The following is a 57671-nucleotide window of genomic DNA, read 5'->3' on the forward strand; positions in this document are numbered from 1 at the left end:
GCAATGGGGCTCGTCCTGACCGCGCCGATCTGCGCCTTACAACGTTCATCGCAACCTCCAAACTCCTGGTGTTGCGACGACCGTTTGAATCCGCCGAGGTTGGCTTCATCGGGCTTGCGCCCGATCACGCTGGCCTTCACCAATTGGCTGAGCAGACCATGCAGCGCGTCGCGGTCGGCGGCGCCGAGCGCCTCGGCCAGCAGCCGTTCGCCGGCTTGCGGGTCGGCATGAAGGATCGCAATCCCCCGCTTGTAGAGCTTGATCCGCGGGCTCGCGGCGGGGCCGCTGCGATCGTTTGCCGCAACCGGCAGCGTGCTGTGGCGTTTGGCAGATCTCGTCATGTGCTGTGTCCTTTGCCCGAGCGGGCTCATTGCGCGCGACATCGATCGCTCGCTGCGCGTCTGTGGGATTTTCGGGATGTTGATGAAGGGCTTACGCACAATTGCCGCGAGGCGCCCCGTAGTCGGGCGGCGTGGACGCAGGCGAATGTTGCGATGATGGCATTCTGCCAGTGTTTTGCCCGACGAGTCAAACGAAGATTGCGAAGCGCGCAATCCTCGTTCGTGCAAATCCTTCTCCGTGCAAGTCCTTGTTCTTGCAGGTGCCGGCTACTGTGCATGGGGTTGTTTTCGTGTTTTTTGTTTCGAAGCCGCTCCAACCTGCCGCGCGACGGAATGCCAGTATGCAAACGCGATTGCGAAATCCGGCACGGCCGCTCATCATGATCCGCGAATCCGCCGCGTCATGACAAAGCGGCGCGATTGGTCTGGGGAGAGAACGAATGCAACGAACGCTTCGCCTGCTGGCGATCGTCGCCGGATTGTGCGCGACGACGGAGGCCTTCGCGCAAAAATATCCGGTGCGGCCGGTCAAGATCATGGTCGGCTTCAGTGCGGGCGGCCCGGTCGACGTCGTCGCGCGCATCGTCGCCGATCGGCTGAGCAACAAGCTCGGGCAAGCCTTCGTGGTCGAGAACCGCGCAGGCGCCAACGGCATGATCGCAGCCGAAGGCGTCGCCCGTGCAGAACGCGACGGCTACACGATGCTGGCCTGCAACTCATCCACGATCACGCTCAACAAGACGCTGTTCAGGGATATCCGCTACGACCCGGAAAAAGACTTCGCGCCGCTCACCACCGTCGTGTCGGCGCCGCTCGTGCTCGTGGTCAACCCGGAGAATCCCAAGACAGCCAACATCAAGACCGTCGCCGATCTCGTCGCCGCGGCAAAGGGTGCGCCCGGCGCGCTTGCCTACGGCTCGGGCGGCAACGGCAACCTCGCCCATCTCGCCATGGAGCTGCTCAGCCAGAAAGCCGGCGTCAGGATGATCCACGTGCCTTATCGCGGTGGTGCGGCGTCCGAGGTCGGCATCCTCGCGCAGGAGGTCCTGGCGGTGTTCGATCCCTTGTCCGCCGTGCCGCTGGTGAAGGCCGGTAAGCTGCGCGCGCTCGCGGTGTCCTCAGCCGAGCGGCTGCCAGCGCTGCCGGATGTGCCGACCGTCGCGGAAGCCGGCTATCCCGGTTTCGACATCTCGTTCTGGGTCGGCTTCTTCATGCCGAAGGCAACGCCCGCGCCGACGCTCGACATGCTGCACCGGGAGATCGTCGCCGCCGCCAACGATCCCGTGTTACGTGAGCGGCTGGAGACGCAGGGCGTCGTCAGCGTGCTCAGTCCGGCCGAGTATGCCGCCAAGATCGCGAAGGAGACCAGGGAGCTCGCCGAGGTCGTGGCGGCTGCGAACATCAAGGCGGAGTAGGGCGTCTGCTTGGTGTGCTGCCGACCACCTCAGCCAGCCGCTCGAGCAGCGGGCGCTGTCCTGTGTTGATCTTCCCGTGCGCTTCTGCGAGCGTGAACCATTCGGCACGATCGACCTCCGGAAAGGTCTGACGTTTGCCGCTGCGCGGCGGCCATTCCATCTCGAAACTGTTGCTGCGAATGCTGCGCACGTCGAGGTCCAACTCAGCCGCGAACGCGGTGACGATCTTGCCGCCGCGCTGCTTGACCTGACCAAGCGAAGTCAGCGGCACGGACAGCTCAAGTCCAAGCTCCTCGGCAAACTCCCGTCGCGCCGCGATGTCTGCGTCTTCTCCGTCCGCGTACTCGCCCTTCGGGATTGACCAGGCGCCGAGGTCCTTGTTGCGCCAGAACGGCCCTCCGGGATGAACGAGCAGGACCTCGATCTCCCCGCGTTTCCGATAGGCAATGATCCCGGCACTCTTCGATGGCATCGCAGGTTCCGTGCACGCGGCGCATTCGCTCGGGAAAAGTGGAACAGACGGTTTTAGCGCAGGTTAATAGCCAACGCTTTAACCGAACAAGGGAGTGAACCATGATCCGCCTGTTGGCAACGACAGCCTTAGGGCTGGTGCTGGCGAACGCCGCCTTTGCGCAATCGCCAAGCAGCAACACCAAGTCTGAGCAGACGCCGCAATCCCAGTCCAATTCCGCAGCTCCGTCCAACACGTCGCCGTCTGGCGCGGCACAAACGCAGCAGCCGCCATCGCAGCCGCAGCAATCATCAACGCCGGGAGCATCGACACAGAATACCCAGGCGACCACTCCGTCTTCCGGGTCGGCCAATTCCCCGTCCGGGACCAACGCTACCAATAGCGCGGACACGTCCTCCCGGCCGCCCAGCGGTACGGCAAACTCCAACGCGGCCGGCAACCAGCCCGCCTCGCAGCAGAGCGCCAATCCGCCGGCGGCGAACGCGAACCAGACGCAGGATCGATCCAACGCTCCGTCGAACAATACCAATCAGGCACAGCAGGCGCCTGGTGCATCTGGAACCAACCAGGCCCAGCAATCGCCGAACGCGCCGAGCAGCAATCAGGCGCAGGACCAGCGGACCGGTGCCAATTCACAGGCCGCCGCCCGCACTGACGTCAACCTCAACAAGCAGCAGGAGACCAAGGTCAGCGCGTCCATCTCCCATCTCAACGTGCGGCCGCTGACCAGCGTCAATTTCTCGCTCAACGTCGGCACGGTCGTGCCGCGCGATATCCAGCTGTCGACGCTGCCGCCCGATGTCGTCGAGATCGTGCCGCAATATCGCGGCTACAGCTTTGCGCTGGTGAAGGATGAGATCGTCGTGGTCGATCCGGCGACATACAAGATCGTCACCGTGCTGCCGTACTCGGGACAATCCACCGCGGCAACGACGACGACGCGCGAGCGCAGCGCCAGCAAGTTTTCGGATCGCGATCGGGAAGTGATCCGAAAGCATGCGAAGACCCGGACCGAGGGACGGAGCGAACGACAGACCACCGGCAGCACTGCGCGGTCCGAAATCCACGTTGGTGACCGCGTTCCCGAGAGTGTCGAGGTCGAGGAATTCCCGAGCAGCGTCTACCGGGACGCGCCCGACCTGCGCGAGTACCGCTACATCCACCGCGATACGCGGACCTATGTCGTCGAGCCCAGCGAACGCCGCATCATCGAGGAGATCGACTAGTTCGCGGACCACCGGAAGCCGCTCCATCGAGCAGCTTCCGGATTTCGCATCAGCCCGAAGATCGTTCGCGCGCCGCAAAACGGATGGCGCGGGCCTTCGCGCTCCTTCCCGCCGCGCGCGCGGCGATCATGTTGCGTGCCTTACCGTGGGTGCTCTTCCGGATCAGGGACGCGAGCCGCTTGCGTGCGCGGCTGGCCGTCAACCGCGCCGCCAGCTGCTCCGCCTTGCGAATGATCGTTGTGACCGAGGGCGTCAGGTTCACCGGAACCCAGGCGACGTCTTTCGTCTTGGACAGGCTGCCGATGCCCTCGCAGGGAGCTTCGCGCGGCAGGTCGATCCGGATCGCGAGGGATTCCGCGCGCTCGGTCCAGTCCTCGGCCCTGGTGCCGGTGATGATGCGGACATAGTCGCGTGTCTCGCGCGGCAGCTCGCTCTCTTTGGCAAGCCATTTCTGGATCCGGCCGGGGCCTGCGTTGTAGGCGGCCGCGGCAAGTCCGAGATTGCCGAAATCGTCGCGTAGCTTGCGCAGGAATTTGGCCGACGCCGGCAGCGCCTTCATCGCATCGAACGGATCATCCAGCCCGACCTCCGCTGCCGTTTGCGGCATGAACTGTGCGACGCCTTGCGCGCCGGCCTGGCTGACCTCGTTCGACTTGAAGCGGCTCTCCTGCCAGATCAAACGTGCGAAGAACGGCACCGGAATGCCGCTGGCTTCGGCCGCTCCGCGAAGCGCGTGGCAGAAGCGCTCCGTCGGCGAAACCGGCGCCTGCGCGACGGGTTCGACCGTATCCGGCGGCTCGGGCATCTCCTCATAGGCCGCACGCGCATTGGCGAGCTCAAGCGCCTGTACGCTTGCGAGGAACAGTTCGACCACCGGAACAAGTGGCGAGGCCTGAGTGTTTTGAAGAACGGTGTGATCGAAGGCTGACGTTTGGCGGGACACCGACGGATCGAAGTCGCACATCAGAATCATGAACGCGGCGCAAGCCGCGACGACAAATCGCATTTGCTGGAGCAACCTCGAACTGTGGGTGAACGGCCAGCGGTGCGCCGGCGATAAGGAGTTCTTAACCGTGCGATTGCGGCAAAGCTGCGGTCTCACCGGTTCCGCCGGTGTTACTACGGTGTTCCCGCCTGGAAACTCTTGTCTCCGCGAATTTGCGGGCATGGCGAATTGGGACGAGCGAGATGATGCGACGGATGCTTGGCGCGGTGATTTCGCTGTCGGTGATCTCTGCGGCGCTTGCAGGCAATCTTGATCCAGCAGCGGTGAACGACGCTGCGCGTCCCGCAAAGCAAATTGCTGCCGATAAGCTCAACGCATCGATCGTGAAGCTACAGATTTTGCTCGACCGTGCGCGGTTCTCGCCGGGGGAGATCGACGGCAAGCTCGGGGAGAACGCGCAGAAGGCGCTGAAGGCATTCGCCGAGCAGAACGGCGTTGCATCCGACAAAACGATCGCACCGGAGCTTTGGGATAAGTTGAACGCCGCGAGCGAAGGCCCGGTCCTGATCGAATACAAGATCACGGATGCGGATGTGAAGGGGCCGTTTCTGAAGGAGCTGCCCGGCAAGCTTGATGACATGAAGCCGCTGAAGGCGCTGAGCTACACCAGTCCGCTCGAAGGGCTTGCCGAGAAATTCCACATGAGCGCAGATCTGCTCAGGGCGCTCAACCCGGACAAGGCCTTCGACAAGGCCGGAGTGACCATCGTCGTTGCAAACGTTCCGGCGCGGCGAGAGCTGCCGCACATCGCGCGGCTCGACATCGACAAGAAGAACGGCACGCTGAAAGCATTCGACGAGGGCGGCACCCTCATCGCATTCTATCCTGCGTCAATCGGAAGTCCGGATCGTCCGACGCCGAGCGGTACGCTCAAGGTCACCAGCGCCCACGAGAATCCGGTCTATCACTACAACCCCGACTACAAGTTCAGAAGCGTCAAATCGAAAAAGCCGTTCGATGTTCAGCCGGGCCCGAACAATCCGGTAGGAGCATACTGGATCGGCTTGTCCGCGGAGGGTTACGGCATCCACGGAACGGCGGAGCCCGACAGGGTCAGCAAGTCGGCGTCGCATGGCTGCGTCAGGCTGACCAATTGGGACGTGCGCGCGCTGGGCGAGCACGTCAAGCGCGGTACACCGGTGGTCTTCCTGGATGCGCCGACGGACTCCTCGTCCGAGCAGCGGCGGAAGTCCAGCGGCAGGCGCGCCTCGAACTAGTCTTTGGGAAAGTCCTTGCGCATCGCGATCTCGGCGGCATCGCCGGGCGATAGCACGGTCTGGTCGAACGCTGCTTGCGGCCTCGTCATGATGTCGTAAAGCGAGATGCCTTTGATCGGCTTGCCCATGAGCTCGCGGACGCAGTCGGCGAGCGTGCCGTTGTAGACGAGATAGGGCGGACCTCGATCCTTCTGCCTCTCGCCTTTCAGCGACGGCCACTTCTTCAGTTCGGCCGGCGCGTCATAGGCGATCGGCGATTTCTCTTTGAACATGCGCTTGGCCCCTGAAGGCGCGGGTAGCCCAGAAGCCTAGGGCGGCCCGGTAAAACGCTTGTTAAAGAATTAGTTCAAATCAGCCGGCGACAAAGGCGAGCAGAGTGCCGTTCGCCTTGGCCGGCGGCACGCAGATCGCAGACCCGCTGCGCACCGCTGCCGAACCAAGCGCCTTCTCGGTGGCCGCGAGATCGCCGCTCACGAGCACCAGGGCAGCGCCTCCGCGTTCGGAAAGACCCGCGAGCGGCACGCCGGGATAGCGTTTGCCGAGCTGCTCCAGCGTCAAGTAAACGAAATCGGCCCGATCGCCACCGGAGGCCACGGTCACGGCGCCGTCGGTTTCACTCTTCGGCTCGCGGTCGATCAGCCGTCCCAGATGCGCGGCCTCCTTCGCGGGTTCGGGCGTCGCGATCAATGTCTGCTTGATCCGCTTGACCGCATTGGCGTGCTTCATCAGCTCGGGAATCCACACCGTCTCCCGCGTCTTGTGCTGGCAAGCGAAAATGCGCACGCCGCCGGGCGCTTCCGCGGTCGGCCACATGAAGGTGCGGAATTTCGCCGCCGAGATCGTGCCATCGGGCAGCGTCACGGGCCTTTCGAAATCGGTCGGGCCGATCGGCTCCAGGCCGCGTGCGCGGATTTCCTCTGCGCCGGCAGCGGAATCGACCGCAGTGAAGGCGATGCGCTCGATGCCTTCGCCGCGCTGGTCCAGGAAGGCACGCGCGGGTGCATTGTGCTCGGTCGCGGCGAGCACGCCGAGCAGCTCCATATAATCCGGGTCGAACATGATGGTGTAGTTGCCGGTGCCCATATGTGCGCTGTGAGTGCCGCGCGGCGAGAGGGTGAAGCCGAGCTGCCGGTAATTCTCGGCGGCTTTGTCGAGGTCCTGAACCATGACCACGGCGTGGTCGATACCGATGACGTTCTTGAGAGCCACTGTTCTTTCCCCGAATGCAAACTGACTGGACCGCCGTTGGCAGCCACAAATCCTGTCTACGCTGGATAGGCGGTCAAGTCATTTTCAAATCGCCGGGACGTGCGGAAATTTCATTCCGCGAAAGGCGCCATCGGCGCGCGATGGCGTCAGCGCGCCTGCTCGATATAGGCGGCGAGAATGGCGCGCTCCTCGCTGGTCATTTCGGTGATGTTGCCCGGCGGCATCGCATTGGACCAGGCGGCGACGCGGCCGATCAGGCGGATGTTGCGATGGATATGCTCGGGCGCGTCGAGCAATATGCCCTTGGGGGCGGTCACGATGCCGGCCCAGACCGGCTCGGCGGCGTGGCACATGCTGCACCGTGACATCACGATCTCCTCGACATTGGCCACCGTGACCGGCGCCGACAGCGCGCTTGTCTTGACCTCGCGCGGGCCGGCCGCGGAGAGGAAGAGGATCGCGATCACGCCCGCCGCTGCGATGCCCCACACCCACCACGGCGATTTGCGCCCGGCATGCCCCTCGTTGAAGAAGTGCCGGATCACGGGGCCGAGCGCCAGGATGATGGCGACGATGATCCAGTTGAAGCGCGTGGCATAGAGCAGGGGATAGTGGTTGCTGATCATCAGCACGACGACAGGCAGCGTTAGATAGTTGTTGTGAACCGAGCGCTCCTTGCTTGACTTGCCGAGCTTCGGATCGGGCGCCTGTCCCGCGAGCAGGGCGGCTACGATCTTCTTCTGGTTCGGGATGATCAGCGTGAAGACGTTGGCGACCATGATGGTGCCGATGATCGCCCCGATCTGGTTGAATGCGCCGCGCCCGCTCAGCACGTGGGTGAAAGCATAGGTCAATGCGACCAGGAACAGATAGCCGCCGATGGCGAAGGGCAGTTCGCGTTGCGCGAGCCCGGTGCGGCAAGCGCCTTCATAGAGCAGCCATGCCAGCGCGAGGCTGCAGAGGCTGAACAGGCCGGCCTGGAATGGCGTGAGGTCGAGGATCGACTTGTCGACCAGGAACAAATCGGCCTCGAGATAATACACCACCACCATCAGCGCGAAGCCGGACAGCCAGGTGGTGTAGGCCTCCCATTTGAACCAGGTCAGCTCGTCCGGCATCTGGGCAGGCGCGACCAGATATTTCATGATCCGGTAGAAGCCGCCGCCATGGACCTGCCAGGCCTCGCCCTGCACGCCGTCCGGCAGATCGCTCCTGGGCTTGAGGCTGAGATCGAGAGCGATGAAATAGAAGGAACTGCCGATCCAGGCGATCGCGGCGACCACGTGCAGCCAGCGAAGCAGCAGGCTCGCCCATTCGGATATGATGGATCCCCACATGATCACCCCAACAGATGCGACTCCAATGTCGCAGCCTTGATGACCGCAACCGGCGGCCCCGCCCTTACAATGTGTCGCACCGATCGGCCGCATTTTCCAGTACGATGGGCTGCGGCTGATGCACATCGTGCGGGCATGAGCTGACGTGGGATTCGGCAGGCATTTGGCCTGTCGCAGAACGTTTGCGCGTCGATCGGCGTTGGTGCGCCAGACGTGACGGCCGGGAGGAAACGATTTGAAGAACAAGATTTCGTTCGTGGCGATATCCGCGGGGTGGCTGGTCGTGACCTGCGCACAGGCTGAGCCGGTGCTGCAGGGCAAGGACGCCTACGGCGATTGGCAGGCCGACAAGCCCGGCACGGTCAGGTTGATCCAGCCGCAGGATCTGGTCAGGCCCGGGGCCACGCGGTCGGTTGCGAGTTCGTCGCGCGTGGTGCCGCGCCCGCCGGAGGGGGCGCTTCAGGTGCCAACCGGCTTCAAGATCGAGCTGTTCGCCGAGGGCCTGCGGGCTCCGCGCATCGTGCGCGTGGCGCCGAACGGCGATATCTTCGTCGCCGAGACGCGCGCGGGCAACATCCGCGTGATGCGCGCCGGCGAAAACGGCAAGGCCGCGACCAATGAGGTGTTCGCTGCCGGACTGCGGCAGCCCTTCGGCATCGCCTTCTTTCCAAACGGCGATAATCCGCAATGGGTCTATGTCGCCAACACCGACAGCGTGGTCCGCTTTCCGTACCAGGCCGGCGATCTCAAGGCGCGCGGCAAGGCGGAGACGATCGTGGCGGGCCTGCCGCATGACGGCGGTCATTCCACCCGCGACATCGTCTTCACACCTGACAACAAGCGCATGCTGGTGTCGGTCGGCTCGCTCAGCAACGTCGCCGAGGGCATGGGTACGCCGCCGGGCGGATTGGATGTGTGGTCGAAAACCCATCCGCTTGGTGCGGCGTGGGCGAGCGAGACCGAGCGCGCCGCCGTGCTGGCCTTCAATCCTGATGGCAAGGAGCGGAAGATCTACGCCACTGGTATCCGCAACTGCGTCGGACTCGCGGTCCAGCCACAGACCGGGCTGCCGTGGTGCTCGACCAACGAACGCGACGGGCTCGGCGACGATCTCGTGCCTGACTATGTGACCAGCGTGAAGGAAGGCGCATTCTACGGCTGGCCGTGGTTCTATATCGGCGGCAACGAAGACCCGCGCCATGCCGGCGCGCGGCCGGACCTCAAGGACAAGGTGACGATACCCGATGTGCTGGTGCAACCGCACTCGGCCTCGCTCGGCATGACCTTTTATCAGGGCACGCAGTTTCCATCCGAATACCAGGGCGATGCTTTCGCGGCCGAGCACGGCTCCTGGAACCGGTCGAAGCGCACCGGCTACAAGGTGATCCGCATCCGGATGAAGGACGGCAAGCCGACCGGCGAGTACGAGGATTTCGTCACGGGTTTCGTGGTGAGCGACACCGAGGTGTGGGGGCGGCCGGTCGGTGTTGCTGTGGCGAAGGATGGATCGCTGCTGATGTCGGAGGACGGCAACGGGACGATCTGGCGGGTGACAAGCATGCGCTGAGCCGCGGTGGAGGTGCACCCTCGCCCCTTGCGGGAGAGGGTGGCTCGCCGCGCAGCGGCGAGACGGGCGAGGGGTTCCATCCGCGAACTCCCTTATGCGTGTGCGGAGAGAAACCCCTCATCCGGCGCTTCGCGCCACCTTCTCCCGCAAGGGGAGAAGGGAAGAGGCACTGCGCTTGCGGCGCTCACCCCCGTCTCACACTCGCTCCGCCATCCACCGGCAGCGTCACACCCGTGATGAAATTCGCCTCGTCCGATGCCAGGAACAGCGCGGCATTCGCGACGTCCCACCCCGTGCCCATCTTCCTGCGCAGCGGCACCTTGCTGTCGCGCTCGGCTTCGACTTCGGCGCGGGTCTTGTGCCATTCGCGGGCGCGGGTGTCGACGGCCATCGGCGTGTTCATCAGGCCCGGCAGGATGACGTTGGCGCGGATGCCGTGTTCCGCGTTCTGGTAGGCGAGCTGTTCGGTGAAGGCGATCATCGCCGACTTAGTCGCCTTGTAGGCGACATAGGGATAGGTGGTGATCGCCGCCATCGAGGAGATGTTGATGATCACGCCGCTTCCTTGCGCGCGCATGATCGGGATCACCTCTTTCGCCGCCAAAATGCAGCTCTTCAGATTGATCGCGACGATACGGTCGAAGGCTTCCTCGGTGATCTGAAGCAACTCGGCGTCGCCGCCGGAGAGGCTGACGCCGACGTTGTTGTGCAGCACGTCGATCCGGCCCCAGCGCGCCTGCGCGTCCGCGACCATCGCCTCGATGTCGGCGATCTTGGTCACGTCGGCCTTGAACGCCGCGGCGGTGCCATGCTTCGCGGCGATCATGGCGGCGGTTTCCTGTGCCGATTCCAGATGATGATCGACGCACAGCACCTTGGCGCCCTCGCGCGCGAAGGTCAGTGCGGTGGCGCGGCCGTTGCCCATGCCTTCGCCGGGGCTCTGGCCGGCGCCGACGATGATCGCAACCTTGTCCTTCACGCGCATGTCAGTTCACTCCCGGGATCGGGTACTGCTGGAGTACCTCTTTGTAATATGGCTCGTTGTCGATCTTCATGGTGGCGAGCACGCGCACCACGCCGCAATAGAAGGCGATGGTCAGCACGAGGTCGACCATGTGCTCGTCCGAGAGATGCTGCCTGATCTCGGTAAAGGTTGCGTCCGACATCGCGAGCTCGCGTACCATCTCGCGGGCACCTTTCAGGATCGCCTTCGCCTGTGGCTCGAGCGTCGAGGGTTTGCCGTCGGTCTCAGCCATCAGGCCGGCGATGTCATCGTCGGTGACGCCGAACTCCTTGCCGATCTTCACGTGATGAGTGAACTCGTATTCCGATTTCTCCATCCAGCCGACCTGGAGGATCGCAAGCTCCCGCAGGCGCGGGTCGAGCTTGCTCTTGAAGCGAATGTATCCGCCGATGCCGTTGAAGGCGCGCGCCATCTCCGGCGAGTTGACCAACAGCTTGTGCAAATTGGTGTTGCGCTTGAGCATGTCGCGATATTCGGGCGCGACCTGGTCGGCCTCGAGATAGGGCAGGCGGGCCATCCCTGTGTTTCCTTCCTTGCTAGTGTTCTTGTGACTCGCGTTCGGGCGCTTGCAGCGTCACCCCGCCGTCCACCACCAGCACCTGTCCGGTGATATAGCGCGCAAAATTGCTGAGCAGGAATTTGACGGCGTGGCCGACGTCCCAGCCGGTGCCTTCCGTTTTCAGCAAAGACGCCTTGGCCCGCTGAGCGCGCGCCTGTTCGCTCATGCCGCGGCCGTAGACCATCGGCGTGTACATCGGCCCGGGGCAGATGCAGTTGACGCGGATGTTGTCGCGGCCGTGATCGACCGCCATCGCGCGGGTGAGACCGATGATGGCGGCCTTCGATGTCGTGTAGCTCGTGAGCCCGCGCGGCCGCAGCGCCGAGATCGACGAGATGTTGACGATCGCGCCGCCCCGCGCGGTCTTGATCATCGCAGGGATCGCGTGCCTGGAGAGCAGGAACATGCTCTCGACATTGACCTGCATGACGCGGCGATACTGCTCGGGCGCTTCGTCCACCACGCTGCCGCGGCTGCCGATGCCCACATTGTTGTCGAGGAAATCGAGCCGGCCCCAATGGTCAAGCGTGGCTTCGACCAGCGTCCTGCAATCGCTCTCGCTGGTGACGTCACCGCCATGCGCCGCGGCCGTGCCGCCTTCGGCTGCGATCATCTCGACGGTTCGTTCAGCGAGCTTGAGCTCGCGATCGGCCACCAGAACTTTGGCGCCGGCGCGGGCCAGCAGAATTGCGGCCGCGCGGCCGTTGCCAATGCCGTCGCCCGCAGCGCCGCCGCCGCTGACCAGCGCCACCTTGCCGGCGAGACCGGGATCGTCCTCGAGCCCCTGCATGTCGTTCATCCCGAATATTTTCGTGCACTCTAGCAATCGCCCCGAGCGGAGAGAAGGGCCGGGCTCCAGCTTTCATGTCATTGACATCGCATGGAATTGCATGCCGCCGCGCGAGAAGGGCGAACGATCGACCTGCCCCGTTAGGAACCGACCTCACACGATCGCGTTTGCTGCCGGAGCCGTTCCCACGTTAGGCTCTGTCCCGGGGCTTCCCAACCGCCAGTGGCTTGCCGATGAATCTGCTCGATCCACAAGGGCCTGTGGCTGCGGCCAACAGCACCATCCTGGTCGATTCCGTCTTCATCATGCTCGCGATCGTGGTGCCGACCATTTTCGCGATCCTGGCTTTTGCATTCTGGTTTCGCGCCTCGAATCCGAAAGCAAAATTTCAGCAGGACTTCGTCTATTCCGGGCGGGTGGAAATGGTGGTGTGGGCGATCCCCGCGCTCACCGTGATCCTGCTCGGCGGCGTCGCCTGGATCGGCTCGCATCAGCTCGATCCCGCAGCACCCGTGCCTGGCACCGGCAGCCCGGTCCGCATTCAGGCCGTCTCGCTCGACTGGAAATGGTTGTTCATCTATCCGGACCAGCGCATCGCCACCGTCAACACCCTGACGGTGCCGGCGGGCGCCGAACTGAATTTCCAGCTGACGTCGTCAAGCGTGATGAACACGTTCTTCATCCCGCAGCTCGGCAGCATGATCTACACCATGAACGGAATGGTGACGAAGCTGAACCTGCGCGCCGACAACGAGGGCAAGCTGCAGGGCCTGTCGGCGCATTTCTCCGGCGACGGGTTTCCGGACATGATGTTCGACGTCAACGTGATCTCGCCGCTCGCCTTTCCGGATTGGGTGGCGACCACGGCGAAAAGCGATGCTGTCCTCAATGAGGACAGCTACAAGAAGCTGATGCAGCAGGGCGTCGAAAAGGGAAGGCCGACCTACAGGCTCGACGATCCCCGGCTGTTCGACCTGATCGCGACCCAGCACATTCCGCCGGGACCGGGCCCGGAGCTCGCATCTGAAGCAGGCCGTGCGCAAAGTGGAGGCCATGATGCTCGGTAAACTCGACTGGTCGGCGATCCCGTTCGACCAGCCTATACCGCTGATCGCGGGCGCCGTGGTGTTGGTGGGGATTCTCGCCGTGCTGGCCTGGGTCGTGGTGAAGGGACATCTGCCCTATCTTTGGCACGAGTGGATCACCAGCGTCGATCACAAGCGGATCGGCGTGATGTATATCCTGCTGGCCTCGGTGATGCTGCTGCGCGGCGGCAGTGACGCCATCATGATGCGGATCCAGCAGGCTGTCGCCTACCAGTCGCAGGGCTATCTGCCACCGGAGCACTACAACCAGATATTCTCCGCGCACGGCACCATCATGATCTTCTTCGTGGCGATGCCGTTCGTCATCGGGCTGATGAATCTCATCGTGCCGCTCCAGCTTGGCGTGCGGGATGTCGCTTTCCCGACGCTCAATTCGGTCGGCTTCTGGCTGACAGCGACCGGTGCGCTGCTGGTCAATCTCTCGCTCGTGATTGGCGAGTTCGCCCGCACCGGCTGGCTCGCGTTTCCACCGCTGTCGGAACTGTCCTACTCGCCGGGCGTCGGTGTCGACTATTACGCGTGGTCGCTTCAGATATCCGGCGTCGGCACGCTGGTGGCCGGTATCAATCTCGTGACGACGGTGCTGAAGCTGCGCACCAAAGGCATGAACTATCTGCGCATGCCGATGTTTTGCTGGACCACGTTGGCCTCGAACCTTCTCATCGTCGCGGCCTTCCCGATTCTGACCGCCACCCTCGCGATGCTGCTGCTCGACCGCTATCTCGGCTTCCACTTCTTCACCAATGAAGCCGGCGGCAATGTCATGATGTTCATGAACCTGATCTGGGCCTGGGGACATCCCGAGGTCTACATCCTGGTGCTGCCGGCCTTCGGCATCTTCTCCGAGGTGGTGTCGACCTTTTCGGGTAAGGCGCTGTTCGGCTATCGTTCGATGGTGCTGGCGACCATGGCGATCTGCGTCATCTCCTTCATGGTCTGGCTGCATCACTTCTTCACGATGGGCGCGGGCCCCGACGTCAACGCCATCTTCGGCATCGCCAGCATGATCATCGCGATACCGACCGGGGTGAAGATCTACAACTGGCTGTTCACGATGTATGGCGGCCGCATCCGCTTTGAGACGCCGATGCTGTGGTCGATAGGCTTCATGGTCACCTTCATTATCGGCGGATTGACGGGCGTGCTGGTCGCGGTGCCGCCGGCCGATTTCATCCTCCACAACAGCATGTTCCTGGTCGCGCACTTCCACAACGTCATCATCGGCGGCGTGCTGTTCGGCGCTTTCGCCGGCTTCGAATACTGGTTTCCGAAGGCGTTCGGCTTTCGCCTCGACGACCGCTGGGGCAAGCTCGCGTTCTGGTTCACTTTCCTCGGCTTCTATGTCACCTTCATCCCGCTCTACGTCGCCGGCATGCTGGGCATGACGCGGCGCATGCAGCACTATGACGTCGCGGCGTGGCGGCCCTGGATGCTGGTTGCAGCCGTTGGCATGGCCGTGCTGACGATCGGCGTGATCTGCCAGATCATGCAGCTCGTGGTCAGCATCCGCAACCGCGAGGCCCTGCGCGACCACACTGGCGATCCCTGGGACGGCCGCTCGCTGGAATGGGCGACGTCGTCGCCGCCGCCGGTCTTCAACTTCGCTTTCAATCCCGATGTGCGCGGCGAGGATGCCTATTGGGATCTGAAGGCCCATGCCAAGCAGCAATCGCTGCAGCATGATGCGCCCGAGTATCATGACATCGAGATGCCCAGGAACTCGCCGACCGGGTTCGTCTGCGCGTTCTTCGCCACGGTCATGGGCTTTGCGCTGATCTGGCACATCTGGTGGATGGTGATTTTGGGCGGTATCGGAGCGTTCGCGACCTTCGTCGTGTTCGCCTGGCGCGACCATGACGAATACGTCATTCCGGCCGAGGAAGTCGCGGCGATAGACCGCGTCAATCTCGAGGAGCGGCGCAGTCTTGTCAGCATGGCGGGGACAGTCTGATGTCAATGACCGCGACCGCCGGCCGTGCGCACGCCGATCCCCACCACATCGGGCTCGTCATCGAGCATCCCGGCCCGGCGCCGAAGCGAATCGTGACCGCCTATGGCTTCTGGATCTTCCTGCTCTCCGACATCGTGATGTTCTCCTGCTTCTTTGCGGCCTATGCGGTGCTGTCTGACCAGACCGCCGGCGGCCCGAAGGGTTCGGAGATATTCGAGCAGCGAAACGTCGCGATCGAGACGGTCTGCCTGCTGCTGTCGAGCTTCACCTGTGGCATGGCGAGTATCGCGGCCGATGTGCGCAACCGGCTCTGGTTCTATCTCGGGATGGCCGTGACGTGTTTGCTCGGCCTCATCTTTCTGATCATCGAGTTTCGCGAATTCGCCGACCTCGTCGCCCGCGGCTATGGCCCATCGCGCAGCGCGTTCCTGACTGCGTTTTTCTCCCTGGTCGGCTGCCACGGCCTCCACGTCTCGGCCGGCATATTGTGGCTCCTCACCATGATGGCCCAGGTCTTCGCAAAGGGTTTTCGTGCCGACGTGCTGCGTCGGATGATGTGCTTTGCGTTGTTCTGGCATGCACTCGACATTGTCTGGGTCGGGGTCTTCTCCGTCGTCTATTTGCTTGGGAGTGGCGTATGAGCGATCAGGCACATATGCGGACCGAACACGACCTCGCGCCGGGCGAGGAAGAGCAACACAGTGTCGGCACCAGGATTCTCGGCTATGTGGTCGGTCTCGTGCTTGCGCTGCTGCTGACGGCGACCTCGTTCTTCATCGCCGGCACGGATCTGGTCTGGCAGCCTTCCATTCCCGTCGCACTGATCGTGCTGGCGATCGCGCAGATGGGCGTGCACCTCGTGTTCTTCCTGCACATCACCACCGGCCCCGATAACACCAACAACGTGCTGGCGCTCGCCTTCGGGCTGCTGGTCGTGTTCCTGGTGGTCGGTGGCACCGTCTGGATCATGGCGCATCTGAATGCGAACATGCCAGCCATGGATCAGATCATGCCAATGCGCCGCTAGCGCATTGTGCAAAAAAGAAGAGCCGCTTGTTGTGACAAGCGGCCCAAGTCTAGGGAGGAAACGCCCGAGCAAAGCAATCGGGCCAGAGCCGGATTGCCGCCAAGGAAACGCTCGCGCAAAGCGCTCGCGTACGCTTACAAATGCAGAAACTCTCGATGGAGTTCAATTCTGGATGAATACTGTCTCCGGCTTGCGCTCACGGCTGCGTGATGAGCTTCGTCATTTCGGCCGTCGGCAATTGTAGGCCTTGCGGAAGCCCGCAGCCTGGGCGTCGTCTTCCGAGCAGAACCAGCGATCCGGCTTGGTGGTCGCGGGGTAGCTCGGGCAGCCCCGTAAATGGTAGATGCCGATATTGCCGGTCACGCGCGCGCGCACCGCAAGCTTGCCCTTGATGCCACAGCTCGGCGGCATCGTCAGATCCTCGGGAAATAACGCCGCGCGAATCTCCTTGTCGCGGTCGGCGCGGCAGGCGGCGCCCAGCAGCGCGCCATCCTTCTTGCCGGTGCGGAATTCTTGCGGTGCGACAAAGCAGCCCTTCCAAATTCCGGCCGAGGTCGATTTTGCGTCGGCCGCGGCCGACTTGACGTTCGCCTTGACCGGCTCGCGGGCAATGGCATAGCCGAGCTTGACCAGCTGCTCGTTCAAGCTGGTCTTGTCGCCTTCGGCCGTGCAGATCGCGCGGTGCCGCTTGCCGAAACTCTTTTCCGGTCCGACATCGTCGCAACGCACCGATCGCTTGCCAATCAGCTTGGCGAGCTGATCTCGGGCCTCGATGCCGCAGGTCCAGGGATCGGCGTGATCGTCGATGCAGACCTGGTCCAGCTCGGGCGCGTCGACGCCGTCGAGACGATAGGTGACGTCGCCGAGCTGGATGGCGTTGCCGTCGCGGACCGTCGCGGCGGCGGTCAGCGCGGAGGCGAGGCCGGTGGTGCCCAGAAATCCGGACAGGGCGAGAAAGGAAACGAACGCAAAAGCGCGGGCGCTGGCAAAGGAGTTTCGGAAGGACATAAGGTCTCGCTATCGATGGCTCGTGCGCCTTGTTCCTAGCATCCGGATGTGGCGATACCAATGGTCTGCGCCCCGCGAAGTGCGACATTCCGGCCCCGCGGCTTTACTCGGCCGTAGCTCTGATCCTATCGTTCGCCGGCCCAGCAGAGCGGAGGCCGAATCGCCCGGGAAGCGGCGAAGGGAGGAAAATTTCGCGATGAAAGACCCCGTGGACGTCCTGATCATCGGCGCCGGCGCTTCAGGCGCGGCGGTGGCGTGGTCGCTGGCCGAGACCAAGATGCACATTCTCTGCCTGGAGCAGGGCGGCTGGATGAACCCGGCGGAATATCCCAGCACGGGCCGGGACTGGGAGGCCAAGTTCTACGGCGAGTGGTCGTCCAGCCCCAACGTCCGCGGCCGGCCCGAGGACTATCCGATCAACGACGACAATTCGCCGATCAAGGTCGTCAACTACAATGCGGTCGGCGGCTCGACGGTGATGTACACCGCGCACTGGCCGCGGTTGCATCCTTCCGATTTCAAGGTGAGGACGCTCGACGGCGTCGCCGACGACTGGCCGATCGACTACGACGCACTGACCCCGTTCTTCGAAGAGAACGACCGGATGATGGGCACGTCCGGCCTGTCGGGTGACCCGCTGTCACCGCTGACGCATCCGCCGATGCCGCAACAGCCGCTCGGATTGTCCGGTGCGATCATCGGCAAGGCCATGAACAAGCTCGGCTGGCACTGGTGGCCCTCGGACACGACGGTCGCGACCATGGACTACGAGGGCCGCGCGCGCTGCATCAATCTCGGCCATTGCACGCCGGCCTGCGCGCAAGGCGCTAAATCCTCGACGGACATCACCTATTGGCCGCACGCGGTCCGCGCTGGCGTCGAGCTGCGTACGCACTGCCGGGTGCGCGAGATCACCACGGACGAGAACGGCATGGCCACCGGCGTGGTCTACTACGACAAGGACGGCGTCGAGCAGTTCCAGCCGGCGCATGTCGTCATCATCGCCTGCAACGGCGTCGGCACGCCGCGACTGCTGCTGAACTCGGCGTCGAACCGCTTTCCGAACGGGCTTGCCAATTCGTCGGGCCTCGTCGGCAAGAACCTGATGTTCCATCCCTATGCGCAGATCTACGGCTATGTGAAGGAGCCGACCGATAGCAACCGCGCGCCGCCGACCTGCCTGTGGAGCAAGGAATGGTATGACACGGACCTCTCGCGCGGCTTCGTGCGCGGCTACGGCGTCCAGTTCGTGCGCGGCGCCGGGCCGGTGTTCGAGGCTGTCGTCAGCGAGCAGAAGGGCATTTTGCCGTGGGGCGCCGATCATCACCGCATCTTCCGCAAGCTCAACGGCCACCGGCTCGGCTTTTCCGCGATTTGCGAGGACCTGCCGGAGGAGCACAACCAAGTCACGCTCGATCCGGTCTTGAAGGATGGCCACGGCATTCCCGCGCCGAAGATCAATTACACGATCAGCGAGAACAGCCGGAAGATGATGGAGCATGCGCTGGCGCGGGGCCGCGAAATTCTCGAAACCGCGGGGGCGACCGACATCTGCGTCAACTCACCGATCCCGTGGGGCGGCTGGCACCTGCTCGGCACGGCGCGCATGGGCACCCACCCCGAACGCTCCGTCGTCAACGAATGGGGCCGCTCGCACGACGTGAAGAATCTCTTCATCGTTGACGGCAGCATCTTCGTCACCTCGGGCGGCGTGAACCCGACGTCCACCATTCAGGCCCTCGCGCTCTACATCGCCGACCAGATGAAGCAGCGCCTCGCCAACCTCTTTGACTGAGGCCGTCATGTCCGCAGACAATCAACTGACACGCGCCCAGCGCGACGACCTCCGCACCATCGCCGCGATGATCGTTCCCGGGAGCGATGAGTACAAGGTGCCGGGCGCCGACGACCCCGCGATCCAGGCCGACATGCTGGCGACGCTCGGACGTGACGCCAAATTGGTGGTGGCGGCGCTGGACTATCTGGCGCGGCTCGCGGGCCAGCCGTTGACTGAGCTCGATGCGGCGAAGCGCGATGCGGTGGCGCAGGAGTTTCGCAGTTCCGGCGGTGCGGCTGCGGCCACGCTCGTCCGCGTGGTGCTGCAATGCTACTACCGCGACGATCGGGTGCTGCGCTCGCTCGGTCTCGAACTGCGCGCACCTTTTCCCAAGGGCTACGTGCTCCCGGACGGCGACTGGTCGCTGCTCGATCCGGTCAAGGCAAGAGCAGGCACGCTGCGGCGAGTGCCCTAGCCACCTGGGCAGTCCAGCCTTGCGCCCCGGACGGGTCCCTTGCGCCTGACGGAGCAGGCCACCATCTGTGAGCCTCAAGGACTCCTATCATGCTGGATTTCACCTCAGATATCGTCGATGGCGCCGCGTCATCGCGAACGGAAGCGGCCGCTCCGGTCGATGACCGGGCCCTGCTGGACGCCTATTCCAATGCCGTAATCGACGTGACCGAGCGCGTCGGTCCAGCCGTCGTGCGCGTCGAGACGGGACCAAAAGTGCCGAACGGCCGCGAGCGCGGCGGGCTCGGCTCGGGCATCGTGATCTCGCCGGACGGGCTCGTTCTCACCAATAGCCACGTGGTCGGCTCGTCGAAGGAGATCCGGCTACGCGACGTTGAGGGCCATGTCGGCGACGCCCGGGTGCTCGGCGTCGATCCCGACACTGATCTTGCGTTGCTTCGCGCCAACGGTGTGCGGGACTTGCCCTATGCGGCGCTCGGCAACTCCAAGACCTTGCGGCGCGGCCAGCTCGTCATCGCGATCGGCAATCCGCTCGGCTTTGAATCGACCGTCACTGCCGGCGTGGTCTCGGCGCTCGGGCGCTCGATCCGCTCGGTCAGTGGCCGCACCATCGAGGACGTGATCCAGACCGATGCTGCGCTCAATCCCGGAAATTCGGGCGGGCCGCTGGTGTCGTCGAATGCCGAGGTGATCGGCATCAACACCGCGATCATCAATGGCGCGCAAGGGATCTGCTTTGCGGTCGCCAGCAACACCGCGCAGTTCGTGCTGTCGGAGATCATCCGCCACGGCTATGTCCGTCGCGCCTATATCGGCGTGGCCGGCCAGACCGCGCCGATCCCGCGGCGGCACGCGGTGCTGGCCGGCGTCGAGAACAAAATGGGCGCGCTGCTGGCGCAGATCGAGCCGGACGGGCCGGCGGCGAAGGCGGGCCTGTTGTCCGGCGATGTCGTGATCGGCCTCGACGGCGTCGAGATCAACGGCGTGGACGATCTGATCCGTGTGCTCGACCGCGACCGGATCGGCCGGCGGCTGGCTATGGACGTGCTGCGGCTCGGCCGCCTGCGGGCGATCGAGATCGACCCGGTCGAGCGCAAGCCGGCGCGCTAGCGTGCGGGCGCCCAAGCGGGGTATGACGGTGTCATGGCTCGCTTCGGGAACCCCGCCGCATGATGCCGGCGCATGAGACCTACGATGTCATTGTCGTCGGCGCCGGCGCCGGTGGCATAACGGCCGCGGCCGTCGCCGCCGCCGAAGGCCTGCGCGTGTTGGTGATCGAGAAGACCGCCTTCGTCGGCGGCACCACCGCGTGGTCCGATGGCATGGTCTGGATTCCCGCCAATGCCAAGATGAAAGAGGCGGGGCTCGCCGACAGCGTCACGGACGCCGTGCAATATTTGTCGAGCACAGTGCCCGAGCTCGCCCATGCGGGCCTGCGCGCCGCCTTCCTCGCGCGCGGACCGGAGGCGGTCGCCTATCTCGAAGCCAACACGCAAGTGCGCCTCCAGCCGGTGAAAGCCTGTCCGGACTATTATCCGGAGCGGCTGGGCGCGACCGCGGGCGGGCGCGTGCTCGAGCCGGTCGTCTTCGACGGCACGCGGCTGGGCGCGCATTTCGCGCGGCTGCGCGCACCGCTGCCGGAGTTCACGCGATTCGGCGGGATGATGGTCAACCGCCTCGACATCCCGCATCTGCGCCGGGCCGGAAGATCGCTGCGCTCGACTGTTCGCGCGATGCGGCTGGTTTCGGAGTATGCGTGGCAGCGGCTGCGGAGCTCGCGCGGCACGACGCTGCATCTCGGCAATGCGCTCGCCGCACGGCTGTATGCCTCGCTGCTGGCGCGGCAGGTTGAGATCCTCTTTAGCGCGGACGTCGAAGGCCTGTCTATGCAGGGCGAGCGCGTCGGCGGTGTAATTATCCGTCATGGCTCGCGCGATCGCCTGATCGCCGCGCGGCGCGGTGTGGTGCTCGCGACCGGCGGCTTTTCGCACGACGCGACCTTGCGAAAACACTTCTTCCCACCCGCGGCCGGATTCATCTCGGCGACCCACACGTCCGCTACTGGCGACGGGCTCCGCCTTGCGACTGCAACCGGCGCCGCGCTCAATACGGATGCGACGAGCCCGGCCTATTGGGTGCCGGCCTCGCTGTTCCGGCGCGCCGATGGGAGCCGAGGCGTTTTCCCGCACATTGTGACCGACCGCGCCAAGCCCGGCGTGATCGCGGTCAATGCAGCCGGCCGGCGCTTCGTCAACGAGGCGCTGTCGTACCACGAGTTCGTGCTCGCCATGCTGCGCGATGGCAATGGCGACCCGGACCGGCCGTTCTATCTGATCTGCGACCGTCCGTTCCTGTGGAGCTACGGCCTAGGCCGTATCAGGCCGTTCACGCGCAATATCAGGCGCTATGCGGCGGGCGGCGAGTTAATCGAGGCCGCTGATATCGCGCAGCTCGCAGCGAGGATCGGCATCAAGCCGTCGACACTCGCGGCGACGATCGCAAACTACAATTCCGATGCGAAGGACGGCCGAGATCCGGAATTCGGTCGCGGCAGCACCATCTATCAGCGATACCTCGGCGATATCAGCCATAAGCCGAACCCCTGCGTCGCGCCCATCCTCTGCGCGCCGTTCTTTGCGATGCGCATCTATCCAGCCGATCTCGGCACGGCGATCGGCATGAAGGTCGATGCCCAGGCGCGCGTGTTGCGCGAGGATGGCACGCCGGTTACGGGCCTCTACGCCTGCGGCAACGACATGGGCTCGATCATGAACGGCAATTGCCCCGGGCCGGGCATCGCGCTCGGGCCGGCGCTGACATTCGGCTACATCGCGGGAAGGCATCTGGCGGAGGGGAGTGTGGCCGGGGCGAGTGCGGCCACAGCGTTGGTCTAGCCTTTACCACCGCTGTCATGCCCCGCGAAGGCGGCATCCAGTACGCCGCAACCCATCGACTAATCACAACCGGCTCGGAATACTGGATCGCCCGCCTTCGCGGGCGATGACGGCAGAGAATGCGGAGCGCGCATCTACTACTCCGCAGCCGCCGCAAAGCGGCTGTTCTCCAGTTCCGCTTCCAGCCGCGACTTCTCCGCCGCCGCCAGCTTGGTGTTGGCTTCCTTGACATGGCCGAAGCCGCGGATCGTCTCCGGCACGCGGGCAAGCCGCGTCAGCAGCGACAGCTGCTCCGCTTTCAGCCCGGCGATCCGCTGATCGATCATGCCGAGATAATCCTCGACCAGCTTCCGCTCGGTCTTGCGCTCCTCGGTACGGCCGAACGGATCGAACGCGCCGCCGCGGAGGAATTTCAGTTTGGCCAGCACGCGGAAGGCGTGAATCATCCAGCCGCCGAATTCCTTCTTCTGGAGATGTCCGGTGGTCTTGTCGCGTCGCGCGAAGATCGGCGGGGCCAGATGAAACTTCAGCGTGAAGTCGCCGTCGAATTTCTCCGAGATCTTCTTGGAGAAGCTGCCGTCGGTATAAAGCCGCGCGACCTCGTACTCGTCCTTGTAGGACATGAGCTTGAACAAGTTTTTGGCGACGGCCTCGGCCAACTCCGTGGACGCGGGCGAGGCAGCTGCTTCCGCCTTGCGCACCCTGGCGACGGCTGCGAGGTAGCGGTCGGCGTAGGCCTTGTCCTGATAGCCCGTCAAAAACTCGGCACGCGTCGCGATGATGTCGTCGAGCGACTTCGTCGGGGCGGATGCCCGGCTCCTGAACTGCAGCACGCTACGCACCCGCGACATGTCGTGGGCGGCGAGGCGTCCCCAGGTGAAGGCGAGCTTGTTCATGTCGATCGCGGCGCCGTTGATCTCGATGGCGCGGAGCAACGCTTCCAGCGACAGCGGGATCGCGCCCTTCTGGAAGGCAAAGCCGAGCATGAAAGGATTTGTCGCGATCGAGTCGCCCATCAGCGCGGAGGCAATGCCGGTGGCATCGATGATGTCGAGGTTGTTGTCGCCGACAGCATCGCGCAGCACGGTCTGCATCGTGTCCATCTCGAAATCGAGATCCGGATTTTGCACGAAGCTCGCGGTCGGCTGCAGGTCGGCGTTGACATAGGCCTTGGTTACGCCGCGCTCGGCGCGGCTGAGCGCGGAGGGACCGGCCGAGACGATCATGTCGCAGCCGAGGATGACGTCGGCGCCGCCCGTGGTGATGCGGACCGCGGAGATGTCTTCCGGCTTCGCGGCGATGCGTACATGGCTCATCACCGCGCCGTTCTTCTGCGACAGGCCGGTGAAATCCAGTGCCGAGCAGCCGCGGCCGTCGACATGGGCGGCCATGCCGAGCAGCGCGCCGATGGTGATGACACCGGTGCCGCCGATTCCGGTGACGAGAATGTTGTAGGGGGCGTCCAGCTCACGCGCGGGGGGCAGCGGCAGGTCGACAAACAGCTGGCCTGAGTCGACTGTCGATGTCTTGATCCGCTTGAGCGTGCCGCCATGCACGGTGACGAAACTCGGACAAAAGCCCTCGACGCAGGAAAAGTCCTTGTTGCAGTTCGACTGGTCGATCTGGCGCTTGCGGCCGAACTCGGTCTCCAGCGGCTGCACCGAGACGCAGTTCGAGGCTTGCGAGCAGTCGCCGCAGCCTTCGCAGACCAGCTCGTTGATGAAGGCGCGTTTGGCGGGATCCGGATACAGCCCGCGCTTGCGGCGGCGGCGCTTTTCCGCGGCGCAGGTCTGGTCGTAGATGATGACCGTAAGGCCCTTGATGTCGCGCAGCTCGCGCTGCACGGCATCGAGCTCGCGGCGGTGATGGATGGTCGCGCCTTGCGGGAAGTAATTGCCGTCAGGGTACTTGGTGGGATCGTCGGAGACGATCGCGAGGCGCTTGACGCCCTCGGCCCAGACCTGTTGAGCGATCTGGGCAACGTTGAAGCCGCCCTCGGCCGGCTGGCCGCCGGTCATCGCGACGGCGTCGTTGTAGAGGATCTTGTAGGTGATGCTGATGCCGGCGGCCGATGCCGCGCGAAGGGCAAGCAGTCCGGAATGGGTGTAGGTGCCGTCGCCGAGGTTCTGGAAGATGTGCTGCTCGGTGGTGAAGGGCGCTTGTCCGATCCAGTTCACGCCCTCGGCGCCCATATGCGAGATCAGATCGGTGCGGCGGGTCGGCATGCTCAGGGCCATGCCGTGGCAGCCGATGCCGGCCATGGCGCGGCTTCCCTCGGGCACGCGCGTCGAGGTGTTGTGCGGGCAGCCCGAGCAGAAGAATGGCGTGCGCGCCAGTTTGATTTGCTGGGAGGCCGGAACAGGAGTGTCGAAGGCCTCGAGCCGGGCGAGGCGCTGCTCAAGCACCGGGCTGTGGTGGCCGAGCTTGCGCAGCCGCGCCACCAGTGCGGCTGCAACGACGGTCGGCGTCAGTTCGCCCTCGCTCGGCAATAGCGGCGCGCCTCGCTCGTCGCGTTTTCCCGTCACGGTCGGGCGCCGGGACGCATCGATGTTGTAGAGGATGCGCATCAGCTGGTCTTCGATGAAGCCGCGCTTCTCCTCGACCACCAGCACGTCCTGAAGTCCTTCGGCGAAGCGCTTGGCGCCGGTTTCCTCGAGCGGCCAGGTCAGTGCGACCTTGTAGATGCGCAAGCCCAAATCCTGCGCGTCCTTGTCGGTAATGCCCAGATCGGCCAGCGCCTGCCGCAGATCGAGATAAGCCTTGCCGGTCGCGACGATGCCGAGCCGTGCCGGCCTGGAGTCGAGCACGATGCGGTCGAGCTGGTTGGCGCGCGCAAAGGCCTGCACCGCCGCCATCTTCGGGCCGAACAGGCGCCTTTCCGCGTCGAGCGGCGGATCGGGCCAGCGGATGTTGAGGCCGCCGGGCGGCATCTCGAAATCTTCGGGGAGCTTGATCTGGATGCGTTCGGGATCGCTGTCAATCGAGGCCGAACTCTCCACCGTCTCGCTGATCGCCTTGAAGCCGACCCAGCAGCCGGAGAAGCGCGACAGCGCAAAACCGTAGAGGCCGAGGTCGAGATAGTCCTGTAGCGTGGCCGGGTTGATGACGGGGATCAGCGCCGCTGCGAAGACCTGCTCGCTCTGGTGCGCCAGTGTCGAGGACTGGCAGCCGTGGTCGTCGCCGGCGAGCGCGAGCACGCCGCCGTTGAGCGAGGTGCCGGCGGCATTCGCATGCTTGAGCGCGTCGACCGAGCGATCAACGCCCGGCCCCTTGCCGTACCAGATGCCGAACACGCCATCGACCTTCGCGCCGGGAAACAGGCCGACCTGCTGGCTGCCCCAGACGGCGGTCGCCGCGAGGTCCTCGTTCAAGCCGGGAACGAAGGCGATGTCGTGCTGCTGGAGGTGTGACTTCGCGCGCCACAATGCGTGGTCGTACATGCCGAGCGGGGAACCGCGATAGCCCGAGATGAAGCCGCCGGTGTTGAGGCCCTGAAGCCGGTCGCGTTCGCGCTGCAGCATGGGCAGCCGGACCAACGCCTGAGTACCGGACAGGAAGATCCGCTTCGATTCGAGCCGGTATTTGTCATCCAGCTCGACCTGCATCAGCGTCATTTCAGGAGTCCTCGTCTCTTGTTTGGCTTTTCTTCGACTTGGGGTTTGCGCTGCGGGAGGGAGGAGCGGCTGCGCGACGCGAATTGTGACAGTCAAAAGCATGCACAGACGAAGTCAATATCGCTGGCCGCATCCGTGGCGCTCCTGCTGGTCATGGCTTCCTGTGGAGAGCACCATGACGGCAAGCGCGTTTCGACACTGAGATTACGGAGATAGCTGAGGCTCCGATCGGGCCATGGCGCCACCCGCGCCAGATGCTCCAAGCAGAGGTATTGCGCGGCACGGCCGATATCGTTGCTGCGCCGACAGCCCTCGACGTCTTCGCGAACTCATGCCGCTGGCGACCCCATGATCCTCAAGACCTGAAGGTCGCTCTACATGACGACGCTGAAGGCCTCTTGCGCGCACCATGGGGAGGAGCATCGGGGGCTGTATGGAGCGGGTCGCTAGCGCCACCTTCGTCGTTCCGGGGCGCGCGTCGCGCGAGCCCGGATCGATTTCAGCGCGTGTTTAGCCGCCCGATGGATTCCGGGTTCGACGCTTACGCATCGCCCCGGAATAACGACGGAGAGCGCTCATCCTTTGGGCAAATGCACGCCGCAAAGCCGCCGCACAGCGAATAAGCAGACCCCGGCTTTCCTAATAACATTCTGACAGCGCAGTAAATTTTCCTGCGCCGTCGGCTTAATCGCAATTGTACACAATGGCATGGCGCTTGCAGAACTCCTGCAGAGAGAGTTCTCGCGGGGGCCTTGAGTCATGTTGAACTCAACCAAGCCGACACTGGGTGTCATCAGCGCCGAACCGGAGCCGGTCAAGCTCGACTGGCCGGCCACCGCGCTTCTCATCATCGACATGCAGCGCGACTTCATGGAGCCCGGCGGTTTCGGCGAGACGCTGGGCAACGACGTCAGCCAGCTCGCGCGTGCGGTGAAGCCGATCGGTGCCGTGCTGAAGGCCGCGCGGGATACCGGCATGCTGGTGATCCACACGCGCGAGGGCCATCTGCCCGATCTCTCCGACGCGCCGCCGGCGAAAGTCGAGCGCGGCGCGCCATCCCTTCGCATCGGCGACCCCGGTCCCATGGGACGCATTCTCATTCGCGGCGAGGCCGGCCACGACATCATCCCGGAGCTCTATCCGCTCGACAGCGAGATCGTGATCGACAAGCCCGGCAAGGGCGCATTCTACGCCACCGAACTCACCGACGTGCTGGAGAAATACGGCATCGAAAATCTGCTGGTGTGCGGCGTCACCACCGAAGTGTGTGTCAACACCACCGTGCGCGAGGCCAACGACCGCGGCTATCGCTGCGTCGTCATCTCGGACGGCTGCGCGTCCTACTTCCCCGAATTTCACGAGATGGGCCTGAAGATGATCAAGGCCCAGGGCGGCATCTTCGGCTGGGTCGCAAGCTCAGCCGCGGTTCTGGAGGCGATGAAGATTTCCACATCAGCGTAGGGGCATCACCATGAGCACAAGCACGACGGGGACGGCCGGCACCTTCGAGTTCAAGCCGGCACTATGGACACCGGGCGACTGGAACGCGTTTTTCGGCTTCGGCACCAACATCCTCGTCAACATGCTGGTGCTCACGGGCCTGCTGCGCTTCGTCCTGAAGATGCCTGACAGTCTCGTGTTCGGCCGCATCCTTCCCGCACTCGGGTTGATGATGTGCCTTTCCACCTTCTACTACGCGTACCTCGCCTATCGTCTCGCGCAGAAGACCGGTCGCAACGACGTCTGTGCGTTGCCGTCAGGCGTCAGCGTGCCGCATATGTTCATCGTCACCTTCGCGATCATGCTGCCGATCACGATCAAGACCGGCGATCCGCTCAAGGGCTGGTCGGCCGGCCTGGTCTGGGTGTTCTTCCAGAGCTTCATCCTGATGATCGGCGGCTTCATCGCGCCGTTCATTCGAAAGATCACGCCGCGCGCGGCGCTGCTCGGTACGCTCGCCGGCGTCTCCGTCACCTTCATCTCGATGCGACCGGCGCTCGAAATGTACATGACGCCACAGATCGGCCTGGTCTGCTTCGCCATCATCCTGGTGAGCTGGTTCGGCGGCGTGAAATATTGGCGCGGCATTCCCGCCGGTCTCGTTGCGATCGCGGTGGGCATGGTTATCGCCTGGGGCTCGAACCTGTTCGGCCTCGGTCTCGGCGGGCTCAGCGTCAAGGGCGTCAGTGATGCCTTCGCGAATTTCGGCTTCTCGGTGCCGATCCCGGCGGTGGGCTACGTCTTCTCCGGATTCGAATTCCTTGGCGTCATCCTGGTCACCGCCATTCCGTTCGGCATCTATGATCTCGTCGAGGCCATGGACAATGTCGAGAGCGCGGAAGCCGCCGGCGACGAATATCCGACCACGCGCGTGCTCACCGCCGACGGAATCGTCAGCCTGATCGGCTGCCTGATGGGCAACCCCTTTATCAACGCCGTCTATATCGGCCATCCCGGCTGGAAGGCGATGGGCGGCCGCATCGGCTATTCGGCCGCGACCGGCATCATGGTGGTGGTGCTGGCCTGGTTCGGCATCATCTCGGTGCTGCTGGCGCTGGTCCCGGTCGTCGCGATCTCGCCGATCCTGCTCTATATCGGCATGCTCATTGGCGCGCAGGCGTTCCAGACCACGCCGATCAAGCACGCGCCCGCGATCGTGCTGGCGCTGACGCCGCATTTGGCCGCCTGGGCCAAGCTCCAGATCGACACCATGCTGGGCTCGACCATGAACGCGGCTGCGACCGTCGGCGGAATGGCCGCCGACAAGGCCGACGCGGTCAAGGCGGCCGCGATTGCAGCGCTGCCGCAGCAGGGCGTGTTCTATCACGGACTCGAAGTGATGGGCGGCGGCTCCATCCTCGGCGGCCTGATCCTGGGTGCGATCGGCGTCTTCATCATCGAGCGCGACTTCGAGAAAGCCTCGGCATTCGCGCTGGTTGGTGCGGTCCTGACTTACTTCGGCTTCATGCACGGCGAAGCCGTCGGCATCGGCGGCGGATTTGGCGTCACGCCCGCGGTCGCGTTCGCCTATGCCGTGATGGCCGCCGGTCTGTTCGCGGCCAGCAGGCTCGGCGCGAGCGAGCCTTACATGCCGCACGCGGACATGCACGCGGCACCGGCGGAGTAGCTACCCGCCCTTGACGGCACCAGCGGTGAGCCCGGCGACGATCTGTCGCTGGGCGAACACCGTCAGCAGCAGCACCGGGAGGGTGACGATCAGCGCGGCGGCCGCGAGCGGCCCCCAGCTCAACTGGTCGAACGAAATCATGTTGTAGACGGCGACCGGCAGGGTGCGGGTCTCGCGTCCGGCCAGCACGATGCCGAACACAAAGTTGTTCCAGGAGAAGATCACAGCCAGGATGAAGGCAACGGCGATGCCGGGCTTGGCGATTGGCAGGGCAACGTGCCGAAAGACCTGCCAGCGCGTGGCGCCGTCGATGAGGGCTGCTTCTTCCAGCTCCATCGGCGTCGTCTCGAAATAGCCGATCATAATCCAGATCACGATCGGCACCGTGACCACGAGGTGGATGATGATCTGCGGCACCAGCGTGCCGAGCAGTCCCAGCCACTGGAACATGAGAAACAGCGGGATCAGATAGGACAGGCCCGGCGTGATACGGGCGATCAGGATCACGATCGCGGATTTGTGCGCGGCCATGCGCGCGATGCCGTAGCCGGCGGGGACACCGACGAGCAGCGCAAGCAACGTCGCGCTGCCGGTCACGATCAGGCTGTTGATGAAATAGGTCAGGAAGCGGTTGGAGGCGAGCACGTCGGCATAGTTCTTCCAGGCGACATGCTCGGGGAAGAACACCGGCGGGTAGGCGGCGTTGTCGATCTCGAATTTGAGCGACAGCGACAGCATCCAGAGAAAGAACAGGATCGCCGGCGACACGATGAGGAACACCGAGAACCACAGGCCGATTTTGCCGACGATTTGCCTTGGACTCATGTGCCGCTCGCGATCTCGGTCCACAGCATGCGCTGGCGCGCGTAGAGCATCACCGCCGCAAGCAGGACGATCAGCAGGAAGAACACGACAGCAATCGACGAGCCGTAGCCGAGGTCGTAGTAGGAGAAGGCGACGCTGTAGAGATAGATGTTGATCGTCTCCGACGCCGATCCCGGACCGCCCTGCGTGATCGCGAAAATGATATCGAAGCTCTTCACGGCATCGATCATGCGGATCATGCCGGCGATGAACAGGAACGGCATGATCAGCGGCAGGGTGATGAAACGGAACACCTGCCAGATGCTGGCGCCGTCGATCTGTGCACTTTCGTAAGGTTCGGTCGGGATCGCGGCCAGGCCGCCGAGCACGATCAACATCACCAGCGGCGTCCATTGCCAGGTCTCGACCAGCACCAGCGAGGGAATGACGGTCGCGGGATGAAACACCCAGAGCTGCGCGGGGATTCCGACCAGCGACAGCAGATAATTCAGCACGCCGAGCTGCGGGTGGAACATCATGGTCCAGACCAGCGCGATCGCCACGGGCGTCGCCATCATCGGCATGATGAAGACGCCGCGCAGAAAGCCGCGGCCGGGAAATTTCTGGTGAAACACCACGGCCGCAAACGTGCCGAGCACGAGCGGCAGCAGCACGGACAATATGGTGTAGACCAGTGTATGTCCGACGGCCTCGATGAAGCGGGGATCGCTCGTCAGCCGCAGATAATTGGACAACCCGACGAAGGTGGTCGAGGAGCCGACCTTCCACTCGTTCAGGCTCATCCAGATCGTGAAGACCCACGGGAAGATGATGATCGCGATCACGACGACCAGCGCCGGCACCACGAACGGCCAGTACGACGGCGGCCGCAACGCTTTCTCCGGCGCGGCATCAGACTGTGCCGCGCCCGGAGTCGATTGTGTCAACGCACTCACGCCTTCTCGCTACGCTCCAGGATCGGCCGGTACTGATCGTTGGCCTTCTTCAGCTCGGCGGCAGGATCGGCGCCGGACAAGGTCGCAGTGACGGCCGCGCCGACGATGTCGCGGAATTCGGCGACCGGGATCACGACGGGCAGGCCCAGCTTGCTGATCTTGCCGGAATCGATCACCGATTGCAGCCACTCCTTGGTCTTGACGCCCTTCTGAACCTCGGCATCGCCAAGGATCGAGTTGCGGAACGGGACGCCGCCGCCGGCCTGCAGCAGCCGCGCTCCTTGCGTTTTCGAGACCACCCATTGGCAGAGCAGATAGGCGGCTTCCTTGTTCTTGCTCGCAGCGGCAACGCCGATGCCGTCGCCATAGGTCGAGGAATATTGTCCCTTGGGGCCGGCGGGCACGACGGTGTAGCCGACTTTGCCGACAACGCGCGAGGCAGCCGGATCTTCCAGCGGCGGCGCCCAGCCGACGCCGTCGATCCACATCGCGGATCGGCCTTGCGTGAACGAGGCCATCGACTCCATCCAGTTAAAGCCGGCGACGCCTGGAGGTGCCGATTTGGTCAGGAGCGTCTGATACAGCTTGGTCGCGGCAATGGCTTCCGGACCGTCGGTCAGGATGTTGCCCTTGGCGTCGAGGAATTCTCCGCCATAGTTGAGGAAGAAGTTGCTCCACATCGCCATGTTGGCGTTGCGCAAGCCGCGCCCGACAAAGCCGTAGATGCCTTCCTTGGTATCGGTGAGCTTCTCGGCCGCCGCAGCCATCTCATCGAGGGTCTTGGGAACGGCGACGCCCTTCTTCTCGAACAGCTCCTTGTTGTAATAGAGGATGAAATAATCGACCGACCACGGCAGCGACAGCATCTGGCCCTTGTCGTTCCTGGCGTATTGCAGGCCCGCGGCCGAGAAGTCGCTCTCGACGAGATCGGGGGCGGTCAGCGCCGGGTCCTTCATGAAGGGGGTCAAGTCGGCGAGCCAGCCGGCCTTCTCGAACTGCCGCTTCTGCACGTGGTAGCTGAGATGGACGACGTCGAAGCTCGGACGGCCCGAGGTGAACTCGATCACCACCTTCTGGCGCTGCTGCTGCTCGGGAATCTGCTCCGCTTCGACCTGGATGCCGGTGAGCTCGGTGAACTCCTTGACGTATTTTTGCAGGTTGTCGCCGCGGGGCCCCTTGGCGAGGATCACCTCAAGCTTGGTCCCTGCGTATTTCTTCCAGTTCACCTCGGCGCGCGCCGGCATTCCCGTCAGGCCGAGCGCTCCAGCTGCGGCCGTGCCGGTCAAGAGCGTACGACGCGAGATTTTGTGGTTGACCACTTTAGGTCCCTCCCTGTGACTCAATTTGGGCGGATACTAGCGGCCGTTCCGCGTCTGCCTAGCCCTAATCTGTGGAATTCAGGGCCGCACGGCCGGCGTTTCCATCGGCAAGCCATGCGCTCGCGACATCAGATAGAGTTCGAGCGCGACCAGCTCGGGCGCGCCGAAATCATAGGCCTGGGCGCGGACACCTGTCATGCAGCTGCGTAGCCGGCGCTCCAGCGATCCCAGCGTCTGCCATTCCAGGCGATAAAGCGGATAGCCGGTCGGCTGTCCCTGCGTGATCGGCGCGCCGGCAAGTCGCTTGTCGAAATTGTCATCGTGGCAATTGGTGCAGGCAAGGTTGAGCTGGCCCTCGCGCTGCATGAAGAGGTCGCGGCCCTGTTCGACGAATGGCTTCAGTTGCGGGTCGTCGCCAGCCGTGATCGCAGCGCCGCGCGATTGGTGCGCGACGTAGGCGGACAGGGCCAGCAGGTCGCGGCTCTCGTAGGGGAGCGCCGGTGCCTGCTGATGATTGCTGCGGCAGAGATTGATGCGCTGGTCGAGCGTGACGGGGCGCGCCAGCGCCTTGTCGAAGGCCGGATATAGCGCGGCGACGCCTTTCATGCTGCCGCGTGCATCGCCATGGCAATCCGCACAGGCCTTGTCGGCGCTGCCGGTCCTCTTCGTCCACAACGCCTCACCATCGAGCACGAACAGCATCCCGGGATTTGAGGTGTCGTCATCCTGCATCGCGCGGGTGTCGGGCCCCATGAACGAATAGCCGGAGCGGCGCGCGTCCGGCGGAATCTCGCCGGCGAGCAGGGCAGGGCCGGTGGCGAGGAGCGCCGCGGCCGATATCGTGCGCCAAAAACTCATTCGACCGTGATCGACGCCGATGCGCTGGACGAATAACCGTTATCGCCGATCCACTCGAACTCGAACTTGCCGCTCTCCTTCGCGACCGTGAAGAACGACAGATAGGGATTGGCCGCAATCGCCGGAAAGAGATCGGCGCGAAAAATCTCGGTGCCGTTATAGCGGCACGTAAAGCTCGTGATGATGTCGCGCGGTACCAGCGCCCCATCCGCGGTGTGGCGGAAGCCGGTCTCCATGATGTGCGAGGTCAACGTGCGGATCTCGATGATTTCGCCGCGTCTGGCTTTCGTGGGAACGTTGATGAGCGCAGCCATCAATTCATCTCCTCGGTGCAGGCGGCCAGCGTCACGACGATTTCGGTCGTGACCTGCCAGAACGTATCGTCGGAAAGACGCGCGATCGCCACCACCTTCTGGGTGTCGGCGAGCCGAATCCGGGTCGAGATTTGGGCGCGGCCGGAGGAGGGGCCGAGATGGAAGTTGCCGATGTTCGGCTGCGGGTTCTTCTCGTTGAAGACGTGGATGCTCTTGACGTAGTCGTCCGCCGTCATCGGGCTCGCGACGCTCACGGTCATCGGCACCGTGTTGCCGTTCTCGACCAGCGGCGGAATGTCGAGCTTCACCTTGCCGGTGCGGACAGGTGCTTCGCCGACGACGTTGCGGATCGCGGCGGTGAGCATCGCCGGTGTCGCCTCGAGCGGCCGCAGCGTGAGGATCGGGATCGTCCCGGCGAACGTCACGCTTCCGGCAAGAGTCACGAATCGTCGTCGCGTGGTTGGCATGAACAGTCCTAGTCCCGAAGCGTTGCAAGAAAAGCCACGATGTCCTCGATCTCGGCGGCGGACAAGATCGGTTTGCCGGCGAAATTTCGCCCGACCCGCACGAGGTGGTCGGTGCGATAATAGGACGGCATGATGGTCTCAGGGTTGAAGCGCGCCGCATCGACCAGTCGAAGCCGCAACTGGCTCACCGTCCAGCGGTTCCCCGCACCCGAGAGGTCAGGCGCGAGGTCGCCCTGGAACCGGGTTTCGGAGAAGGGACCGGAATGGCAGAGGATGCAGGTCGTCGTGCGCGCGAGCACGAGCGCGCGCCCGCGCGCGGCATCGCCGGGCGCGCCGGTGAGCGATTCCGCGATGCCGTCGCCGACGACGTTGTAGGGCACAAGCTCGTCCGCGTTAGCAGCGCCGGCAACACTTGCGGCGATCAGAGCTGCGATATGGACCGATGCTTTAGCCAAAGGTGTCCGCCGTGATGGTTTGAAACCAGCGCTCGGCATCGGTCGCCTCGCGGGCACGCAATTCGCGCGGCGCATCGACCGGGCTGGTCGCTCCGCCCTCGACCTCGGCGAAGATGTCGCCCTTGGGCTGGTAGTTGCCTGCGAGTGAAAAGCCGTAGCCGGGTGCGACAATGTTGTAGCAGACGCCTGTCAGTCGCGGCGTTTCTGGCGCGCGGCCGGCAAGGAGGTTCACGATCGCGGCGGCGCAGGCCTTGCCTTGGGCGCTTGCCGCGGATGCCGATTTGGGAATGCCCCCGCCGAGGCAGGCATCGCCGACGACGTGGATATTCTGGACAAGTTTCGATTCGAAGGTCACGGGATCGATCGGGCACCAGCCGGTGGCATCCGCAGCGCCCGCGATCTCGGCGATGCGTCCCGCTCGCTGCGGCGGGACGACGTTGGCGACGTCAGGCGTGTAATTGCCGAACTCGGTGACGATGGTCTTTGTCGCGGGATCGATCGAGGTCACGCGGCCGCCTTGCGACAGAGAGATGCGTTCGATCATATCGCCGTACAGCTCTTTCCACGCCCTCTCGAACAGTCGCTGCTGGGAGAAGCTGTCCTTGGCGTCGAGGATCAAGACCTTTGAGCGTGGCTTCTTCGTTTTCAGGTAATGCGCGATCAGGCTGGCGCGCTCGTAAGGCGCCGGCGGACAGCGCGAGGGATTGGCGGGGATCGCAATGGCGACGGTGCCGCCGTCCGGCATTGCCTCCAATTGGCGACGCAGCAGCAGCGTCTGTGCGCCGGCCTTCCAGGCGTGCGGCATTTTTTCTGATGCCGCGTCGTCGTAGCCGGGCAGGGCTTCGAAATGGAAGTCGATGCCGGGGGAGAGTACGAGACGATCATAGGGCAGCGCAACGCCATCGGCAGTCATGACGCTGCGCAGTTGCGGCTCGATTGTGGTTACGGCCTGGCTGATCACCGTGACGCCCTCGGCGGCGAGTCTGTCATAGCCAAACTGCTGCGCGTCGATTTCGCGCAGACCCGCGATCACCTCGTTGCTGAACGGGCAGGAGGTGAAGACGGGACTGGGTTCGATCAGGATGACTTGCAAGTTCGCCTGCGCGCGCTTCAGCGCGCGGGCGCACGCCGCACCGCCAAAGCCGCCGCCGACCACGACGACGCGGCCTGCCGATTGCGCGCGCAGGATCGAAGGGACGGCGATTGATGTGGCCGCGGCGGTGATGCCGAGGACGGCATCCCGCCGTGTCACCGACGCATTCATTGGTCTTGTCCGGAAAGTGTGCCGCGGCGGCCGTTACGGCCGCCGCGGCGTTTCTCAGGCGAAGGTGATGTTCTGGTCGCGCAGCGGCACCGAACGGATGCGTTTGCCCGTCGCCGCGAAGTACGCATTGAGCACCGCCGGCGCTGCGACGCCGATGGTCGGCTCGCCGACACCGCCCCAGAACCCGCCGCTCGGCACCATTACCGACTCCACCTTCGGCATCTCGTTGATGCGCATCGAATTGTAGGTGTCGAAGTTGGTCTGCTCGATCTTGCCGTCCTTGACGGTGCAGCCGCCGTAGAACAGCGCGGAGAGGCCATAGACGAAGGAGCCCGCGATCTGCCGCTCCACCTGCGCCGGATTGACGACGTAGCCGGGATCGGTGGAGGCGACGATGCGATGCACCTTGATCTTGTTGCCGTCGGTCACCGAGATCTCGGCGGCGCCGGCGACATAGCTGCCATAGCCCATCACCTGCGCGATGCCGCGATAGATGCCTTGCGGCGCCGGGGTGCTCCAGCCGATCTTCTCCGCCACGGCATTGAGCACGGCCAGATGCTTGGGGTGATTGCCCATCAGCTTGCGGCGAAACTCGAGCGGGTCCTGGCCTGCGGCCTGGGCCAGCTCGTCCATGAAGCATTCCATGTAGATCGCGTTGTGATTGACGTTGACGCCGCGCCAGAAGCCCGGCGGAACGTGCGGGTTGCGCATCGCATGCTCGACCAGGAGGTTTGGCACGGAGTAACCGAACGCGGCTTCGCCGGACTGGGCGACGCCCTGGAATGCGGCCGGATCCATGCCGTTCTGCAGCGCTTCGGGGCGGAGCGAGAACAGGATCGATTGCCCGGACAGGCGGTAGTGCAGCGCGACCAGATTGTTGTCCGCATCGAACGCGCCGGTCATCTTGCACTGGGTGATCGGGTGATATCTGCCGTGCGCCATGTCCTCTTCGCGCGACCACAACAGCTTGATCGGCGTGCCCGGCATCTGCTTGGCGATCAAGACGGCCTGACGGACATAGTCGGTCTGGCCGCGCCGGCCGAAGCCGCCGCCGGGCATCACCTTGTGCACGTCGCACTTCTCCGCCGGCAGGCCCGACGCTTCCAACGTGGCGGCGAAGGCCGCCTCGCCATTCTGCGTGCCGCACCAGACCTCGCACTTGTCGGCCGTGTAGAGCGCCGTGGCGTTCATCGGCTCCATCGTGGCGTGGTTCTGGTAGGGATAGCTGTAGACGGCCTCGATCTTCTTGGCGGCACCGGCGATCGCCGCCTTGGCGTCGCCGTTCTTGTTGCCGACATAGGCCGGCTGGTCGTTGGCGAGACCCTCGGCCAACCACTTTGCAATCGACTCGCTCGAGACCTTGGCGTTGTCGCCCTCGTCCCAGACGATCGGCAGCGCCTCCAACGCGGTCTTGGCCTGCCACCAGGTATCGGCAACAACCGCGACCGCGGTGTCGCCGACCTTGATGACCTTCTTGACGCCTTTCATGTCGGTGATCTTGGCTTCGTCATAGCTCTTCAGCTTGCCGCCGAACACCGGGCAATCCTTGATCGCGGCGTTCAGCATGCCCGGCAGCTTGACGTCGATGCCGTAGATCATGGTGCCGGTGGTCTTCTCGGCGGTGTCCAGCCGCTTCACGCCCTTGCCGATCAGCTTCCAGTCCTTGGGATCCTTCAGCTTGACGTCGGCCGGCGGCGTCAGCTTGGCCGCGGCCTCGGCGACCTTGCCGTAGGTCGTGGTCTTGCCGGACGGCGTGTGGGTGATGACGCTGTTGGCGGCCGTGCATTCGGACGCCGGCACGTTCCACGCCTCGGCGGCGGCCTGGATCAGCATCACGCGTGCGGTGGCGCCGCCCTTGCGGACATAGTCTTGCGAGGAGCGAATGCCGCGGCTGCCGCCGGTCGAGAAATCGCCCCAGACGCGCTTGCGGGCGACGCTCTGGCCCGGTGTCGGATATTCGGTCGAGACCTTCGACCAGTCGCATTCAAGTTCCTCGGCGACGAGCTGGGCAAGGCCGGTGAGCGAGCCCTGGCCCATTTCGGAGCGGGCGATGCGGATGACGACGGTGTCGTCGGGCCTGACCACGACCCAGGCGCCGATCTCGGGGGAGCCGTCGGCCGCGCGGACCACGGCGGGGCCGCCGAAGGGGATATCGAGGCCGATTGCGAGACCTGCGCCGACCGCGGCGGTGCCGATGACGAAGGCACGGCGGTTCATGCTGGGAGAGACATGCTTGTTCATGTGGCGGCTCCTTACGCGCTTGCGATCGTGTGGATCGCTTCGCGCACCTGCTGGAAGGTGCCGCAGCGGCAGATATTGGTGATGGCCTCGTCGATGTCGGCGTCGGTCGGCTTCGGCTTCTCGCTCAGCAGCGCCGCCACCGCCATGATCATGCCGCTCTGGCAATAGCCGCATTGCGGCACGTCCTGGGCAATCCAGGCTTCCTGCACCTTGTGCAGTGCGTTGCCGGAGGCGAGCCCTTCGATGGTCGTGATCTTCTTGCCTGCGGCCTCGCCGACCGAAACGCCGCAGGAGCGGGTGGCGACGCCGTCGATGTGAACGGTGCAGGCGCCGCATTGTGCAATGCCGCAGCCATATTTCGTGCCGGTCAGGCCGGCATTCTCGCGGATCGCCCAGAGCAGGGGCGTATCCGGCTCGACGTCGAGCGTGAAGGTTTTTCCGTTGATTGTTAGGTTTGCCATCGCAGTCCCCTGATTGGCCCAATCCACCGATTGGACTCAGGGGCGCAATGTGTCCGGCAAATTGGAAACGTTCAAATCAACAGTCCGGGGGGTAGCCGCCAGAGATTTGCTCCCTGGGCGGCCCGCGGCACGGCTTGGGGCGACGTCTACCGGCTTCCGTGCGCAGACGCCCTTGGAACCGGAGCGACAGTTTGTCTCTTTTGCCGGGGTGCAAGTCGACAATGCTCTGCTACAGTGGAATCAGCCAAAAAGAGGTTCCATGAACGTACCGCAGCCTTGCAAAGTCCTGATGCTCTATCCGCTGTTCTCGGCAGAGTCCTTCTGGAGCTTTGGCGAATCCTGCAAAGTGTTGGGCGTGAAGCGCCCTGCGGCCCCTTTGGGGCTGATCACCGTTGCCGCGATGTTGCCCGAGCACTGGACGGTCCGGCTGATCGATTGCAACACGGAAGCCTTCAGCGACGAGGATCTTTCCTGGGCCGACGTCGTCTTCACGGGCGGAATGATGCCGCAGCAGGCCGACACGCTGCGCCTGATCGAAATTTGCCGTGCCGCGGGCAAGCCGGTGGTCGTCGGCGGTCCCGATCCCACCTCAAGCCCCCATATCTATGAGAGGGCCGACTTCCAGGTGCTCGGAGAGGCCGAGAGCGTTCTCCACGAATTCGTCGCGGCCTGGGACAGTGGCGCCCGCTCCGGCGTCTTCATCGCGCCAAAATTCCAGGCCGACGTCACCAAGACGCCGGTGCCGCGCTTCGACCTGCTGAAGTTCGAGGACTACCTTTATCTCGGTGTGCAGTATTCCCGCGGCTGCCCGTTCACCTGCGAGTTCTGCGATATCATCGAGCTCTATGGCCGGGTGCCGCGAACCAAGACGAATGAGCAAATGCTGAACGAGCTCGACAGGCTCTACGCCATGGGCTACCGCGGCCATCTCGACTTCGTCGACGACAATTTCATCGGCAACAAGAAGTCGCTGCGGCTGTTCCTGCCCCAGCTCGCCGAATGGCAGCGTGCTCACGGCTATCCCTTCGAATTGTCGACTGAGGCCTCGGTCAATTTGGCCGACGATCCCGAGCTATTGGAGCTGATGGGCGCGGCGAATTTCTTCGCCATCTTCGTCGGTATCGAAAGTCCGGATCCGGCGACGCTGGTCGCGATGCGGAAGAAGCAGAACACGCGGCGGAACATCGCCGAGAGCATCCACAAGATCTACGCCGCGGGCATGCTCGTCACCGCCGGTTTCATCGTCGGCTTCGACAATGAGAAGCTCTCGATGGCGGATGCCATGATCGACTTCATCGAAGAGGCGGCGATCCCCGTCAGCATGGTCGGCCTGCTCTATGCCTTGCCGAACACGCAGCTCACGCGCCGCCTCGAGCGCGAAGGCCGGCTGCACCCGGGCCACGATTTGGCGCCGACCATCGGCGCGGATCAGTGTACCGCTGGGATCAACTTCGATCCGGTGCGCCCGTTGCGCGACATCCTGACGGACTACAAGCGCGTGCTGGAGCACATCTATAGCCCAGAGGCCTATGCAAGGCGCGTTGATCGCCTGATGACGCTGCTCGACCGGTCCAGGCAGCGCCAAGAGCTCGCCGAGGGCGATATCCGCGCCGGGCTCGGGGCGATGGAAACGGTGCACAAGGTGGTCACAGCCCTTCCCGAGGCGCGTGGGCCGCTGTGGCAGACCTTCATGAGCTGCGCCAAGCGCGACACCTCATCGGCGCGGATCGCCGTGCAGATGATTGCCGCCTATGCCCATCTCGGGCCGTTCTCGCGCAAGGTCATCGCTGCCATCGATCAGCGCCTCGCTGCGCTCGACGAGGAGACGGTCATTCCGGCCGCGACTGTCGAGGTGACGGCAGCCCGCCATCTGGCCTGACGGTCTACTCCACCGCCAATCGCAAAAAGCTCATCACGCTGCCGAGCGCGGCGAAGCCGGCGCCGAGTGCCAGCGCTACGACTGCGCCATCGTGACCGGCCAGCGAGAAGCAGGCTGCGGCGAGCGCGGCCCCCGTCGTCTGCCCGGTCAGGCGCGCGGTGGCGACGATGCCCGAGGCGCTGCCGCTGCGATGCGGCGGCGCGCTCGACATCACCGCCTTCATGTTCGGCGCCTGGAAGAAGCCGAATCCCATGCCGCAGATCACCATCCGCCAGATGATGTCGGGGATCGCAGGATTGGCCGGCAGCATCGCCAGCAGCGCCATGCCGAGGCCGAGCATCACGAGCCCAATGCCGCCGAGCAGTCCGACCGCGTGCCGGTCGGAGAGGCGCCCCGCGATCGGCGCCATGATGCCGACCACCAGCGGCCACGGCGTCATGAAGAAGCCGGTCTCGACCTGCGAACGCCCCAGCACGTCCTCGAAATAGAACGGCAGCGAGACAAAGGCGAGGCCCTGCACCGCGAACGAGCATACCGCGGTCGCCGCCGACAGCGCGAACATCGGCCGACTGAACAGATCGATCGGCAGCATCGGCGCGGGATGGTCGGCATGGCGGCGCGTCAGGATGAAGCCGAGCACCAGGGCCGTGAGCAGCTCGATGCCCACGACCACTGGTGACAGATTGTGCGCAGCACTGCCGATGCCCGTGATGAACAACCCGAGACAGGCCGACGCCAGGATCGCGCCGAGGAAGTCAAAGCCGTGATCGGCGCGCGGCGTTTTCGGCAGCATCGCAAAGCCGATGCCGATCGCGACGAGGCCGAACGGGATGTTGACGGCGAACAGCCATGGCCACGGGCCGAGCGCGAGGGTGGCGGAGGCGATCGAGGGACCGAAGGTGAAGGCGGTCGCGACCACCAGCGCGTTGTGGCCGAAGCCGCGGCCGAGCATCCGGCCGGGATAGACGAAGCGCACCAGCGCCGTGTTGACGCTCATGATGCCGCTCGCACCTAACCCTTGCAGCGTGCGCGCAACCAGCAGGCTCTCCAGCGACCAGGCCACCGCGCAGAACAGCGAAGCGATGGTGAACAGGATCAGGCCGCCGAGATAGATGCGCTGGTGCCCGACGATCTCGCCGAGCGCCCCCAACGGCAGCAGCGTCGCCACCAGCGCGATCTGGTAGACGTTGACCACCCAGACCGATTGCTCCGGGCTGACATGCAGGTCGCCGGCAATGGCGGGCAGCGCGATGTTGGCGATCGCGGTGTCGAGCGAGGCCATCGCCAGCGCCGTGAAGATCGCGGCGATGGCCCAGCGCCGCTGTGCGGGCGGAAGGCCGTCGGAAATGGTGTGGTCGGGCTTGCGCGCGGCGGCGGGTAACGTGATTGTCATTGCGTTAGCGCGTTGCTCCGGCGGGCCGGCTCCAGGGGACTTGGCATGTACTACGGCGCGGCCGCCTTCCACAGGCATATGCTTGCATGCAGTGTATGCGCGAAGGCTGGGCGATGATTCCGGGCGCCGGCGTATGATCGCATGAGCTGCTGCAATGTCAGGGGAGCGCCATGCACATCGTCGTTTTGCCCGGTGACGGCATCGGGCCCGAGATCACGACCGCGACATCAGGCGTGTTGCGTGCCGCCTCCGAGCGCTTCCAGCTCAATCTGCGGCTGGAGGAGCACGTCGTTGGCCATGCGAGCCTCAAACAATTCGGCACGACGGTGCGCCCCGAGCTGCTCGACATCGTCCGCGCCGCCGACGGCCTGATCCTCGGGCCGACCGCGACTTTCGACTTCAAGGACGAGGCCCGCGGCGAGATCAACCCGTCGCGGCATTTTCGCAAGAACCTCGACCTCTACGCCAATGTCAGGCCGGCTCGTACCTATGCGGGGCGGTCCGGCCGGGCCGGCGATTTCGACCTCGTCGTGGTGCGCGAGAACACGGAAGGGTTTTACGCCGACCGCAACATGGAGCAGGGCAATGGCGAGATGCTGGTCACGCCTGACGTCGTGATCTCGCTGCGCCGGATCACTCGCCATTGCTGCGAGCGCATCGCGCACGCGGCGTGCCGGCTGGCGATGAAGCGGCGCAAGCATCTCTCCATCGTGCACAAGGCCAATGTGCTCAAGCTCGGCGACGGCATGTTCCTCGACATCTGCCGCGAGGCGGCGAACGCCTATCCCGGCCTCGCCGTCGACGACATCCTCGTCGACGCCATGATGGCGCATGTTGTACGCAACCCCGACCGCTTCGACGTCATCGTCGCCACCAACATGTTCGGCGACATCCTGTCCGATCTCACCGCAGAGCTTTCCGGCAGCCTCGGCCTCGGCGGCTCGCTTAATGTCGGTCACAGCCACGCCATGGCGCAGGCCGCGCATGGCTCGGCGCCTGACATAGCAGGGCAGGATGTCGCCAATCCGGTCTCGCTGGTCCTGTCGACGGCCCTGCTGCTGGCCTGGCACGGCGAGAACAGCGGCGCGGTACGGTACGAGGAAGCCGCTCGTGCGATCGAGGTGGCGGTGGCAAAAGCGATCGGCGAAGGCAGGGCAACGCGCGATGTCGGCGGAAAGCTCGGCACCATCGCGGCGGGGGCCGCGATCGCAGAGATCTTGCAGGCGGAGTGAGGTGGTCCTGCGGGTCTTGCGTGTTTTTTTAAAGGCTCAAAACAAAAAACGCGAAAACAACCCCATGCACAGTAGAAGGCCCCTTGATTAATAAGGGATTTCCGAAACGCGCAGCGACGACATTTGCCGCGGCCATGACGTTGACGCGTCGGGCAAAACACTGGCAGGATGCCAGGACTGCACCGGTCCGCAAAAGACCATGTGTGCTTCCCGTGAAGGAGCGATGCCCGCTCCTGTGCTGAAGCAGATCTACGCGGGCAGCTCCGGCATTCACCTTTTGGACCCGTTGCAGACGTTAGGCTGGATATGTTGCCTTTTCCACCGCACGTTGAGGTATCATAAATTCTGAACTGCTAGCTGGGTTGTATGGCCTGGATTGTTGCCTTCGCAGTCTTAGTGTTTGTTTACCGTCGCGCGACGCGTGCTGGCGACCGGCTTGCGGAACTGAAACCGACGGGAATGCTGCGCTCGCCGTTGTTCTACGCACAAACGGCGCTCCTTTGCATTCTAGTGGTGCTTATGTTGGCTCCGGGTTACCTGCCACACGAGCGGTGGGCTGTTGCCGCCTATCTTGTCGTCCTGGTGATCGTGGTAGCAGCGCTCTTGTTCGTGCGGCGCGCATTGAAATGGCGCTACCCCGTTTAATGTGATCACTTCCGCTTATGGCCCTTACGTCGCTTGGCATACGGCATCGGCAGGTCCGGAGTCTGGCTAGAGCAGAAGTCATCGCCTCCGGTGCAGACTGCCGCCTTTGACCTGACCCGGTCATCAGTGCAGCTTGGACCAACGTAGAACAATGGCTGTTCTCAGCCGGGGTGTATGAGATCGGATTGGTAATGAAACGACGAGAATTCCTGACTCTGGTTGGTGTGGCGTCTGCGTTGCCTCTGGCAGCGCGAGCACAGCAAGTGAAGCGAATGCCCCGAATTGGCCTTCTCCTCCCCCCACCGCGGAATTTGGAAGTCGACGCGTTCCTCAAGGGACTCAGCGATCTCGGATGGGTTAACGGCGTGAACGTTCATGTCGAATATCGCGACGCCGGTGGCGACGACGGCAAGCTGCCGGCGCTTGCGAATGAACTCGTCGCTCTTGATGTTGACGTTCTCGTCACAGCCACATTCCCCGGGATTCTTGCCGCTCACAACGCGACGGCAAAAATTCCGACCGTAATGATCGTGGGCCCCGATCTGGTGACCATAGGCCTTGCAGCCAGCATGGCTCATCCTGGCGGCAACATCACGGGGCAAACCTTTTTCCTCACAGAACTGGCTGCAAAGCGCCTGGAGATTCTCGCAGGCTTGGCTCCCTCGACCAGACGCGTGGGGGTGCTCATGCAGCGAGGAAATCCACTGAACAACGCTACAATGAGCACCATGAGGAACGCGGCGCAGGCATTGAAGATGGAGCTACTACCTATCGAGGTCGACGTTCCCGGCGATCTCGAAAGCGCGCTGTCACTCGTCGGCTCTAACCCGATGGACGGCCTCGTGATCACGGACGCAAACGCGTTTGTCACCAACACGTCCATGGTCGCCGCTATCGTGGACAGGTGCAGGGTGCCATCGGTTGCCGCACCCATCGTCGCCTCCCGCGGGGCCGCCCTGATGGGTTACGGTGTGGACTTCACCGCAATGTTCCGCCACGCGGCTGTTTTCGTCGACAAGATATTGAAGGGTGCCAACCCCGCCGAGATTCCCATCGAGCAGCCGACGCAGTTCAAGACCGTCATCAACCACAAGACCGCAAAGGCGCTCGGCGTCGAGATACCTCCGTCGTTGCTGGTGCGCGCGGACGACGTGATCGAATAACTGCGGCGGCCTTTCGGCGAGCGGGCAAGCCAATTCGCTCAGAACTGATACCTCCTCAGCCCCCCATCCACCGGGATCACCGTGCCCGTGATGTAGCGCGCCACGGGCGACGCCAGAAAGACCGCGAGCGCGGCGAGGTCTTCGGGCTCGCCCCAATAGCCGACAGGAATCTCCTCCTCCGCGAACCGCTCGCGATAATCGGGCGCGTAGTTGCGGCGGATCTGTTCGCTCATGATGCGGCCGGGCGGGATGCAGTTGATGGTGATGCCGTGCTCGCCGATCTCGCGCGACAGGCCCTTGGCCCAGGCGTGCACGGCGGCTTTGGCGGCGAACGCGGCGTTGAGGCCTTCCGGTTCGGACTTGCCGGTGATGTTGACGATGCGGCCCCATTTGCGTTCGATCATCTGCGGCAGCAGCGCATGCGCGATGCGGCGGTAGCTGGTGAAATTCAGCGCGATCGCTTCGTCCCATTGGCTGTCGGGCGCATCGACGGGGAGGGGGCGGCTGCCGCCGGCATTGTTGATGAGGATGTCGACATGGCCGAGCTCGCTCACGGCGAAGGCCGAAATCCTCTCCGCCGCGTCCTTGGCCATCACGTCCTGCTCGAATGGCGTGATCAGACCGGAGCCGACTTCGCTCACCAGCTCGGCGAGCAGGTCGGTGCGCCGTGCCACGCCGACGACGCGCACGCCTTCAGCAGCCAAGCCCTTGGCGATGGCACGGCCGATACCGACGCTCGCTCCGGTGACGACGGCGGTTTTCGATTTGAGCCCGAGATCCATGGTGACACGCCCTCTTGTTTGCTTTTCTGCTTGTCGCTGTTGGCTTGGCTGTTCGTTTTTTCTGTTCGTTTCCTGCCTTGGCCCCGTCGGCCTGATTTGCCCGACCGGGACGAGCAGTGGTAACCAAGAGCCGCGTTGAAGGAAACACGAAAAAGAAAAGGCGCCGAGCGATGGTCTGGGATCCGCAGCAATATCTGAAATTCTCCGGGCACCGCCTCCGGCCCGCCGTCGACCTCTTGATGCGGATCCCGGATTCTGGCCCGCGTGCGGTTGCCGATCTTGGCGCCGGCGCCGGCAACGTCACCAGGCTGATCAAGGAGCGTTGGCCGGACGCGACGGTGACCGGTGTCGAGGGTTCGGCCGAGATGGTTGCCGCCGGCCGCAAGGCGGCGCCGGACGTGGAATGGTCACACGAGGACCTCGGCCACTGGCGCCCGACGAAGCAATATGACGTGGTCTATTCCAATGCCGCGCTGCACTGGCTGCCCAATCATGCGGCACTGTTTCCGTCGATCATGGAGAAAGTGACGCCCGGCGGAATGCTCGCTGTGCAGATGCCGCGCAACTTTCTGGCGCCCTCGCATGTGCTGATTGGCGAGACGGCGCTGAACGGTCCCTGGCGGTCCAAGGTCGAGCATCTCGTCACGCCGCCGCCGGTCGAAGCGCCGGCCTATTATCACGGTCTTCTTGCTCCGATGTCGGCCAATATCGACATCTGGGAGACCGAATATCTGCAGGTGCTGGAAGGCGAGAATCCCGTGAAAGAGTGGACCAAGGGGACTTGGCTGACGCGCTATCTCGACATCCTGCAGGGCGACGAGAAGGCCGCATTCGAAGCCGCCTATGGGATGCGGGTGGCGAAAGCCTATCCGAAGAACGCCGCGGGACAGACGCTGTTTCCCTTCCGGCGTCTGTTCATGGTCGCCCAGCGCAACGGCTGATCGTACTGCCGCAATGCGACATAAGCGCTCGCTTCCGGGAACGCAGCAGGTGCCGGGTTGCGCAAGACAGCTTGGCTGCGGCAAATTGGGCTTAGGTCTAGTTGTTCGGGTGGCGGATTGCTGTCAGTACTGAAATCGGAAAACAAAAAAGACCCGGTTTTAGAGGTTGTTGGGAGGTTCGTTCATGCGCAAGCTGCTTCTTGCGGTCGCCGCCGCAGCTGTTCTCGTGAGTCCCGTCTTGTCTCCGGTCTTGGCCCAGGCCCAGAGCCCGATCGTCATCAAATTCAGCCACGTCGTTGCCAACGACACTCCTAAGGGCAAGGGCGCCCTGAAGTTTAAGGAACTCGCGGAGAAGTACACCGACGGCAAGGTCAAGGTCGAAATCTACCCGAACTCCACGCTGTACAAGGACAAGGAGGAGATCGAGGCGCTGCAGCTCGGCTCGGTGCAGATGCTTGCCCCCTCGACCGCGAAGTTCGCACCGCTCGGTATCAAGGAATTCGAGGCGCTCGACCTGCCCTGGTTGTTCAAGGACGACCAGACCTATTCCAACGCGATGAAGGGCACGATCGGCAAGTGGCTGTTCCAGAGGCTCGAGACCAAGGGCATCACCGGGCTCGCTTATTGGGACAACGGCTTCCACATGCTCTCCGCCAACCGTCCCCTGAGGAAGCCAACCGATTTCCAGGGTCTGAAATTCCGCATCTCCGGATCGAAGGTCGCCGACCAATATCTCCGGATCATGGGCTCGATCCCCCAGATCATGGCGTTTTCCGAAGTCTACCAGGCTTTGCAGACGGGCGTGGTCGACGGCTGCGAGAACACCGCGTCCAACTACCTGACGCAGAAGTTCTACGAGGTGCAGAAGGACATCACCGTGTCCTATCACGCGCACCTGCAATATGCTGTGATCGTCAATTCGAAATTCTGGTCCGGCCTGCCGCCCGATATCCGCGCCCAGCTCGAGAAGGCGATGAACGAGGCGACCGACTACACCAACTCGATCGCGCGCCAGGAAAACGAGGATGCGCTGGCCGAGATCAAGAAGACGGGCAAAACCACGCTGCATTATCTGACTGACGCCGATCGCAAGGCGTGGCAGGAAGCGATGCAGCCGACCTACAAATGGGCGAAGGGGCGGGTCGGGCAGGAGGTGCTCGATCTCGTCGCCAAGGAACTCGACGTCAAGATGAACTGACGCCGGCGCGCTATAAGAACAACCATGAACGGTCGGGGGTGATCGCACTCCCGGCCGTTGCTCTTGAATGATGAGCCAAGCTGAGGGGACCAAGTTGCTGCGTGCATTGAATCGTGTGCTCGATCATCTCGAGGAATGGCTGATCGCGACGATGATCGCGGCCGCGACATTGCTCATCTTCGTTGCCGTGCTGCACCGATATGGCGCCGGGCTGTCGATCGACATCGCCAAATGGGCGGAGGCGCGCAACCTGGCCTTGCTGGCCGTCCCCGCGCGAGCCGCGTTCGTCTGGCTTGCCGCCCTCGACCTGTCCTGGGCGCAGGAACTCTGCATCTACATGTTCATCTGGATGGCGAAATTCGGTGCGGCCTACGGGGTGCGCACCGGCATCCATGTCGGCGTCGACGTCCTGGTCAATGTCCTTCCCGGCGGATCGCGCCGCCGCGTCATCACGTTCGGCCTGATGTGCGGCGCCCTTTTCACTGCCATCGTGTGCTATTTCGGCGCCGCGTTCGTCGGCCAGATGTGGCAGACCGGCCAGCAATCTAACGACCTCGAAGCGCCGATGTGGCTGGTGTATCTCACCATCCCGCTCGGCTCCGGGCTGATGTGCTTCCGCTTCCTGCAGGTCGCCTGGTCGTTCTATCACACCGGCGAGCTGCCGCACCACGACATGGCCGGCGTCGAGGGCGTCGAAATAGACCCGGTCCATCCGGCCCCGGTCACGCGCAGTCAGGTCGTCCGCGACGAACGCAGCCCGCTCGGCTGGGTCCTGATGTTGTTGCCGGTCCTGATCGTCGCCGTGTGCTTCGCCCATTCGGCGCACGTGATCACGCTGCCGCAGGGGCTGCGTGTCGCCGTGGTTTTCGGCCTTCTACTGTCGTTGATGCTCACGGGCATGCCGATCTCGATCGCGCTCGGTCTGACCGTGCTCAGCTTCATGTTCACGCTAACCGACGTGCGAACGGAATCGGTGGCGCTGAAGCTGTTTACCGGCATCGAGAGCTTCGAGATCATGGCGATCCCGTTCTTCATCCTTGCCGGCAACTTCCTGACCCATGGCGGCGTGGCGCGCCGGATGATCACGTTCGCGACGTCGCTGGTCGGCCATTGGTACGGCGGCCTTGCGCTCTCGGGCGTGGTCGCCTGTGCGCTGTTCGCCGCGATTTCCGGCTCGTCGCCGGCCACCGTGGTGGCGATCGGATCGGTGATCCTGCCCGCGATGGTCGCGCAGGGATTCCCGAAGAGGTTCGGGGCGGGCGTGATCACGACCTCGGGCTCATTGGGAATTCTCATTCCCCCATCGATTCCGATGGTCCTTTTCGCCGTCTCCACCAACACCTCCGTCGGCAAGCTGTTCATCGCCGGCATTGTGCCGGGAATGGTGCTCGCCATGCTGCTCGGCGCCACGACGTTCTATCGAGCCTGGCGTAACGACTATCCGAGGATGCCGAAAGCAACCCTCTACGAGCGCTTCGATGCGCTCCGCAAGTCGATCTGGGGTATCCTGCTGATCGTGATCGTGATCGGCGGCATCTACAGCGGCCTGTTCACACCGACCGAAGCTGCCGCCGTCAGCGCGGTGTACGCCTTCATCGTCGCAGTGTTCATCTACAAGGATTTGAAGCTGCGAGACGTGCCGCGGGTGCTGCTGTCATCGGCGAATCTTTCGGCGATGCTGCTCTACATCATCACCAACGCCGTCTTGTTCTCGTTCCTGATGACTTACGAGAACGTGCCGCAAGCGCTTGCGCAATGGATGATCGACCAGGGCCTCGGCTGGATCGGCTTCCTGCTCGTCGTCAATCTCCTGCTGCTATTGGCCGGCAACGTGATGGAGCCGTCCTCGATCATCCTGATCATGGCGCCGATCCTGTTTCCGGTTGCGATCAAGCTCGGCATCGATCCGATCCATTTCGGCATCCTGATGGCGGTCAACATGGAAGTCGGGCTGTGCCATCCGCCGGTCGGCCTCAATCTCTACGTCGCCTCAGGCATCGCCAAGATGGGCATCACCGAGCTCACGGTTGCGGTGTGGCCATGGCTGCTGACAATGCTGGGATTCCTGGTGGTCGTGACATACTGGCCCGGTCTGTCGCTGTGGCTGCCGAGGCTGCTCGGCATGTAGCCGAGCTCAGGCGATGCATGGCTAACGCGCGGTAAATCCGCTCGTTCAAATGCCACCGCTGTGCGATGCACACATTTTTACAGATGTGCGGTAGGACCATGCGAGCGGATGAGGCTGGCATGTTGTTCAATAGAATGGAATCCGGACGGGCGTCGATTTCCGATGTCGTCTACATGGAAGTGATCACGGGCCTGCACGGCACGACGATCCCTACTATTCTCGCCGCCGTCTGCCAGGTGATGGTCGGCGCGATCACAACCTACGAGACCGGTGACGCGGTCACGGCAGCCCTTACGGTCGCCGGTGTCGTCGTGGCCATGATCCGTCTGTCCGAAATCGCTGCGTTCCGCCGTCGCCTCACGCAGCCGTCGCGGCTGGATCGGGCCGAGGCCGCGCGCTGGGAGCGGCGGTACATTGCCGGCACCGTCATCACCGCCTTGGTACTGGGCGTGTTTGCCGCGCGCAGCATCGTGCTCGGCGACGCGCTCTGCTGCGTGATGGCGGTCGGCATCGGTTTCGGCTTCGGTGCCGGCGTGGTGGCGCGGCTGGCACTGCGCCCGGTCGCAGCACTGCTCGATCTGGTCGCGATCGCCGCGCCCGCCGCGATCGTGACGTTCATGCAGCCCGATCTGCGCCATGTCGGGCTCGGGCTCCTCATCCTGATGTATGTGGCCGCCAGCTTCGAGATGGTGCGGCTGAGCTTCAATGCCTCGATCAGCCAGATCACGCTCAAGCGACAGTTCGAGCGGCTCGCGCGCTCGGACTCGATGACCGGCGTCTTTAACCGCTCGGTGCTGGCGGAGGATCTGCCGCGAATGCTGGCGGACGGAAATTCCAGCATGATCGCCGTCCACGCGCTCGATCTCGACCGCTTCAAGGAGGCCAATGACCGGTTCGGCCATCCAGTCGGCGACGCGCTGCTCAAGCAGGTGGCCGGGCGGCTCAAGGCGCTTGCCGCAGCTCATGATCTCGTGGTCCGGATGGGCGGCGACGAGTTCATCCTGGTGCAGCGCGCGGCGACCGATGCGGAAGCGATGGCACGGCGGATCGTGCAATCGCTCAGCGCGCCCTATCATGTCGACGGGCAGGTGATCGGGCTCGGCGTCAGCGTCGGCGTTGCCGTCGCGCCGCAGGATGGGCGCACGGTGGAGGGGCTGTTGTCGCGCTCCGACCGGGCGATGTACCGCGCCAAGCAGGACGGCGGCGGCTACGTGCTGGCGCGGGAGCTGCGGACGGCGGACATGCGCGCCTCCGGTAAGCCGGTGGCCGGAGGTTTGGCTGCGTAAGGACTTGTTGGAACCGGAATCGAGATGCGGTTAGATGCCTCCCAAGGGACGAGCCGGGAGGGCAGTATGAGCAGCATCGAAGCCAGCAACGGGCCGAAGGGCGCAACGCCATCCGTCATCGCGCAGCAAACAGCGATGCTGAACGCGCTGCCGTTCTCCGACACGCGAGATTTCGACGACGCCGCGCGCGGCTTCCTCGGCACGATCGAGAACGCGGAGATCACCAATCCGCAAGGGCGGACGGTCTGGAGCCTCGAGCCTTACGGCTTCCTGTCGACTGAAGAGGCGCCAGCCACGGTCAATCCGAGCCTGTGGCGGCAGTCGCGGCTCAACATGCAACACGGCCTGTTCGAGGTCGTGCCCGGCGTGTACCAGGTGCGTGGGCTCGACATCGCCAACATGACGCTGATCGAAGGCGACAGCGGCGTCATCGTCGTCGACACCCTGACCTCGATCGAGGGCGCGCGCGCCGCGCTCGATCTCTACTACAAGCATCGCGGCCAGCGACCGGTCGCGACCGTGATCTTCACGCACACCCACACCGACCATTGGGGCGGTGCGCGCGGCCTGCTGGAGGAGGATGCACTCGCGAGCGGCCGCGTACCGATCATCGCGCCGAACTTGTTCATGGAGCATGCCGTCTCCGAGAACATCATCGCGGGACCTGCGATGCTGCGCCGGGCGCAGTACCAGTTCGGGCCTCTCCTCGCCAAGGGCGCGCGCGGGCAGGTCGATTGCGGGCTCGGCAAGTCGATGGCGACTGGTTCAGTGGCGCTGCTGCGGCCGACCGATTTGATCATGGCGACCGGCGACCGGCGCGTGATCGACGGCGTCACATTCGAATTCCAGATGGCGCCGAACAGCGAAGCGCCGGCGGAGATGCATTTCTTCATCCCGCGTTACAAGCTGTTGAACCTGGCCGAGAACTGCACCCACAATTTCCACAATCTGCTGCCGTTCCGCGGCGCCGACGTGCGCGACGCGCTGGCCTGGTCGAAATATCTGGGGGAGGCCTTGCAGCTCTGGGACGGCAAGGCGGAAGCGATGTGCGGCCAGCATCACTGGCCGGTGTGGGGGCACGAACGCATCGGCACGATGATCCGGCAGCAGCGCGACCTCTACAAGTTCGCGCATGACCAGACCATCCGCCTGATGAACCACGGCCTCACCGCGGCCGAGATTGCCGAAACGATCCAGCTGCCCAACAGCCTGGAGGGCGCCTGGCACGGCCGCGGCTATTACGGCCACATCCGGCATAATGTGAAGGCGATCTATCAAAAATACCTGGGCTGGTACGACGCCAATCCGGTCAATCTCGATCCGTTGCCCCCGGTTGAGTCGGGCAAGAAATATGTCGAGTACATGGGCGGCGCCGACGCCATCCTCGCGCGGGCGCGTGTCGATTTCGACAAGGGCGAATTCCGCTTCGTGGCGCAGGCGCTCGGCCATCTCGTCTTTGCCGAGCCGGACAATCAGGCTGCGCGTGCGTTGCTGGCGGATACGCTGGAGCAGCTCGGCTATGCCGCCGAAAGCGCGACCTGGCGCAATGCCTATCTGTTCGGCGCGCAGGAATTGCGCCAGGGCATGCCGAAGGTGCCGGCGCGCCCGCCGATGCCGCGCGAGACGCTGTCGGCGCTGCGCACCTCACAGCTCTGGGACGTGCTCGGCATCCGCCTCAACGGACCCAAGGCAGAAGGAAAACACATCGTGCTGAACTGGAGCTTTTCCGACACGGGCGAGACGTTCGTGCTCAATCTGGAGAACTGCGCGCTCACCTACACAGAAGGCATGCAGGCGGACAATGCCGATGCCAGCTTCACGCTCGCGCGGTCGACGCTCGATGAGGTGATCGCAAAACTGACCAGCTTCCCGGAGGCCGTGGCCGCCGGCAAGGTCAAATTCGCCGGCAACCCGATGCGTCTTGCGGAGCTGATGGGCCTGATGGACGAATTCCCGCGCATGTTCGAGATCGTCGAGCCGAAGCGGGCGGTGGTGAGGTAGCGCAGCCGTCACCGCGTTCCCACTGTCATCGTCCGGCTTGACCGGACGATCCAGTACTCCGCGGCGGGAGTTGCGTGAACAAACTGCTGCCGCGGCGTACTGGATGCCCCGCCAGCGCGAGGCATGACAGCGGCTACTCCGCGCTGCTCACCAGCTTGATCCGCGGCGCCTGTTCCTCGCCAAGGCTCCGATAGGCCGCGAGATAATCCAGCGCCATCCGCCGCGCCGTGAAGCGCGTCTCGAATTGCTTGCGAATGACGGAGCGGTCGAGTTGCGACAGGCGACCGACGACGCCGGCTGCGCTGAGGACGTCCTCGACGACGAACCCGGTGAGGCCCTCGTCGATGATCTCCGGCACCGAGCCGCGATTGAAGGCGATGACCGGCGTTCCGCAGGCCATCGCTTCGATCATCACGAGGCCAAACGGCTCGGGCCAGTCGATCGGCAACAAGAGGCCGAGCGCGCCGCTCAAAAAGTCCGACTTCTCGTGATCGCTGATCTCGCCGATGAATTCCACCAGCGGATTGTTCTCGATCATCGGCCGGATCAGCTCGTCATAGTAATCCTGGTCAGCACGATCGACCTTGGCGGCGATCTTGAGCGGAATGCCGCAATGCGTCGCGATCTTGATGGCGCGGTCGACGCCCTTTTCCGGCGCGATGCGGCCGAGCACGGCGAGGTATTCCTGTTTCGCCGGCTTCGGCGTCAGCAGGTTCTCGGGCAGGCCGTGGTGGATCGTCCTCACCCAGTTCGCCTGCGGCACCGGCCGGCGCTGCGCGTTCGAGATCGAGATGACGGGGACCTTCGAGAAGGTGTTGAAGACCGGCTGATGCTCCGGCAGGTCGAGCCGGCCGTGCAGCGTGGTCAGGAACGGCGTCGGCTGCCGGTAGAACAGCGACCATGGATAATAGTCGAGATGGAAGTGGAGGAAGTCGAACTCCTCGTCGTCACATTTTTGCCGCACCCGCTCCAGCATCACCATATGCAGCGCATTGGGATCGCGCACGGAACCGTCGAGGCGGAGCGCCCGCGGCCACAGCGCATCCAGCTTTGCCGAGGTTTGCGAGTCGCCGCTGGCGAACAGCGTCACATCGTGCCCAAGGGCCACCAGCTCTTCCGTCAACCAATGCACCACCCGCTCGGTGCCGCCATACAGCTTGGGTGGAACAGCCTCCGTCAACGGAGCTACCTGCGCGATGCGCATCTCACCATCTCCTCTGTGCGATCATGATTGTAGAAAGCCCCCGCCTGTTCAGCACCGGCACGCCAGACAAGGGAACGTTCCCGCACTTGCGAAGTTCCTCCTTCCGAACGTTACTTATTCGACACGTCGGATGCCCGTCGCGATGCTGCCATCACATCTTCGCAGAACGCCCGCATCCGCATGTCGTGATGAGTGTGCCCGGGAACCGAGGCGAAGTGGTCGATGTTCAGTCGGCTAACAACAAAAGTTTGAATCATCACGACGGGGTCAATAGTCACATGGATCATCTTTCTGGGTATGCGCACCGGCCGTTTGCCTTTGTTTTGCGCTATCTTCGGCGTCGGCTCGCGTCGCACCTCGTGATCCTGACGGCTGTGGTGGCGGCCGTTGCCTGCTCCGTAGGCACGCAGTACGGCGTCAAATCCCTCGTCGACAGTCTGTCGGCCGGCGCTTCGCATGGTGGGAACGTATGGCTGGCATTCATTTTCCTCATGACGCTGATCGCCGCCGACAATTTCCTTTGGCGGATCGCAAGCTGGACGGCCAGCTTCACCTTCGTCCGTGTCACGGGTGATTTACGTCGTGACATATTTCGTCATCTGACCGGCCACGCGCCGAGCTACTTCTCCGACCGGATGCCCGGCATGCTGACCAGCCGCATCACGGCGACGTCCAATGCGGTGTTCACGGTCGAAAATATGTTCGTCTGGAATGTGTTGCCGCCGTGCATCGCGACGGTTGCGGCCATCGCGCTGATTGGAACCGTCAGCCCTTACATGGCACTCGGCCTGATGGTGATTGCCGGCGGGATGGTGCTTGCGATGTTCCGTCTCGCTGCCGCGGGAAAGCCGCTGCATGACGACTTCGCCGACAAGGCCGCCGTCGTCGACGGCGAGATGATCGACGTCATCAGCAACATGCCGTTGGTGCGCGCCTTCTGCGGGATCGGGCACGAGCATGAGCGGTTCGACGCGACCGTGAACCGGGAGCTCACCGCGCGCGGCCGCAGCCTGCGCTATCTGGAGAAGCTGCGGCTTATCCATGCCGGCGTCACTGTCGTGCTCACGATCGCCCTGATGGCCTGGGCGATCATGCTCTGGCAGGATGGCCGGGCGACCACGGGCGACGTCGTGCTGGTCTGCACCCTCGGTCTCTCCATTCTGAACGCGACGCGCGATCTCGCGGTGGCGCTCGTCGACGTCACCCAGCACGTTGCGCGGCTGACCGAGGCGATCGCCACGCTGCTGGTGCCGCATGAATTGCGCGACCACCCCGAGGCCGAGCCGCTGGTGAAGAGCGGCGCCGCGATCGCGTTCAACAATGTCACCTTCGGCTATCCCGGCGGCGAAAAGATCTTCGAGCGCTTCAGCCTGCGCCTGCAACCCGGCCAGCGCGTCGGCCTGGTCGGCCAGTCCGGCGGCGGCAAGTCGACGCTGTTCACGCTGCTCCAGCGCTTCTACGATACCGACGAGGGCAGCATCACCATCGACGGCCAGGACATTTCCAAGGTGACGCAGCAGAGCCTGCGCGAGGCGATCTCCGTCGTGCCGCAGGACATCTCGCTGTTCCACCGCTCGATTCGCGAGAACATCCGCTATGGCCGCCCGAACGCGACCGACGACGAGGTGCTGCGTGCCGCAATTGCGGCGCGCTGCGATTTCGTCGAAAGCCTGCCTGGCGGTCTCGACACCATGGTCGGCGACCGCGGTGTCAAGATGTCCGGCGGTCAGCGCCAGCGCATCGCGATCGCGCGCGCCTTCCTGAAGGACGCGCCGATCCTGCTGCTGGACGAGGCGACCGCCGCGCTCGACAGCGAATCCGAGGAGGCGATCCGTGAGGCGTTGTCGCGGCTGATGCGCGGCCGCACCGTCATCGCGATCGCCCACCGCCTCGCGACCCTGCGCAATTTCGATCGCGTGGTCGTGTTGAGGGGTGGTAAGATCATCGAGGACGGGTCGCCCGAGCGTCTGATGCAGGGCCACGGTCCCTATCGTGAGCTGGTCACGCAGGAAATGAGCCGGCTCGCCCAAGCCGCCGCGTAAACCAACAGTCGCGTTCGAGTCGGTTGCGTGTCGAAACAAGCGCAGGGGAGCTGCTGATGTCGGCTGAAGCCGTTACCCAATTCGTCTCCGTGACGCGGACCGTGGACCAGGTCGCGGAGCAGCCTTTCTATATTCCGATGACGGGACCGTCGGCGCGGCCGCGGCGTTCGCTCAAGCACGACGACACCTTTATCGTGCTCGACAGCCATGGCGACATCGGCGCTTCGGCTGGCGGGCCCGATGGCCTGTTCCACCACGACACGCGCTACCTTGCGAGGCTCGAGCTCGTGCTCGACGATCTCCAGCCGTTGCTGCTGGGCTCGAACCTGCGCGACGACAATTCGGCCCTGACCGTCGATCTCACCAATCCGGACATCTACCGGCAGGGCAGCCTCGTGCTGCAAAAGGACCTGCTGCACATCGTGCGCACGATCTTCCTGTGGCGCGGCACCGCCTATCAGCGCATCGGCGTGCAGAACCACGGCGACCGCCCGGCCGGCTTCGCGCTGACGCTGCTGTTCGATAACGACTTCGCCGATCTGTTCGAAGTCCGCGGCGAGCGGCGCCCGCGCCGCGGCATCGGCTCGAGCCGGCTGTTGGGACCGACCGACGTGCTGTTCGACTACCGCGGTCTTGATGACGCCGAGCGCACCACGGGCCTGCATTTCGATCCGCGCCCGACCAAGTTGTCGGTGAACGCCGCGACCTGGCAGCTCGAACTCGACCCGCATGAGTCGAAATCCCTGTTCGTGGCCGTATCCTGCAACCGGCCGGTCGCGGAGAAGCCGGCGCGCTTTTTCAGAAGCCTGCTCGCCCACCGCCGCGAGATGCGCCGATCGACGATGGGCGCTGCCAGCATCGAGACCTCCAACAACATCTTCAACGAGGTGCTGTGCCAGGCCATGGCCGACCTCAACATGCTGATGACGGAGACGCCGCAAGGCCGCTATCCCTATGCGGGGATTCCTTGGTACTCGACGACGTTCGGCCGCGACGGGCTGATCACCGCGTTGCAGATGCTGTGGGTCGATCCGCGGATCGCCAAGGGCGTGCTGCGGCGGCTCGCCCATTTCCAGGCCAAGGCAGTCGATCCGCTCGCCGATGCCGCGCCGGGCAAGATCCTGCACGAGATGCGCGGCGGCGAGATGGCGGCGCTGCGCGAGGTACCGTTCGCGCAATATTACGGCAGCGTCGATTCCACGGCCTTGTTCGTCCTGCTGGCAGGAAGCTATTTCGAACGCACCGGCGACGAGAAGACATTGACCGAGCTGTGGCCGGCCATCGAAGCGGGGTTGGCCTGGATCGACGGCCCCGGTGACCCCGACAAGGACGGCTTCGTCGAATATCAGCGCGCCACGGAAAAGGGCCTCGCCAACCAGGGCTGGAAGGATTCCTACGACGCGATCTTCCATGCCGATGGCCAGCTTGCGGAAGGCAATCTCGCGCTGGCCGAAGTGCAAGGTTACGTCTTTGCCGCCAAGCGGCTCGCCGCGCGCT

48 protein-coding genes and 2 pseudogenes (1 of these 50 running past the window's edge) are annotated in these 57671 nt (G+C 64.0%); 26 read left to right on the top strand and 24 right to left on the bottom strand.

Features of this window, described 5'->3' with window-relative positions; genetic code table 11:
• Positions 1-371 (bottom strand): annotated as a pseudogene (locus ABIB90_RS28550) (hypothetical protein); the annotation flags it as partial.
• A gap of 410 nt (positions 372-781) precedes the next feature.
• On the opposite strand from ABIB90_RS28550, the gene ABIB90_RS28555 reads away from it, so the two are divergent.
• Positions 782-1756, top strand: a complete 975-nt coding sequence (locus ABIB90_RS28555) for a Bug family tripartite tricarboxylate transporter substrate binding protein (RefSeq protein ID WP_354201766.1) — start codon at positions 782-784, stop codon at positions 1754-1756.
• Here ABIB90_RS28555 and ABIB90_RS28560 read toward each other — a convergent pair.
• Entirely contained in the window at positions 1743-2228 is a 486-nt protein-coding gene (locus ABIB90_RS28560; RefSeq protein ID WP_354201767.1) for an NUDIX hydrolase, read from the bottom strand. The genes ABIB90_RS28555 and ABIB90_RS28560 overlap by 14 nt on opposite strands.
• Before the next feature lie 101 nt (positions 2229-2329).
• Here ABIB90_RS28560 and ABIB90_RS28565 point away from each other — a divergent pair, with 101 nt between their 5' ends.
• Positions 2330-3454 carry a DUF1236 domain-containing protein gene (locus tag ABIB90_RS28565; RefSeq protein WP_354201768.1) on the top strand — a complete coding sequence of 375 codons (1125 nt, stop codon included), beginning with the start codon at positions 2330-2332 and terminating at the stop codon, positions 3452-3454.
• A gap of 49 nt (positions 3455-3503) precedes the next feature.
• Here the strand turns inward: ABIB90_RS28565 and ABIB90_RS28570 are convergent, their stop codons facing one another.
• On the bottom strand, positions 3504-4460 hold the full coding sequence (locus tag ABIB90_RS28570; protein ID WP_354201769.1) for a lytic transglycosylase domain-containing protein: 957 nt from the start codon (positions 4458-4460) through the stop codon (positions 3504-3506).
• Between the two features lie 182 nt (positions 4461-4642).
• On the opposite strand from ABIB90_RS28570, the gene ABIB90_RS28575 reads away from it, so the two are divergent.
• Positions 4643-5677: a L,D-transpeptidase family protein gene (locus ABIB90_RS28575; protein ID WP_354201770.1), complete on the top strand. Its 1035-nt coding sequence runs from the start codon at positions 4643-4645 to the stop codon at positions 5675-5677.
• Here ABIB90_RS28575 and ABIB90_RS28580 read toward each other — a convergent pair.
• The 3 genes from ABIB90_RS28580 to ABIB90_RS28590 all read right to left on the bottom strand — a co-directional run bounded on the left by ABIB90_RS28580 (position 5674) and on the right by ABIB90_RS28590 (position 8223).
• Positions 5674-5949: a hypothetical protein gene (locus tag ABIB90_RS28580; protein WP_027516602.1), complete on the bottom strand. Its 276-nt coding sequence runs from the start codon at positions 5947-5949 to the stop codon at positions 5674-5676. The genes ABIB90_RS28575 and ABIB90_RS28580 overlap by 4 nt on opposite strands.
• Before the next feature lie 79 nt (positions 5950-6028).
• On the bottom strand, positions 6029-6886 hold the full coding sequence (locus tag ABIB90_RS28585; protein WP_354201771.1) for a VOC family protein: 858 nt from the start codon (positions 6884-6886) through the stop codon (positions 6029-6031).
• A gap of 146 nt (positions 6887-7032) precedes the next feature.
• A complete protein-coding gene (locus tag ABIB90_RS28590; protein WP_354163316.1) occupies positions 7033-8223 on the bottom strand; it encodes a urate hydroxylase PuuD in 1191 nt (396 codons plus the stop codon).
• A gap of 235 nt (positions 8224-8458) precedes the next feature.
• On the opposite strand from ABIB90_RS28590, the gene ABIB90_RS28595 reads away from it, so the two are divergent.
• Positions 8459-9790 carry a PQQ-dependent sugar dehydrogenase gene (locus ABIB90_RS28595; protein WP_354201772.1) on the top strand — a complete coding sequence of 444 codons (1332 nt, stop codon included), beginning with the start codon at positions 8459-8461 and terminating at the stop codon, positions 9788-9790.
• A gap of 184 nt (positions 9791-9974) precedes the next feature.
• Here ABIB90_RS28595 and ABIB90_RS28600 read toward each other — a convergent pair whose 3' ends face one another.
• The 3 genes from ABIB90_RS28600 to ABIB90_RS28610 are packed head-to-tail and all read right to left on the bottom strand — an operon-like array spanning position 9975 to position 12172.
• On the bottom strand, positions 9975-10775 hold the full coding sequence (locus ABIB90_RS28600) for an SDR family NAD(P)-dependent oxidoreductase (RefSeq protein WP_354163312.1): 801 nt from the start codon (positions 10773-10775) through the stop codon (positions 9975-9977).
• 1 nt (position 10776) lies between these two features.
• A complete protein-coding gene (locus ABIB90_RS28605) occupies positions 10777-11331 on the bottom strand; it encodes a carboxymuconolactone decarboxylase family protein (protein ID WP_007594091.1) in 555 nt (184 codons plus the stop codon).
• 19 nt (positions 11332-11350) lie between these two features.
• The gene (locus ABIB90_RS28610; RefSeq protein ID WP_354201773.1) at positions 11351-12172 is read right to left on the bottom strand and encodes an SDR family NAD(P)-dependent oxidoreductase; all 822 of its coding nucleotides are present in this window, start codon (positions 12170-12172) and stop codon (positions 11351-11353) included.
• A 224-nt stretch (positions 12173-12396) separates the two neighbouring features.
• On the opposite strand from ABIB90_RS28610, the gene ABIB90_RS28615 reads away from it, so the two are divergent.
• The 4 genes from ABIB90_RS28615 to cyoD are packed head-to-tail and all read left to right on the top strand — an operon-like array spanning position 12397 to position 16247.
• A complete protein-coding gene (locus ABIB90_RS28615) occupies positions 12397-13230 on the top strand; it encodes a cytochrome ubiquinol oxidase subunit II family protein (RefSeq protein WP_354201774.1) in 834 nt (277 codons plus the stop codon).
• Complete coding sequence (gene cyoB, locus ABIB90_RS28620; protein WP_354201834.1) at positions 13220-15220, top strand: cytochrome o ubiquinol oxidase subunit I; 2001 nt, start codon at positions 13220-13222, stop codon at positions 15218-15220. Before ABIB90_RS28615 ends, cyoB begins: the two co-directional genes overlap by 11 nt.
• Positions 15220-15861 carry a cytochrome (ubi)quinol oxidase subunit III gene (locus tag ABIB90_RS28625; RefSeq protein WP_354163304.1) on the top strand — a complete coding sequence of 214 codons (642 nt, stop codon included), beginning with the start codon at positions 15220-15222 and terminating at the stop codon, positions 15859-15861. Before cyoB ends, ABIB90_RS28625 begins: the two co-directional genes overlap by 1 nt.
• Positions 15858-16247 (top strand): cytochrome o ubiquinol oxidase subunit IV, encoded by a 390-nt coding sequence (cyoD, locus tag ABIB90_RS28630; RefSeq protein WP_007594086.1) that lies wholly within the window; start codon positions 15858-15860, stop codon positions 16245-16247. Before ABIB90_RS28625 ends, cyoD begins: the two co-directional genes overlap by 4 nt.
• A 219-nt stretch (positions 16248-16466) precedes the next feature.
• Here the strand turns inward: cyoD and ABIB90_RS28635 are convergent, their stop codons facing one another.
• Positions 16467-17255, bottom strand: coding sequence for a thermonuclease family protein (locus ABIB90_RS28635; protein WP_354201775.1), 789 nt, complete (start codon positions 17253-17255; stop codon positions 16467-16469).
• 196 nt (positions 17256-17451) lie between these two features.
• On the opposite strand from ABIB90_RS28635, the gene ABIB90_RS28640 reads away from it, so the two are divergent.
• The 4 genes from ABIB90_RS28640 to ABIB90_RS28655 all read left to right on the top strand — a co-directional run bounded on the left by ABIB90_RS28640 (position 17452) and on the right by ABIB90_RS28655 (position 22400).
• Positions 17452-19050, top strand: coding sequence for a GMC family oxidoreductase (locus ABIB90_RS28640; protein WP_354201776.1), 1599 nt, complete (start codon positions 17452-17454; stop codon positions 19048-19050).
• A gap of 7 nt (positions 19051-19057) precedes the next feature.
• Positions 19058-19507, top strand: coding sequence for a hypothetical protein (locus ABIB90_RS28645; protein ID WP_354201777.1), 450 nt, complete (start codon positions 19058-19060; stop codon positions 19505-19507).
• Between the two features lie 89 nt (positions 19508-19596).
• Positions 19597-20616 carry a S1C family serine protease gene (locus ABIB90_RS28650; protein WP_354129412.1) on the top strand — a complete coding sequence of 340 codons (1020 nt, stop codon included), beginning with the start codon at positions 19597-19599 and terminating at the stop codon, positions 20614-20616.
• Positions 20617-20675: 59 nt separating this feature from the next.
• Positions 20676-22400, top strand: coding sequence for an FAD-dependent oxidoreductase (locus tag ABIB90_RS28655; protein WP_354201778.1), 1725 nt, complete (start codon positions 20676-20678; stop codon positions 22398-22400).
• Positions 22401-22537: 137 nt separating this feature from the next.
• Here ABIB90_RS28655 and ABIB90_RS28660 read toward each other — a convergent pair whose 3' ends face one another.
• A complete protein-coding gene (locus tag ABIB90_RS28660; RefSeq protein ID WP_354201779.1) occupies positions 22538-26014 on the bottom strand; it encodes an indolepyruvate ferredoxin oxidoreductase family protein in 3477 nt (1158 codons plus the stop codon).
• A 759-nt stretch (positions 26015-26773) separates the two neighbouring features.
• Between ABIB90_RS28660 and ABIB90_RS28665 the strand changes: the two genes are divergently transcribed.
• Positions 26774-27475 (top strand): cysteine hydrolase family protein, encoded by a 702-nt coding sequence (locus tag ABIB90_RS28665; RefSeq protein WP_007594065.1) that lies wholly within the window; start codon positions 26774-26776, stop codon positions 27473-27475.
• 10 nt (positions 27476-27485) lie between these two features.
• Positions 27486-29141: a regulator gene (locus ABIB90_RS28670; RefSeq protein WP_354201780.1), complete on the top strand. Its 1656-nt coding sequence runs from the start codon at positions 27486-27488 to the stop codon at positions 29139-29141.
• Here ABIB90_RS28670 and ABIB90_RS28675 read toward each other — a convergent pair whose 3' ends face one another.
• From ABIB90_RS28675 to ABIB90_RS28720, 10 genes are all read right to left on the bottom strand, one after another.
• Positions 29142-29966, bottom strand: coding sequence for a carbohydrate ABC transporter permease (locus ABIB90_RS28675; protein ID WP_354163286.1), 825 nt, complete (start codon positions 29964-29966; stop codon positions 29142-29144). It lies immediately after the preceding gene.
• Positions 29963-30901, bottom strand: coding sequence for a carbohydrate ABC transporter permease (locus tag ABIB90_RS28680; RefSeq protein WP_354201781.1), 939 nt, complete (start codon positions 30899-30901; stop codon positions 29963-29965). The genes ABIB90_RS28675 and ABIB90_RS28680 overlap by 4 nt, the downstream gene beginning before the upstream one ends.
• Positions 30898-32220, bottom strand: a complete 1323-nt coding sequence (locus ABIB90_RS28685) for an ABC transporter substrate-binding protein (protein WP_219682781.1) — start codon at positions 32218-32220, stop codon at positions 30898-30900. Before ABIB90_RS28685 ends, ABIB90_RS28680 begins: the two co-directional genes overlap by 4 nt.
• A gap of 78 nt (positions 32221-32298) precedes the next feature.
• The gene (soxA, locus tag ABIB90_RS28690; protein WP_354201782.1) at positions 32299-33078 is read right to left on the bottom strand and encodes a sulfur oxidation c-type cytochrome SoxA; all 780 of its coding nucleotides are present in this window, start codon (positions 33076-33078) and stop codon (positions 32299-32301) included.
• Positions 33075-33392 carry a thiosulfate oxidation carrier complex protein SoxZ gene (soxZ, locus tag ABIB90_RS28695; RefSeq protein WP_219682779.1) on the bottom strand — a complete coding sequence of 106 codons (318 nt, stop codon included), beginning with the start codon at positions 33390-33392 and terminating at the stop codon, positions 33075-33077. The genes soxA and soxZ overlap by 4 nt, the downstream gene beginning before the upstream one ends.
• Positions 33392-33859 (bottom strand): SoxY-related AACIE arm protein, encoded by a 468-nt coding sequence (locus tag ABIB90_RS28700; protein WP_007594054.1) that lies wholly within the window; start codon positions 33857-33859, stop codon positions 33392-33394. Before ABIB90_RS28700 ends, soxZ begins: the two co-directional genes overlap by 1 nt.
• Positions 33860-33867: 8 nt before the next feature.
• Complete coding sequence (gene soxX, locus ABIB90_RS28705; RefSeq protein ID WP_354163271.1) at positions 33868-34314, bottom strand: sulfur oxidation c-type cytochrome SoxX; 447 nt, start codon at positions 34312-34314, stop codon at positions 33868-33870.
• On the bottom strand, positions 34307-35578 hold the full coding sequence (locus ABIB90_RS28710) for an FCSD flavin-binding domain-containing protein (RefSeq protein ID WP_354201783.1): 1272 nt from the start codon (positions 35576-35578) through the stop codon (positions 34307-34309). The genes soxX and ABIB90_RS28710 overlap by 8 nt, the downstream gene beginning before the upstream one ends.
• Before the next feature lie 54 nt (positions 35579-35632).
• Positions 35633-37819: a xanthine dehydrogenase family protein molybdopterin-binding subunit gene (locus tag ABIB90_RS28715; RefSeq protein WP_354201784.1), complete on the bottom strand. Its 2187-nt coding sequence runs from the start codon at positions 37817-37819 to the stop codon at positions 35633-35635.
• 11 nt (positions 37820-37830) lie between these two features.
• The gene (locus tag ABIB90_RS28720; RefSeq protein WP_007594050.1) at positions 37831-38280 is read right to left on the bottom strand and encodes a (2Fe-2S)-binding protein; all 450 of its coding nucleotides are present in this window, start codon (positions 38278-38280) and stop codon (positions 37831-37833) included.
• Positions 38281-38539: 259 nt separating this feature from the next.
• Here ABIB90_RS28720 and ABIB90_RS28725 point away from each other — a divergent pair, with 259 nt between their 5' ends.
• Positions 38540-40159, top strand: coding sequence for a B12-binding domain-containing radical SAM protein (locus ABIB90_RS28725; protein ID WP_354201785.1), 1620 nt, complete (start codon positions 38540-38542; stop codon positions 40157-40159).
• Positions 40160-40163: 4 nt separating this feature from the next.
• On the opposite strand, the gene ABIB90_RS28730 is transcribed toward ABIB90_RS28725, so the two are convergent.
• Positions 40164-41552, bottom strand: coding sequence for an MFS transporter (locus ABIB90_RS28730; protein ID WP_354201786.1), 1389 nt, complete (start codon positions 41550-41552; stop codon positions 40164-40166).
• 170 nt (positions 41553-41722) lie between these two features.
• Here ABIB90_RS28730 and ABIB90_RS28735 point away from each other — a divergent pair, with 170 nt between their 5' ends.
• The 3 genes from ABIB90_RS28735 to ABIB90_RS28745 all read left to right on the top strand — a co-directional run bounded on the left by ABIB90_RS28735 (position 41723) and on the right by ABIB90_RS28745 (position 44592).
• Positions 41723-42784, top strand: a complete 1062-nt coding sequence (locus ABIB90_RS28735; RefSeq protein ID WP_354201788.1) for an isocitrate/isopropylmalate dehydrogenase family protein — start codon at positions 41723-41725, stop codon at positions 42782-42784.
• Positions 42785-43150: 366 nt separating this feature from the next.
• Positions 43151-43429, top strand: coding sequence for a hypothetical protein (locus ABIB90_RS28740; protein WP_354163254.1), 279 nt, complete (start codon positions 43151-43153; stop codon positions 43427-43429).
• A gap of 311 nt (positions 43430-43740) precedes the next feature.
• Entirely contained in the window at positions 43741-44592 is an 852-nt protein-coding gene (locus tag ABIB90_RS28745) for an ABC transporter substrate-binding protein (RefSeq protein ID WP_354201789.1), read from the top strand.
• A 38-nt stretch (positions 44593-44630) separates the two neighbouring features.
• Here ABIB90_RS28745 and ABIB90_RS28750 read toward each other — a convergent pair whose 3' ends face one another.
• Positions 44631-45374 (bottom strand): SDR family NAD(P)-dependent oxidoreductase, encoded by a 744-nt coding sequence (locus tag ABIB90_RS28750; protein WP_007594043.1) that lies wholly within the window; start codon positions 45372-45374, stop codon positions 44631-44633.
• A gap of 170 nt (positions 45375-45544) precedes the next feature.
• Here ABIB90_RS28750 and ABIB90_RS28755 point away from each other — a divergent pair, with 170 nt between their 5' ends.
• The 6 genes and pseudogenes from ABIB90_RS28755 to ABIB90_RS28780 all read left to right on the top strand — a co-directional run bounded on the left by ABIB90_RS28755 (position 45545) and on the right by ABIB90_RS28780 (position 52928).
• On the top strand, positions 45545-46315 hold the full coding sequence (locus ABIB90_RS28755) for a methyltransferase domain-containing protein (protein ID WP_007594041.1): 771 nt from the start codon (positions 45545-45547) through the stop codon (positions 46313-46315).
• 184 nt (positions 46316-46499) lie between these two features.
• On the top strand, positions 46500-47513 hold the full coding sequence (locus tag ABIB90_RS28760) for a DctP family TRAP transporter solute-binding subunit (RefSeq protein ID WP_354201790.1): 1014 nt from the start codon (positions 46500-46502) through the stop codon (positions 47511-47513).
• Between the two features lie 151 nt (positions 47514-47664).
• Positions 47665-48138: pseudogene (locus tag ABIB90_RS28765) on the top strand (TRAP transporter small permease); the annotation flags it as partial.
• Between the two features lie 222 nt (positions 48139-48360).
• Complete coding sequence (locus ABIB90_RS28770) at positions 48361-49641, top strand: TRAP transporter large permease (protein ID WP_354201836.1); 1281 nt, start codon at positions 48361-48363, stop codon at positions 49639-49641.
• A gap of 119 nt (positions 49642-49760) precedes the next feature.
• The gene (locus tag ABIB90_RS28775) at positions 49761-50927 is read left to right on the top strand and encodes a diguanylate cyclase domain-containing protein (RefSeq protein WP_354163243.1); all 1167 of its coding nucleotides are present in this window, start codon (positions 49761-49763) and stop codon (positions 50925-50927) included.
• Positions 50928-50993: 66 nt separating this feature from the next.
• Complete coding sequence (locus ABIB90_RS28780; RefSeq protein ID WP_354201791.1) at positions 50994-52928, top strand: alkyl/aryl-sulfatase; 1935 nt, start codon at positions 50994-50996, stop codon at positions 52926-52928.
• Positions 52929-53061: 133 nt separating this feature from the next.
• Here ABIB90_RS28780 and ABIB90_RS28785 read toward each other — a convergent pair whose 3' ends face one another.
• On the bottom strand, positions 53062-54132 hold the full coding sequence (locus ABIB90_RS28785; RefSeq protein ID WP_007594036.1) for a glycosyltransferase family 4 protein: 1071 nt from the start codon (positions 54130-54132) through the stop codon (positions 53062-53064).
• A gap of 278 nt (positions 54133-54410) precedes the next feature.
• On the opposite strand from ABIB90_RS28785, the gene ABIB90_RS28790 reads away from it, so the two are divergent.
• A complete protein-coding gene (locus tag ABIB90_RS28790; RefSeq protein WP_007607666.1) occupies positions 54411-56174 on the top strand; it encodes an ABC transporter ATP-binding protein in 1764 nt (587 codons plus the stop codon).
• A 56-nt stretch (positions 56175-56230) separates the two neighbouring features.
• Positions 56231-57671: the 5' portion of an amylo-alpha-1,6-glucosidase gene (locus ABIB90_RS28795; protein ID WP_007594034.1), read on the top strand. The gene runs 764 nt beyond the window's last position; 1441 of the gene's 2205 nt are visible here — the first part of the coding sequence; the start codon lies at positions 56231-56233; its stop codon lies beyond the right edge, outside the window.

The organism is Bradyrhizobium sp. JR4.1, from assembly GCF_040548605.1.
Taxonomy (GTDB): Bacteria; Pseudomonadota; Alphaproteobacteria; order Rhizobiales; family Xanthobacteraceae; genus Bradyrhizobium; species Bradyrhizobium canariense.

Coding starts and splice junctions, on each gene's coding strand:
- ABIB90_RS28720 (WP_007594050.1), bottom strand. CDS start 38,280: ATGGCAAACCTAACAATCAACGGAAAAACCTTCACGCTCGACGTCGAG.
- ABIB90_RS28785 (WP_007594036.1), bottom strand. CDS start 54,132: ATGCGCATCGCGCAGGTAGCTCCGTTGACGGAGGCTGTTCCACCCAAG.
- ABIB90_RS28675 (WP_354163286.1), bottom strand. CDS start 29,966: ATGAGTCCAAGGCAAATCGTCGGCAAAATCGGCCTGTGGTTCTCGGTG.
- ABIB90_RS28560 (WP_354201767.1), bottom strand. CDS start 2,228: ATGCCATCGAAGAGTGCCGGGATCATTGCCTATCGGAAACGCGGGGAG.
- ABIB90_RS28610 (WP_354201773.1), bottom strand. CDS start 12,172: ATGAACGACATGCAGGGGCTCGAGGACGATCCCGGTCTCGCCGGCAAG.
- soxZ (WP_219682779.1), bottom strand. CDS start 33,392: ATGGCTGCGCTCATCAACGTTCCCACGAAAGCCAGACGCGGCGAAATC.
- ABIB90_RS28655 (WP_354201778.1), top strand. CDS start 20,676: ATGATGCCGGCGCATGAGACCTACGATGTCATTGTCGTCGGCGCCGGC.
- ABIB90_RS28750 (WP_007594043.1), bottom strand. CDS start 45,374: ATGGATCTCGGGCTCAAATCGAAAACCGCCGTCGTCACCGGAGCGAGC.
- ABIB90_RS28580 (WP_027516602.1), bottom strand. CDS start 5,949: ATGTTCAAAGAGAAATCGCCGATCGCCTATGACGCGCCGGCCGAACTG.
- ABIB90_RS28640 (WP_354201776.1), top strand. CDS start 17,452: ATGAAAGACCCCGTGGACGTCCTGATCATCGGCGCCGGCGCTTCAGGC.
- ABIB90_RS28605 (WP_007594091.1), bottom strand. CDS start 11,331: ATGGCCCGCCTGCCCTATCTCGAGGCCGACCAGGTCGCGCCCGAATAT.
- ABIB90_RS28615 (WP_354201774.1), top strand. CDS start 12,397: ATGAATCTGCTCGATCCACAAGGGCCTGTGGCTGCGGCCAACAGCACC.
- ABIB90_RS28570 (WP_354201769.1), bottom strand. CDS start 4,460: ATGCGATTTGTCGTCGCGGCTTGCGCCGCGTTCATGATTCTGATGTGC.
- ABIB90_RS28715 (WP_354201784.1), bottom strand. CDS start 37,819: ATGAACAAGCATGTCTCTCCCAGCATGAACCGCCGTGCCTTCGTCATC.
- ABIB90_RS28660 (WP_354201779.1), bottom strand. CDS start 26,014: ATGACGCTGATGCAGGTCGAGCTGGATGACAAATACCGGCTCGAATCG.
- ABIB90_RS28755 (WP_007594041.1), top strand. CDS start 45,545: ATGGTCTGGGATCCGCAGCAATATCTGAAATTCTCCGGGCACCGCCTC.
- ABIB90_RS28625 (WP_354163304.1), top strand. CDS start 15,220: ATGTCAATGACCGCGACCGCCGGCCGTGCGCACGCCGATCCCCACCAC.
- ABIB90_RS28700 (WP_007594054.1), bottom strand. CDS start 33,859: ATGCCAACCACGCGACGACGATTCGTGACTCTTGCCGGAAGCGTGACG.
- ABIB90_RS28710 (WP_354201783.1), bottom strand. CDS start 35,578: ATGAATGCGTCGGTGACACGGCGGGATGCCGTCCTCGGCATCACCGCC.
- ABIB90_RS28735 (WP_354201788.1), top strand. CDS start 41,723: ATGCACATCGTCGTTTTGCCCGGTGACGGCATCGGGCCCGAGATCACG.
- ABIB90_RS28725 (WP_354201785.1), top strand. CDS start 38,540: ATGAACGTACCGCAGCCTTGCAAAGTCCTGATGCTCTATCCGCTGTTC.
- ABIB90_RS28730 (WP_354201786.1), bottom strand. CDS start 41,552: ATGACAATCACGTTACCCGCCGCCGCGCGCAAGCCCGACCACACCATT.
- ABIB90_RS28790 (WP_007607666.1), top strand. CDS start 54,411: ATGGATCATCTTTCTGGGTATGCGCACCGGCCGTTTGCCTTTGTTTTG.
- ABIB90_RS28775 (WP_354163243.1), top strand. CDS start 49,761: ATGTTGTTCAATAGAATGGAATCCGGACGGGCGTCGATTTCCGATGTC.
- ABIB90_RS28555 (WP_354201766.1), top strand. CDS start 782: ATGCAACGAACGCTTCGCCTGCTGGCGATCGTCGCCGGATTGTGCGCG.
- ABIB90_RS28600 (WP_354163312.1), bottom strand. CDS start 10,775: ATGCGCGTGAAGGACAAGGTTGCGATCATCGTCGGCGCCGGCCAGAGC.
- ABIB90_RS28635 (WP_354201775.1), bottom strand. CDS start 17,255: ATGTCCTTCCGAAACTCCTTTGCCAGCGCCCGCGCTTTTGCGTTCGTT.
- cyoB (WP_354201834.1), top strand. CDS start 13,220: ATGCTCGGTAAACTCGACTGGTCGGCGATCCCGTTCGACCAGCCTATA.
- ABIB90_RS28760 (WP_354201790.1), top strand. CDS start 46,500: ATGCGCAAGCTGCTTCTTGCGGTCGCCGCCGCAGCTGTTCTCGTGAGT.
- ABIB90_RS28575 (WP_354201770.1), top strand. CDS start 4,643: ATGATGCGACGGATGCTTGGCGCGGTGATTTCGCTGTCGGTGATCTCT.
- ABIB90_RS28740 (WP_354163254.1), top strand. CDS start 43,151: ATGGCCTGGATTGTTGCCTTCGCAGTCTTAGTGTTTGTTTACCGTCGC.
- ABIB90_RS28670 (WP_354201780.1), top strand. CDS start 27,486: ATGAGCACAAGCACGACGGGGACGGCCGGCACCTTCGAGTTCAAGCCG.
- ABIB90_RS28650 (WP_354129412.1), top strand. CDS start 19,597: ATGCTGGATTTCACCTCAGATATCGTCGATGGCGCCGCGTCATCGCGA.
- soxA (WP_354201782.1), bottom strand. CDS start 33,078: ATGAGTTTTTGGCGCACGATATCGGCCGCGGCGCTCCTCGCCACCGGC.
- ABIB90_RS28780 (WP_354201791.1), top strand. CDS start 50,994: ATGAGCAGCATCGAAGCCAGCAACGGGCCGAAGGGCGCAACGCCATCC.
- ABIB90_RS28645 (WP_354201777.1), top strand. CDS start 19,058: ATGTCCGCAGACAATCAACTGACACGCGCCCAGCGCGACGACCTCCGC.
- ABIB90_RS28665 (WP_007594065.1), top strand. CDS start 26,774: ATGTTGAACTCAACCAAGCCGACACTGGGTGTCATCAGCGCCGAACCG.
- ABIB90_RS28565 (WP_354201768.1), top strand. CDS start 2,330: ATGATCCGCCTGTTGGCAACGACAGCCTTAGGGCTGGTGCTGGCGAAC.
- ABIB90_RS28590 (WP_354163316.1), bottom strand. CDS start 8,223: ATGTGGGGATCCATCATATCCGAATGGGCGAGCCTGCTGCTTCGCTGG.
- cyoD (WP_007594086.1), top strand. CDS start 15,858: ATGAGCGATCAGGCACATATGCGGACCGAACACGACCTCGCGCCGGGC.